The sequence below is a fragment of the Halioxenophilus aromaticivorans genome (genome assembly GCF_042850945.1).
Lineage (GTDB): Bacteria > Pseudomonadota > Gammaproteobacteria > Pseudomonadales > Cellvibrionaceae > Halioxenophilus > Halioxenophilus aromaticivorans.
Map to the genome: position 1 here is coordinate 3,972,796 of NZ_AP031496.1, position 57,671 is coordinate 4,030,466.

The window sequence follows — 57,671 nt, forward strand, 5'->3', positions numbered from 1 at the left end:
GTTCACTTCTCTCGTTAACGCGCTATTCGACGCGTATTTCAATGGTAATGTCGCGCAAGGCGCACATTACCCCAATTTCTGGGCGCACTAGCCCTGTAGTGTGCCCCGCTGTTTCAGTAAATGCTCTTTGGCCATGACCAAGTTGATTAGCGCACAGGTGGCAAAGAGATAATGCCTATTCTTTTCCAACCCCTTGTACCTGACTTTGCGGAATCCAAACTGGCCTTTCATCACGCCAAAGATGTGCTCCACTCGAGCACGGATTCTCGACTTTTTACGGTTAAACTCGCGATCCGCTTCCGTCAACTTCCTGTGGCGGCTGCCTTTCCGCTGGGTCAAATCCAATGCATTGGGCGCTGCTTCCAGAATGGCACTGCCTTTTCCGCTGTAGGCGGAGTCACCGAAGACAAGCTCCTCGTCACCATGCAGCAAATTACCGATAACAACAGAGTCATGAACATTGGCACCAGTAGCAGCCACCGAGTGAATCAGTCGCGTTTCGGTATCGACACCGATATGGGCTTTCATACCGAAGTACCACTGATTGCCTTTCTTGGTTTGGCGCATGTCCGGATCGCGCTGTTTCTTCTTGTTCTTCGTGGAGCTGGGCGCGCTGATAATGCTGGCATCAACGATGGTGCCACGGTTCACTTTCAGGCCATTCTCCTTCAGATACTCATTCACCAGATGGAAGAACTGCTCGCCCAAATTACGTTTCTCCATCAAGTGTCGAAACTTGCAAATGGTTGTCTCATCCGGCGCAGGCTCGGTACCCAAATCAATGCCGACAAAGCGACGCATGGCACGGGAATCGTAAATCGCTTCTTCTGCGGCGGGATCAGAGAGCTGGAACCAGTGTTGCAAGAAGTAGATGCGCAGCATTCTCTCGATACCAATTGGACGACGACCTGCACCTTGTGGATTCGGGTAGAACGGCGTGATGGCATCCACCAATCCCTGCCAAGGGATGATGCGATCCATGTCTTCGAGAAACTGTTCCTTACGGGTTTTTTTGCGGTGTTTCTCGAAGCTATCAGTCAGAGAGAGTTGTTTCATTCTCAAATCTCGGGGCCGGTGAGTGATGTCAGCATTATCGCTCACCGGCGGAATTAATCAGAGTTGCCTTAGAAGGTGCGTTTAGCTTGCAACTACAATGGCCAAAAATCATACTAAAAGCATGAGATTCCCGTTACGGAAGGCCCCATTGCTGGTCGCTCCGGTGGTTCCAGAAAAGGAACCTGCTGCAATATGTCACCTTTCCTATACCTATATGTCACTTAACCCGTTTTATGAGCGATTAAATAAAATTAATCCAGTAATTCCACCGCAAGTTTGGCCAAAGGCACCACCAGCTCTCCCATTTGTAGGGCTTTGGTGCTGGAGGCGTTGCCGGCCAGCGCTCGGCTTTTAACGCCTTGCAAAATGGCGGCAAAACGGAAAAAACTGAACACCAGATAGAAGTTCCAGTGTTCTATGCCGCTAATGCCCATGCGTTGGCAATACTCGGCCACATATTCTTCCTCGCTGGGAATACCCAGTGCGGCTCGGTCTTTGCCCGCCAAACCCGACATTATGCCAGCGTGATCCATACGCAGCTGCATGCATTGGTAGGCTAAATCGGCGAAAGGATGACCCAGCGTGGATAGCTCCCAATCCACCAAGGCCAATACGCGAGACTCTTGCGGGTGGAACATCATATTGTCCAACCGGAAATCGCCATGCACTAAGGATACTCTGCCGTCGTCGGCGGGCATGTGCTGGGGCAGCCAGTCCATAAGCCGTTCCATTTCTGGAATAGTTTCGGTCTCGGAGGCGCGATACTGCTTGCTCCAGCGCCCCACCTGGCGTTCAAAATAATTGCCTGGTTTGCCGTAGTCAGCCAAGCCCACGGCTTCAACGTCCACCGAGTGAAGAGCAGCCAGTACACGGTTCATCTCTTGGTAAATAGCCGCTCTCTGCGCGTTGGATTGCTCAGGCAAGGCCGGGTCCCACATCACGCGACCGTCTATGTATTCCATAACATAAAACATGCTGCCTATTACGCTGTCGTCCTCGCACAGGTGATACATTTTGGCCACCGGAACATCCGTCTCGGTCAATGCTGCCATCACCCGAAACTCGCGGTCCACAGCGTGGGCAGATTTTAGTAATTCACCGGGTGGCTTGCGGCGCAACACGTATTTACCGCTGGCGGTGGTGAGCAAAAATGTGGGGTTGGATTGGCCACCGGCAAATTTCTCCGCCGTAAGCGGGCCTTTAAAACCCTGAATATTTTGCTCTAGATAGCCGGCCAGGGTTTGCGTATCCAGTTGTATGCTTGCTTGATTGGCGGTACTCATTGCGTCACCTGTTTATTTTGATTCTGCGTAACGTTGAATAATTTGTTTGCCCAGAGCCATTTGGTGCACCTGATCCGGGCCGTCGGCCTGACGGCACCAACGAGCGTAATTAAAGCCTTCGGCCATGCAGTAGTCCTCAGTTAAGCCACCGGCACCGTGCATTTGCATGCAGCGGTCGATCACGTTTTGCATCATCAACGGCACGCTGGTTTTGGTTGCGCCAATCATATCAAGAGTGGCCTGCACGCCATGAGTATCAATTTGATGGCAGGTTTTAAGCACTAGCAAGCGTGCCATTTCGATATCGGAAAAACTGCGCGAAATTTCCTCTCGAATGGATTGATGCTTACTTAATTTACGGCCAAAGGTCGTACGGGACTCCACCCGTTGGCAAGCCAGCTCCAAGGCGCGCTGACCGGTGCCGATTAACCGCATACAGTGGTGCATACGGCCGGGGCCCAACCGGCTCTGGGCGATTTCAAAACCACGGCCCTCACCCAGTAAAATATTCTCTGCTGGCACTCGCACATTTTCAAACACCAGCTCGGCATGTCCGATGGGCGCATCGTCGTAGCCCAGCGTGGTAAGCGGCCGCACAATGGTTAGCCCCGGCGTACCCTTGGGCACCAACACCTGAGATTGCTGCAAGTGGCGGCTGCTATGATTAGGATCGGTTTTGCCCATGACGATAAAAATTTTGGTGCGTTCGTTCATGGCGCCGGTAATAAACCATTTGCGGCCATTTAACACCCACTCGTCACCCTCTTTTTTGATTTCCAGTTGCACGTTGGTGGCATCGCTGGAGGCAACCTGAGGTTCTGTCATGGCGTAGGAAGAGCGAATCTCACCGGCCAACAAGGGCTTTAACCAACGCTCTTTTTGCTCGGCTGTGCCAAAGTTCATAAACACTTCCATATTGCCGGTGTCCGGAGCATTGCAATTAAATACCTCCGGCGACCACAACACTCGGCCCATTTCCTCGGCCAAGGGGGCGTAGTCAAAAAACGACAATCCACCATGGTCGCAATATTCGGCGTGATCTTCTGGTACGAACAAATTCCACAAGCCCGCCGCTTTGGCTTCGGCCTTTAACTCATCCATCAACGGCATGGGCGCATAGCGGTTTTCTGCGCTGTGCAATGCATGGGCGTATTTTTGCTCATTCGAGTAAATGTGTTCGGCCATAAACGTTTTTAATGTGGCCAAAAGTTTTTGCGACTTCTCACTGTGTTGAAACATGCTTGCCTCTTACGAAAAAGTAATTGCGTGGGCGCGATCGGCCCGTTGCAGATGGCTGATATCGTTATAACTGTCCAAGGTAAAACCTTGGTGATTGAACAGAAACTTGGTACAGCTGGTATTTTTAATGTGCAGGGTGGTTTGGCGGGTATTGGCATGGCTTAGCTGCAACACATGGGCTAGCACCACGGCAATGGGACCACCGGAGGTAACCACCAAGATTTTTTTAAAGCCTTGGCCGGTTTCGGCTTGAGCGCTGCAGGCAAAATCGAAGGCGGCAACAATACGCTGGCAAAAACTTGCCCAGGAATCCTCGCCATCGGAGGCAATCTCCCCGGTCATCCAATAGGCCAGCGCCTGGCGCATATTAAAGTAGTAATCTTTTTTAGCTTCGCCGGTATCCTGCCATTGATGCGGAAATTGCTTTTGCAGAGGGTCTAACAAGCCCCGAAAGTTGTACTCGTTTAGGCCAGCTTGAACCTCTAGGTTAATGGCTGGCTGCCCCAAACCTTGCACCACACCCTGGGCGGTTTGCCGATGTCGCACCATGCTGCCCATAACGATACGATCGGGCTGGTAGCCCATTTGCGAGAACTGTTCGCCTAGCCATACGGCCTGCTGCTGGCCCAGATCACTGAGCTGATCGTAGTTGGCCGCACCAAAGGATGCCTGGCCGTGCCGGATTAACACTACCTCTGCCATAGTTTGCCTAATGGTTATTGTTTTACCCCATATTAAGCACCAACCACTAATCACTCCAATTTATTTTAGTTATACTTATCCATTCACAGTGTGAATGACTAGGCAGATTCTACTATGCGCTTGGATAAGTTGGATTTAAACCTATTTGTGGTTTTTGACGCGCTCTACCAAGACCGCAGCGTTACCCGCGCGGCGGAACGGCTCCACCTAACCCAGCCGGCGGTAAGCAACGCCTTGGCCCGGTTGCGGCAGCAGTTTGACGACCAATTATTTGTGCGCTCGCCCAGCGGCATGCTGCCCACGCCGGTGGCCGAAGGTATTATTCAAGATGTACGCAAGGCGTTAGCGCTGCTGGGCCGCAGCCTAACCAACAACGCCAAGTTCGACCCCGCCAACGCCAGCAAAACCCTACGGGTGGGCATCCACGACTCCCTGGCTCCCATGGTTTTACCCGTCATTGCACAAGAACTCCACCACAAGGCTCCAAGTATCGATTTACACAGCTATTACCGTGACCGCGCCAATGCGGTAGAAGCGTTGAAATCCGGGGATTTGGATGTATTGCTGGACTCCCCTGCCGTTAACGCCAAAGAGCTTCGCCAGCAGCCCTTGGGTGAATCGCACTACGTGGTGGCCATGCGCAAAGGCCACTCACTGGCAAAGCGAAAACTCGATGTGGAAGCATTTATAAAAAGTAAGCACGTACACGTATCCAGCCGGGCCAAGGGCCGTGGCCAGGTTGATATCGCGCTCAATGCGCTGGGCCTTAAACGCAGCATCAGCGCTCGTATGCAGCAACACCAGCCAGCCGCCGATATCACCGCCAACAGTGATGCTCTGTGGACCACTCCCCTAATTTTACTTAAGGGCACCACTTTAATTCACAAACCCCTACCCTTCGAAGTACCACCACTGAGCTGGAATTTGTATTGGCACCTGAGCGCCGAAGAAGACCCGGCCTCGCAATGGCTAAGAAAAACCATCGCCAATGCCTGCTCTACTCTTTTGCAGCAACACTGAAAAAGGTCTTAACCGGCATACATAGCCCAGACCTATGTTGCTACCCAATATAACTATTTTACTCTACAAGGCCCTTGAGATAGTTTCTCAACTGCGGCGCAGAGCTAGCACAGCGCGCGACCTAGGTGAAAAGCCCAGAGACTCCAAGCGCTTTGTGGCACGCCCCCATGGATTAAAAAAGTAACGTGCAGTATTAGCCTTGTGACTGAGTTCGAAGTTGACGTTTCTGTTAACGCTGCAAGAACAGTTCCACCAAAAAACCAATAAAAATATAAAGCGTTGTTTTATGGCATTATCAAGCTTTGCTAGTAAGTCATCACTGACACTCGGTAAACTATTTTCCTTGTCGCTAATCTTTTCATTTTTAATTTTCTGCTTATCTCTCTCGTCAGTCACTTCAGCGGCAAACACATTAATCATTGGCGAACCTTCGGAAGAACTCACCATACACAGAGACCTTTTTGGCCAATTTTCTGAGCACATCGGCGAAGGAATTTATGGCGGTATTTGGGTTGGCAAGGACTCCGCCATAGAAAACGTCAACGGTATTAGAACCGACGTCGTTAACGCCTTAAAAGCTCTAAAAATACCGGTAATTCGCTGGCCTGGTGGGTGCTTTGCAGATCAATACCATTGGCGCGAAGGTATTGGCCCAAGAGAAGACCGGGTGTCTCGCCTCAACGCTTGGGGCAACATCATTGAAACCAATCAATTCGGCTCCCATGAGTTTATGGAGTTTATTCGTCAAATTGATAGCAAAGTTTATATTAACGTAAACCTGGGTTCTGCTACGGTAAAAGATGCGACCGATTGGCTGGAATACCTCACCGCGGCTGCCCCAACAAGCTTGGCGAAGGAAAGAGCAGAGAACGGCCACCCGGAACCCTACAAGGTTAAATACATTGGCTTTGGCAACGAGGCTTGGGGTTGCGGCGGAGCCATGACTGCCGGAGAGTACTTCAGCCGTTTAAAACGCTATAGCACCTTCGCGTTAAACCTCAACCCTGAGCAACAGTTTTCCGGTATAGATTTGTTATTCGACCGCGGTGCCAGTAACCCTCACGCGATGATCAAAGTCGCCGCCGGCGCCAATGATTTAGACACAGAGTTCACGGAGAAAATGATGCAACTGTGGGCTCAGGCGCCGGGATATCTGCCAATTTTTGATGCTCTGTCGTTACACCACTACACCATGAGCCGAGGGCCAATGTCGGACTCTGCCAGCGAGTTCGAACACTCGGAATACCTCCGGTTTGTGGCGATGGCGCAGGAGATGGATACAATTCTTAAAGCACACAGCGCCATAATGGACAAATATGACCCGGAGCGGTCGGTTGGCCTGGTGGTGGACGAATGGGGTAATTGGTTAAAGCCAGATTTAGCAACTAACCCGGCATTTTTAAAGCAAAACAATACTCTTAGAGATGCCATAACAGCAGGTGTTACACTGAATATCTTTGCCCGCAACGCAGCCAGGGTAAAGATGGCGAATATTGCGCAAATGGTAAATGTTATTCAGGCTATGGTGCTGACCCAGGGCGAAGCCATGATTGTTACGCCAACTTACCATCTTTTTAAGATGTATGTCCCTTTTCAAGATGCGCAGTTATTACCCGTCGACCATAAGCCTGGCACCATCAACGTGGGAGATAAAACCATACCCACGATAGATGCCATGGCCGCCCGTGCCAACGACGGCAGCGTGTGGCTTGCACTCATTAACATAGACTCAGAGCACACGCTGACCGTAGAGCCCGTCTTGGGGACCGTTGCGATAAAAAAAGCCGCAGGGGATGTGTTAACGTCTGCACAGGTAAACGATGCCAACTCATTTAAACACCCCAATCGAGTGAACGCACGCCAGGTTAGCTTCGCCGCTAAGGGCAGTCAACCCTTGAAAATTACCCTGCCGCCCGCATCAGTGAGCGTGATACAACTAAGCACCAAAGCGATTAAATAGCTGCTATTAAAAAATGAATTCCACCAGAGCAGACTGACGTGTTTTACCCTAAGAAGAAGCCAACCGAATTTACGTAAACTCTGCAAACATCGAATGTAGCGGCCCGGGCTTCAGAAGCAACGGGTTCTGAAGCAGGGGTTTCAACCCAAGACGGAAATCAGCTCACTATCACTTAGTGGCGATATGAAGAGGCAGGCACGTTTGGAAGTTTTCCAGATCGTGCTAATCCAGATGGACCAAAACGCCGGTCTTAAGCAATTCATTGGTGGTTGTGTGGTTGCTCTAATGCGCAATTAATGACCGATCGTTCAATAGCTTCATCACCCGACTCTCTACATTTGACGCTCGCCGTCTTTTTTAAGCGGCTATCAAAACCACCTTCATCGATATCGATATAACGTGTCGCGTGAGACACCGATCACGTTGAAGGCTTTAGCCACATTACCCAGTTTTCCGACTAAATTCAGCAAACACGCCTTGTGTTGGGTGATGGGATTGTTAGTATTGATCATGAGAGTCACCTATTTGTTTTGGCTCAAGATAGGACACCGTCATCAAAACGGATACCTATCTCTGTTTCAAAAGGATGTGCTAGATTAGGTTTATACTTCTACGCGGAAGACCTTAGTCAAGAATGTCATTCGCAATATGGTTAGCCGATATTCCCAACTCTATATCCCCTAAAGCTAAAATTCGGCGAGACAATTGATCGGAAAAGTAACGCAAAAGAGCAATATCATGGCTGGCGGAAGCCTGCAACACAAATTGCTCTAGTTTTTCGTCTAATTCTTCTGCATTTCTAGTCTTACCAACAAATGGTATGGCTTCTTCCATAGCACACTGATCCAACTCTCCTTGATAGATATTTAATTTAGCCGAATACGCAAGTAATCGCCCTAAGCAGCGCTTCACGGCACGCTGATCCACTGTTTCGTCGGATAGCTGAGATTGAAAATCAATAAGCATTGTATCCAACGCTGTGCGTGAACTTTTTTGTGAAGATAAGGCCGCAGGCGAAAGATATTCTATTCCAAGCTTTCTCGCCAATGCATTTAATAAAGTTCGTCTCAAAGCGAAGTCCCACTCGATATATACATCATGAGGATCACCCGGTTTTGGATTCTTTAAAGCGCCAGCAAATTGCATACACGCCACAGTAGAGAATACTATCTGATGGAATCGGACAATATCGGTGTCTACACGTTCACCCGTTATCTCACCGTAGTAAGCGATTAACGTTGATATACGCTCGCCAGTGGGTTCGTATGAATCTCGCATCGCCATAGTCGCAATATCCACCATAGGGTCTCCAACCATGGCGAATTCAAAATCGTACAATGCAGTAACCTTACCATTTTCGAATAAAAACTGCCCGGCGTCGAAAGCGACAAAACTCGGCGAATACCGATGCTTTGGAATATTATTTTTTAACCAGCGAATAGCAAATTCTATCAGCGGGTCAGGCGCTGATTTACTTTTTAAATATAATGGCATGTACGCGTTGAGACCGGCCAAGGCAACGGCTTCTGCCCCCTGTGGAATATCCAACCCAATACTGGCGAATGACTCCAACGGAAGCTTGTGAACAGCCGCCATGGCATCGATGTATTGATGTGCGATCGAGCTGCGTTGCTCATCCGTTGTGGCTTGCGATACGTCTCGAGTACCTGGCACCGCCTGCATTATGATCGCCACAGGATCTTCGCACATACCATAGATTTTTGGCACGGGAATACCCTGATTGTACAACGCTGTAATGATATCAGCTTCCCGTTTTAGCTCAGGGAACGGAACCACATCGCTCTCTCGGTCGCCACGTACGTATAATTTTATCTCACCCTCGGCTGTATCAACGTCTACAAACCACGATCGCCGCCAGCGTACTTGGCGATCAACGTTAGTCACTGTGCCGTGTAGCAAAGTCTCTATGCACTTTACTATCTTTTGCTCTTCTAGTGGTAGATTTTGCGTATGCATAAAAGCACCTCTTTGTTAAAAAAAAAGCCGCAAAGTATTTCATTTGCGGCTTTTAATCATCCTAAGTTAAACAATTCCAAACAGCCCAAAGAAAGGCATGAAGAATGCACGGTAAAATATTAGAAGTTATAGCGTGCCTCTAATCCCCACAATCGAGGTGGACCATACACAAAGGAATCCAAACCTAATGGACGGCTAGAGATGGAGGACGATATTCCGTACTCTTTATCAAACACATTATTAACGTAAAGCGCCACGTCTATGGAACTACCGGCCACACCACGTAAATCGGCACGAATATTGGTTAACGAGTAAGAAGGAATTTCTGTGTCGCCTTTAACCGCTTCTGATGTGCTGTAGTAATTGGCATTAAACACTAACTCTTCGACAAACCCCTCTACAGGAATAGAATAGTTTATGTTCGCTTGATAAACGTTGTTGGTGAAATACAGGAAAGGAATCGCACCACCGATTCTGCTCGCAATAAATGCATTATCTTGATCATAGATTTTATCAATATCAGCATCTTGAACAGTCGCGTTAAAGCTAACAGACAAAGCGTTCGTCAGACGTGCAACGACTTCGAGGTCGACACCACTTACGCTGGTATCACCAACATTTAATACGACGGCACCCCCTGTTGGATCATCGGTGGCATCGCAATCACCATCAGGTGTTAAGGTGACCCCCTCTGTACAAACACTTGGCGTTGTCACGCCCCCGGCCAAATCCGCCTGGGCGTTCTCATACTCTCCTTGGAAGTAAGAAAGGTTGGTTCGAACGGGTATACCACCCAGATTCCAATCGGCCTTTATTCCCAATTCAAAATCATCCACTTCTTCGGGATCAAATGTTTGATAATCGGCTAAATCACCGTCAAAAATTGGGCCATTAGCGCCACCAGCACGATAACCATGCCGTAAAACGGCATAGGTGAATACGTCGTCCGTGGCTTGCCAATTTAAACCAAACGACCAGGTAGTCGCGTCAGAACTCTCGGTAACTACCGCTGAGTTCAAAATTTGTGACGTATCCCCATTGCGACAAGTACTCTCATCAAACAACACAGGATCGCTACCCAACCAAGCTGGAACCGCATCTGACCCCAAACAAAGCTCAAATTCATCCTCGGTGTAACGTAGGCCTACTTCGACCGACAAGCTATCGGTCAAGTCATATTCACCGTGAAAGAAGATCGCTTCGGATTCGTCCGTCAGGAAAAAGTGCTGGCCACCACCATTGGTGTACGCCGTCTGTAGCCCTGCGACAGGGTGATTAAATTGGAACTGCGTCTGAAAAACAGTGGTCGAGTTAATTTGTCCAGCGCCGTCAGGCTCGGCCTTCAGATAAAAATAACCAACAATCCAGTCAAGCCGGTCATCAAAGGAATGACCTCGTAACTGAATCTCATTGCTGATTTGCTTGGTTTGATCAATCAGACGAGCCTTTACAATAGACGTCTGCGCACTGCCGGGAACATAGAGCGGGCCCAGTGCGGGGTCTGCAGATAATGCTGCTTCCATTACCGGGCTGTTGAAAGTACCCAAACCGTCAATATTGGGAGCGTAGTCAAGATCGGTTTCCTGGTACCCAAAAATATTCAATAAACTTAAGCTTTCGGTAAATTCGAACTCGGTGCGGTTAACAACTGTAAGCCGCTTATTTCTCTCGTGCTGTGCAAATGCCGATGTATTGGTGCGCTCATCTAGACCGTCCACTTGTGCAATTACGTCGTCAACAACACCTAGTGCATTAAGCCCGGAAGGCTGAAAAACAGACACCGGATGAATGTTAAACCCATCATTATCACTTTCGAAGTGATCTACGATCAGTGTATTGGTAAAGGCGCCAAACTCTGCTAGCAACGAGAAACGTAAAGCTTCGGTATCTACTTTGTCGAGATCCCCACCCACACCGATATTATCGGTATAACCGTCTCGCTTGTTGACGTCCGCAGCTATGCGCGCGGCCAACTTATCCTCTATCAACGGCACGCTTACCGCACCTTGAATGCGTTTCTGATCGTAACGCCCAGCGGTAACACCCACATAACCTTCTAGCTCGTGGCTTGGGGTTGTCGGCGCATATAAGATCGCACCACCGGTGGTGTTACGACCAAACAATGTACCCTGGGGGCCTTTCAGGATTTGAATGTTAGCCATATCAACCTGTGGCACCGCACTACCCCACGCTGGCTGCGGTACTTCAGCAAAATAACTGACAACAGCCGGTGACGTTGTTCCGATTAATCCTTTGGATTGGCCTCGAATAACGTAAAGCGGGTTTTGTGGACCACCACTTCCCCCAAGAAAGATGCCGGGTACGGCTTGTTGCAAATCGGTGGTGCTGGTAATTGTTGCTTCTCGTAACGCATCCGCGTCCAGCGCTGTCACGGTAACAGGCACCGACTGCACACTTTCATCGGTACGACGAGCAGTAACAATAACTTCTTCTAATATCAGCGCGCTGTTTTCTTCCTGAGCAAATGAGTTAACGGAATGAAAACTAACAGCGATGATAGAACTTGCAAGTAAGTTGGTGCGGAATGCACCCTGGCGTTTCAGTGTATACATACTCTCTATCTACCCTATCCTATTCCTTCATAAATTATTTTTTTAATAAAAAGAGGAGTTACATCTTTTTTATATTAATTGACGCTACGTAAAACGAATGCGCCGATTGAGCCACCCAAAGACCTATAGTGATGTTAAAGTTTGGGCTGTGATGTCTGTATTCAGGCTCCAACAATTAATTACGAGCAAACTAAGTCACGATCAATACTGTAATAGTTTATTTAAGTGACGCATCGTCAACCGAGCAATGCCAAATTATGCACCTTAACGTCGACCCGAACACAGCGCTTATAGTGACACATTTTTGATTTGTGTGTAAAATAAAATCATCTATTACCAATAAATCATAATATTTCAGGCTCATTCCGCACTTAGAGGTATTTTTAGCCATGTCTTCGATCGCATCGCAGAGCGAAAAAAAACGATATACAGTCACCGCTGACATTCCAAATTGCTGTGGTTACGGCCTATGCTCGTCACTTTGCCCAGAAGTGTATCGTTTGGATGAAAACGGTATTGTTTACCTCGCCACAGACACCATCGACGAAAGCCTTTTTGAGGCAGCACAAGAAGGCGCGGAATCGTGCCCGGCAGAAGTATTGCAAGTAACACTGATAGAAGAATAACGTTAATCATTCTAGCGAGAAATAAATGTCTTTGTTTAGCGATAAGGTTGTGTTGATCACTGGTACTGGTGGTGGCATCGGTTGCGAAGCTGCGCTCCAATTTACCCGCGAAGGCGCTACGGTTTACGGTTGTGATATTAGCCAGGCACAACACCAAGCCAGCCGCGACCTTTTATCTCAACATGGGTTTGAATTAAAAGGGTACGGGGGTGTCGACCTCGGTGACCCCTCCCAGTCTAAAGAGTGGATTGATCACGTCGTCCAGGCCGAAGGGCGAATCGATGTATTGTTTAACAATGCGTCGGCCGCAAAATTCGGTCATATGGAAAATTTCTCAATAGAAGATTGGTATTTTACCGTCAGGAACGAATTAGATTTGGTATTTTTTACCACTCATTTTGCTTGGCCACATTTAACAAAAGGCAGTGTCATATTGAATATGGGATCTACTGCGGCTTGGTGCGGCAGTACCAGCACCGGAAAAGTAGCCCATACTGCCACCAAAGGTGGGATCGTAGCCATGACTCGACAACTTGCCGCCGAAGGCGCTAGCAAAGGCATACGTGCAGTAAGTATCAGCCCGGGCTTTATTAAAACTCCGGGTACCGCCGCTTTTATAGAAAACCCCGACATTAAAAAACAACTTCTGTCTGGCGTCTTGTTAAACCGACCTGGAGAAACCAGCGACGTGATCAACTTAGCGCTTTTCCTTGCCTCTGATAAAGCCAGTTTCATAACCGGCTCTGATCACCTGGTTGACGGTGGAATGCTCTCTATATAACGTTATTTCAAATAATAACTCGTTTCATTAACTGAAAATACTGGAACACAAAATGAACATAATCAGTATCGGTTACATTGGATTTGAAACATCCAAAATAGAACAATGGCGCAGCTATGGACCTGAGGTTATGGGATTCCAGATTGCCCCCTCTCCCTCGCAAGATCCAGATTCTTTGTATTTTAAAATGGACGACAGGCGTAACCGAATTACGCTTCATCCAGGCAAAATAGATCGGTTGACCTACATTGGCTGGGAAGTCAGAAATCGTATGGACTTTATCGCTGCAATAGAAAAGTTTAAACAGCACAACGTAGACATTACCATTGGTGACCAAGAACTCTGTGAGCGGCGCGGTGTAAAAGAGTTGATTCGCTTCAAAGATCCAGTGGGGTACCAGCACGAACTTTTCTATGCACAGAAATGGACTCCTCGATCTTTCGTCCCCGGCCGCGCACATGGCGGTTTTATTTGCGACGAACGTGGCGCGGGTCACGTTGTTTTAATGATACCGCAGGAGTCGCCAGAACTAACTGACTTTTTACGCAACGTCATGGAATTTGAATGGTATGGTTGGGGCGCAGGTAAAGGCAAAACCGGCTTTTGGCGTTCTAAGTTAAACGATAAGACCAGCCACGATATTGCCTACGGTGTTGCTCCTGGCCGAATGGGTGTTCAGCATATGGGTATCTTTGTTGAAGAAGTCCGGGACGTTGGTGAAACCTACGACTTAGTTCGTAAAAAAGACCTCCCGCTTATGATGACATTGGGCCAACATACTCAAGACCCACACATGTCTTTCTACCACTTTAACCCCTCAGGTTTTGCGTTCGAGACCATCACCGAATTGGAGCCCTGGCACGGCGATCCCTTTGAGCTCAACCCGGAAATCATGAGCGTTTGGGGGCATGAAATCGTAGGCCCCATAATAGGCCCCAGTGTCGGTGCACCGGAAGAAGTCTACCCGGAACAGTTTGGTCAATAGATCCTTTGCCTCTTAACAGGCTGCTGCAAAACGTATCCCAAGCGGGTAATGCCAAACAAAAACAGGATCAAAGCCGGTATTCATAGTTATAAACACCGGTTTTGGACCTGTACACAACGCAGTAGTATCAACGCAGATCGTTTTTGCCAGCCCCAGAATAGAAGAGGCAAGTCCCCACCATGGCTCTGCAAAACATTTCGTTAAAACAACTCCGCTATTTTGCCGCCGCAGCTGAACACGGGCGCTTGGCTATGGCTGCGGCTCATATTCATGTCTCTCAGTCCACTATCACCAGCGCAATATTGCAATTGGAAGCCACGCTGAAGACTCAGCTTTTTATTCGTCAGTCTCATGGCGTGTCGCTAACGGCAGAGGGCAGTAGATTCTATTCACGAATCCGAGATATTTTAAATTCCCTGGAGGACACGCTCAGCGACACATCGTTGCCATCTGAGCAAATAGACGGAATGATAAATGTGGGCGCGTCATACACGCTGTTAGGGTACTTTTTACCCGCTCTTATGGGAAGGTTTCGCGCCCGTCACCCTGCAATAAAATTCAATTTACTCGATATGGCCCGTGAAAAAATTGAACACGCCATCATCTCAGGCGAATTGGATTTAGGCATCGTACTGCTATCAAACAGTCAGAATTTGGAGCGCTTCAAATACACCCGCTTACTTGAATCCCCAAGAAAGCTGTGGACATCGGTGGATCATCCTCTGCTATCTGAAAGCCGGTTAACATTAGATAAAATCCGCCAGTATTCCTACATACAAATCACGGTGGATGAAGGAGAAAGGTCGACGTTACGCTATTGGCAGCAGCACAATCTAAAACCAAATATAGGCTTTCGAACCAGCTCTATGGAGGCGCTTCGAGGGTTAATAGCTCACGGCTTTGGTGTAACCATTTTATCCGATATGGTCTATCGACCCTGGTCTTTAGAAAGTAAAAAAATCGAAGCAGTACAAATCATCGAGCCCATCGCCAATATGGAAATCGGCTTGATATGGCGGCACGATGCCGAGCTCACGCAAGCAGCGGATATTTTTAAAACGTTTTTAATAGACACCTGCAACGTAGACTAGCCGTGTCAATTTTTGCTGAAAAAGCCACCACCGCCCAAATAAATTGGACGGTTTAAGTGACCGAAAGCTCGATTAGGCCGCACCCAACGCTTTGGAACACAGTTGCATTCGACTAATACACATTGTCACGATCGATCCAGCTGACCTTATCGAATGGTATCTCCGTTCACAATAGAAGCCCAATAGTCCTGCGAACCTTGACGACAAACCTGCTGACCAAGGAGAGTTGACCAATAGGTAACCGAACCAAATTCGCTACGCCACGACCACAGCCGGCGAGTTGCGATATGCAGTGGGTATTCGTGAGTAAAACCAATCGCACCGTGAACTCCGTGCGTAATATTAGCCGCCGCCGTCGCAGCTTCAGAGGCACAGATCTTGGCAACCGCTATACTGGTTACGTCTAATGCCTGCTCAGAAAGACTGAACGCGGTTTCGGTCGCAGATCTGGCCAAGCTTGCTTGCTCTGCAACTAAAGCCATTTGGTGTTGGACTGCTTGAAATTTTCCGATGGGCTTTCCGAATTGAACTCGCTCATTGGCATAATCTACCGCCATCTGCAAAACACGCTCGACAGATCCCGCCATCTGGGCAGACCGGATCAAAGCGCCTCCCATGCGAAGCACATCAGTCGTAACACTCGATGACAATGGTACAACCGCTATCGGACAAGCGTTGTCGAACGTTAACATATCTCGGGGTTCTGCCGCCGTGTTACGTGTCTTCTCTATCGATTGTACCTCGCCGCCAGACAGCAGCACTAGCGCGGGTGTGGCGTCGTTTGTTAAAGCAACTATGTGGCCCGCAGACCCACCCCACGGCACATCCGACAATCGGCCAGAAACCTTACCTGAGTCAATTGTTAGCCGGTCAGACTCAGCAAAAACAACGGGTCCCTCCGGGGGCTGTATCCCCGATTTTGACAACAACCAATTAGCGAACACGGTTTCTGCAACGGGCAACGGTACACTGTAATTACCGCAAGCAATGATGCCCCCACAAATATCGAACCAACGGGCGCCACTGCCACCGTGTTCTTCCGACGCCAGCGCCATGGTGACACCATTGTCTTCAAAGACTTGCCACAACGCGGTCGAGATATCGGATGTTTCCGCGGCCAATACAGCCTCGGTAGAAATATGATCGTTTAATATCTGCAATACTGTACGGTCGAATAGTTCTCTCATGATCAACGCAACCCCAATCCACGGGCAATGATTCCCCTCAAAATTTCTCGAGTGCCGCCCCTCAGTGAAAAAGAAGGTGCCTGTTGCATTAAATGCGACAATACGAGCGCGTGCTCACCGCCACCTGAAGAAGTTGGTAACATATCACACAACTGTTGGGCTATCTCTGGGATATCCTGTTCCAACACGGAACCTAAATCTTTAACACACGAGGCAGCAACAGAAGGATTATCACCATTTTCTAACAACTGCGTTACAGACAAAGACATCTGCCTTAATGTCATTAGTCTGGCCGATATACGCCCGACTTCCCTAGCCTGAAAAGCATCAGGCGTCGGCCCTATTGCATCAATCAAGGTATACATCAATGTCATAGAACTTAAAAACCGTTCAGGGCCGCTGCGCTCCATAGCCAACTCACCCGTCACTTGGTTCCAGCCATTGCCTTCATCACCAAGCAAGGCGTCCTCTGTTAACTCTACGTTGTCAAAAAACACCTCATTAAAATGTTCACTACCCGTTAGATCCTTAATAGGACGAATTGTGATGCCCGGTAGGGTTAAATCAATAATAAATTGAGACATACCACCGTGGCGCGATTCACTAGAACCAGTGCGTACTAAAGCGATCATATAATGCGAACGGTGCGCGTTGGTAGTCCACACTTTCTGCCCATTAACAACCCATCCGTTAGCGGTCTTTTCTGCGCGGGTTTTGATTGAAGCCAAATCAGAACCTGAGCCTGGCTCGCTCATTCCAATGCAGAAAAAACACTCGCCACGACATATAGCGGGTAAGAACGCATCTTTCTGGCTTTGCTGTCCATACTGAAGGATTTGAAAGCCACTTTGTCGATCAGAGAACCAATGCGCAGACACAGGTGCTCCAGCCGCCAGCAACTCTTCTATCACCACGTATCGAGTAAATGCACCCGAATCTGAGCCACCATATTGTTTAGGTAACGCCATACCAATCCAACCGCGTTGACCTAATTTTTGGCTAAACTCTGAATCAAACCCCATCCATGAATCGGCACGCTTCTGCATTGGAAAATGACTAAGGTTTTCTTTGATAAAATCACGCACTTCGGATCGAATTGATTGCGCGTCAGAAGGAATGGGACTGTATCGAAACTGTTCTACAAACATATCAAAGCCTATTTACAAGCCAATAAAAAAACATTGCCCTTTCGGGCAATGTAACAGTTGGCAACAAACATAAATTGCTATAGAGCAGTTTGAGCGTCTGCAGATGCAAACATGCTATTAATATCACCGGAGGTAACAGGCTTCTTGGCATCTCGCTTTGGCGCAGCTCCGCCCATACCCAACGCCGGAGAAGTGTCAACTCCAGCAGCCTTTGCTTTAGACCGTAAAGCACCTACAGTACAGTTTTCACGACCTAATAGTGACAATGGATCATAAGAGAATTCACGCATAGCATTGAGATGGGAGATCTTATTAATCGTTGTTTCATCCAAATGTTTGGCTTGCTCCCAGAAGATCTCAGCGGAATTTGGCCACGTGCAATCCGAGTGCGGGTAATCGCACTCCCAAGTAACCATATCGACGTTAATAGCATCCAGGTTTTGTAAGCCAAACGCATCTTCGATGTAACAAGTAATAATATGCTTGTTAAAGAAATCACTCGGTTGCTGACCATTGAAGTTGGAATTGGTCCAAGCATTATGGTGATTGTGAGTAAAGTTAGCGCGCTCTAAAAAGTATGGTATCCAACCGATACCACCTTCTGACAACGCCATGCGTAAATTAGGATATTTTTTCCACATGGGCGCCCATAACCAATCGGCTGCGGAGTTCGCTATAGAGATTGGCATGGAGGTAATCCAGGCGTCAATGGGAGATTCATCTGACGCGTGCTGTGCTTTTACGCCGGTACCAATATGACAACAGATTACTACGTTATTGTCAGAGCATGCTTTCCAGATCGGGTCCCAGTGTTCGTTGTGGATAGAGGGATAGCCATGTACCGTAGGGTTATCCGACAAAGTCATGGCGTGAACGCCTCGATCAGCCATGCGCTTAATTTCCTTGGCAGCAGCTTGTGGATCAAACCAAGGAATCATCATCAATGGAATAAAGCGACCCGGTGCTGCATTGCACCAATCCTCTAAATGCCAATCGTTATAGGCTTGAATTGCAGCCAAACTCACCGCTTTATCTGGAATAGTTTGAAAACGTTGTCCAGAGAAGCCCGGAAAAGTGGGAAAACACATGGATCCTAAAATACCGTTAGCGTCCATGTCCTCCACCCGAGATTTTATATCCCAGGTACCTTTACGCATGTGATCGTACCCTAGAGGTTCCATGCCGTATTCTTCTTTAGGTCGACCTACGACCGAATTCAGGCCCATATATCCGGTTGCTTGGTCTTCGAACACCCAAACATCGCGACCGTTAACCGCTTCTACACGCGGCTCGCGGCCCTTGAATTTCTCAGGCATATGTCGAGTAAAGCAGTTGGCGGGTTCAATCGCGTGGTCGTCAACACTGACTAGAATGACATCATCTAATTGCATCTGAAGCTTCTCCTTTCGGGTTGGAGCCTGCCCTCTCACAAGGAGAGAGCGGAATTACGTTATAAATTTTATACTTGGATGTTATACAGTTTTACGATATATGTCTAACTTTAATTTAAGCACGAAACGCAGTTTCCGCCATATCAATCCCAAATGACTGGCAAACTGTGCGGCCCCCGCAATTGCGCACCGGTAATTTGAGGTTTTGGTTGTTCTGGATCGAATCGTAACCCGGGAAATAAATCCAAAACCGCGTTCAGCGCAACGTTTAACTCCATTTTTGCGATAAACTGGCCTATACACATGTGCGGACCAAATCCAAAACCGAACGACGGCCTTACCTTCCTCTCAATATCGAATTCGTCGGCTTGATCAAATATTTCCTCGTCTCGGTTCGCTGAAATTACGATACATTGCACCATTGACCCTTTTGGAATGGGAACTCCGCGAATTTCAACATCTCGTGCAGCCTGACGCACCTTAAAAGTGGCAACAGGCTCGTATCGAACAGCTTCGTCAATGGCAGAGGCTACCAGCGCGCGGTTATTTCTGACTTTCTCTAACAGCTCTGGCCGCTCCAACAGTAGCACCAACAGGCTTCCGAACGTGCGAGTGGTGGTCTCGCCAGCTGCCGGCAACAAAGAGCGAATAAAAGTCGCTATTTCATGGTCGTCTAGCGCTCTACCCTCGTATGTCGCATGAATCAATCGTCGAATTAAATCGCCTCCTTCTTGACCGTCTGAACGCACGTGTTCAACGCTCTCACGAACCGCATCGTATAGATCCCTCGAGGACTTTAACGCCGCTGCTCGGGCCGCTTTCGCTTTTTCAGGATCAACCTGTGGACCTGCCAAAATATCGAGCGCCCAAGCCGCGTACTGCTTGATCTTTTCCGGCTCGTTGTCAGGAAAGCCAATCAGCGAATAAATCAGGCGGACCGGGAAATGCAACCCGAAATCCATTAATTCGGCTTTTTTCTGCTCGACTAATGGCGCTAAAAACTCCTGTCTGATAATTGGGTCCATTTTGGTCGTCCGCCAGGTATTCACGACGTTTGGCATAAAAATAGGCTGCAGTAACGACCGCATTTTTTTGTGCTGCTCGCCGTCCATACCGGTCAAAATCAACCCATCCATAAACGACCCTAACCCCTGCGCGATAAACCCGCTGGTAAAGGTCTCCGCGTCACGCATCACCTTCATCACATCATCATATTTAAACAATGAAAATGTCTTGCGACTGGAATCGTATCCGGCAATATTAGGCACACCTAAACTGCTCATGAAATCGGCTTCAATAACAGGGCTTTCATCACGCATTTTCTTACAAATCGCGTGTAGGTCGACGTTGTCCCCTTTATAATTTTCAGCCACGCCAGAAAATGATTTTTCCAGCTGTTTCTTATCAGTATCAGTCATTAGTACACCCTCAAGCATTTATAGTAGCTATAATTAAAAGGAACGAGGTTCCGACGGCACTTGGCTACGAACAACACAAAGCGACAGCCAAACACCCAAACACAATGCAATCGACATTGACCAAAACATTCCAGCCACGCCCATTAACCCACCCGACACACCATACGCCAAAGGCAATAGAGTCAGCGACAACTGATTTAACGTAGACCTTAACGCGAGACACTCGCCCAACCGACCAACAGGCGATGCGTCATTTAAAATAGACATAATAGACGGCTGCAATACCCCGATCACCACGCCCAGAAGCATGGCACAGGTCATTAACATCCAAATCGCAGGCAACAAAGGATAAACAGCAAACACCACGGCCAGACAAGACAACGCGATAACCGGAACCCATTGATACGGTAAAAAACTAGCCACAAAGGGTAAAACGCCTCGCACGATCAACGACGCACCGGCATACGCCGAAAAAATAATGCCGACGGATGTAGCGCTAAAATTTCGTTCATGGCCCAAAATGGGTAACGCAAAACTGTGTACATCCCAACTTGCCACGACCAAAAGATTGATCACCAATATACGTTTTAACGCAGTAATCTTTAACAAATCCCATGTCTTACCAGACGCCGCTGCCTGGCGCTCTTCTACCGTGGCCGAGCCTGCATTGGCCGGCACCAGCAGTACGGCAAATAACGACAACGTTGGCAACACAGCAAGCGCTGCAAAGGCCGCTTTAAACCCAAATGCATCCGCAAGCCCACCGGTCAACACCGGCCCAACACTGCCGCCAATCGCCGGCGCCAAGGCTACCCAGCTGAATACCTTCATGCGCTGAGTTGCGCTGGATACTAGACGGCTGGCGGTTCGCTGTATCGTGATCATACCGAAACCCGACCCGGCGCCACACAACCCCGCCGCCAACAATACCGCGGGTAAGGAGTTAGAAAAAAAACATATAACCGCGCTAAATAAGGACAGCGCAATAGCGATAAACGTCGGCACGTGGTAACCATACCGATCAGTGAATCGACCAAATTTTAGGGCAGTTAATGCTGGCAAAAGCGCAAAACTGGCAACCAAAAAACCGATCACAAATTTACTGTAACCTTGGCCGAGTGCTTGCAATGGTAGCGCGACCCGCATCCCCGCCAAGCAACCGTGTAAGCCACATTGGCAAATAACCAAACACGCCAGTACATAAGCCGTCGAGGCTGATTGCCCAGCTCCGGCCTTCACGAAGAAGCCTCGTAGGCCTGCAACGCGTAGGTTACCCTACCCCCCGCTAACATAAGCCCACAAAATAGATGTAACTCAGCTATCTCAGGATCACTAAACTGTGCACCGAGACTTTGATACATCTCGTCATCTAACGCCGTATGATCATGCGCGAAGGTTTCGGCAAAACGAATAGCCAATTGCTCACGCGGGGTAAATCTTTCGTCATCGGCGCGAAGACATGCGATATCTTCCTCCGTTACCTGATCCGATTTGCGGGCCAGTTGACACGCTTGGCATTGGGTAATGGCTGATACTCTTAGGCGCGCCAGTTCTCGTTCACGCGCACTCAGCAAAGCACTCTGATTTAGAGCTAAAAGCGTCTCGAGCCAAGATTGGGCAACATCAGGCCGATGCGACCAAACCTGTATCGGCACCGCTGTACTCAATACACCAGTATCGAGCCCTTGCTCTATGGTGTCGTTTAAGCTTGATGGCAATTTGCCACGAGGAACAATCGGTAATCTAGGCATCTATATTGGCACTGCAACTTTTTATCTATAGTGGTGAACACTTCAAAGAAAATTGATGAACCCACCAAGCAAGCCCATTAAATACCCCTAACTTGCTTAGTGTTTTAAATGGCCGCAAGAGCCACTGCACACCAAAAACAAAGAGACACTGGCTCAACCGCCAAGCTCAAAACTTAGAGGTTAATGACTATGCACATTCAACGTTAATATCAATCTATAACAATACTGAATTAACCCTGCGGCGCCTTTATAAAATAGCGAATAAATAACGAGCCATCTTCGGCAAAGGTGTAATGCTCAATGGTATCAATAATCATATCGGTTCCTTTAACGACATTATGATTATGTGCAACTGCCTCGTTACCAACAACAACCAGCGCCTTCTCTTCGATATTAATTTTCGCCTGCTGTTGTGACCACATTCCTTTCAAAATAGCGGCACCCTCGCCCTTCACACCACCCACGTATTCTATTTCAATCCCACCTGGAGCGATTTTTTCATATGCGGTAAAAAATCGATCTCTATCGCTGCTATTCCAAGCATTTACTTGTTCATGCATAAATTGTTCAATCTTCGAAGCTTCGGGTAGTGCCATTTTGCTCTCCTAATCTGTTTCGTTATAGGTCACTGCCGCGCACATTTCGAGCGCTGCCATTGCGTCGATCTGACTCACCCCAGGCGATCCAATGATCGGGTTCACGAACATCGCCCTCTTTGCGCCAACGACCCTCCTGCTGCGCTGTAATAGGAAACCCACCAACAAAATCAACCATGTCACCACGGGCATCGGGAAGAAACTCCCAGGTTTCTTTGCCATCGATAAAAATTTTGGCTGTTTTTAAAAAATAACTGCCGTCTTTATGGATCGCTTCGCCTTCGATGTCCGTCGTGCAATGAACTTGGCCCTCGCTATTTTGGAAAATGGCATAACCTAAATTTTCATGCCCCAACATGAACGAACCCATATCCCAACTACCATCCTTGTATACCGTTGCGAACGTCCACCACAATACATGCATTTTATTTTCAACAACGATATCTTTTGCGTAGTGAATTGCCCCGCCCTCTGGCAACCAAACTTGATCTAAACAAATAACGCCCTTAACCGGGCGACCATTTAATACACCGCTCACATCGTAAAGTTGCGAAACATAAAAGGTCCCCCACTCTTCTCCGGGAATGTAAAACTGAGTACCGTTCCCCAAGAGTTTACCCTCCAATTCCAGCAGTCCAGCCTCGTGCCAGGCGAAATGTTTTCCAGAAGCCGACAAATTCCACGGAGCGCCATCTTCGTCGTCTAGGCTAGACCAATGCACCGAATCCCCCTCCATCCAGCGCTTTGGAAACATGGTAGTGGCACGCGATTCCATCGTTTCTGAATCGATACGCAACGTTTGTTCGTCAACCCGGGTAGACAAAAACAGAAACTTGGTAGGATTCGGCGTGCTGCCAGGAGAGTTAAGAGCCCTGGCCAAAGAGTACATATGGCCTTCGTCGTCTCTGAGCGTTCCAAATGGCATATGCTTAGTGAACTTCAATCCGTATTGATCGCTGGTATTTTCTATCTTTTTACCGCTTACCTTGTAGGGTGCTACCAGTGTTTGAAAATTAAAATCACCCCGATTTGGAATCTCACTAAATTTCGGCATTTTATATTCCTATCATTTTTATTATGTGGACAACAAAGAATCGATATTACTGATCAGCCAACAAGCCCCGGCGTTAGAGGCATCCACCTGAGACTTAGTCCCAAATGACATGTACTTCGTGCGCCTCACGAAGCTGTGCGCCTTCAATGACAGGCTTTGGCATACTGGGGTCAAGGCGAACATTCGGAAACAGGTCCAAAATGGCATTGATGGCACAATTTAATTCCAACTTAGCCACAAATTGCCCTATGCACATGTGCGGCCCAAAACCAAAGCCAAAAGAGGGCTTTTGCTTACGGTGAATATCAAATGTTTCTGGGTTTTCAAATACGTCTTCATCACGGTTAGCTGACGTTACCATACACTGTATAAAGGAACCCTTGGGTACCTTAACACCATAGAACTCCACATCTTTTGCAACTTCTCTAACTTTAAATGTCGCGATGGGTTCGTATCGCACCGATTCATCAATCAATTTAGCAACCAAAGAACGGTCGGCTCGCACTTCTTCGATCAACCCTGGCGTTTCAAATAACAGAGTCAATACTACGCTTAATGTCCGAGTCGTAGTTTCACCGGCGGCGGGCAATAACATTCGACAAAACGTCACAACTTCGTGGTCATTTAACACTCGCCCTTCGTGCTCGCACCTCAACAGGCGTCCAATTAAATCGTCTCCTTCGCTACCGGCTGCACGGCGCGTTACGACAATCTCCATAATCGAATCGTACAACGCTTTTCCAGCATCCAAAGCGGTTTTCATCGCATCTTGTTCTTTCTTGGGATCAATCTGATTGCCACCAACCATAGCTAAAGCCCAGGCGGCATAACTACGGAACTTTTCCGGGTTGTCTTCGGGAAATCCCATCAGCGTATACATAATGCGGATTGGAAAACTCAACGCGAAATCCATTAAATTGGCTTTTCGGTCGCTAACCATTTTCTCTAAGTAATCATGGCGGATGATTTCGTCCATACGCTCACGCCACTTATTTACCGTCGCTGGCATAAACGCTGGTTGCAATAACGTTCGTACACTTTTGTGCTGTTCACCATCCATAGCTAAAATTGTTAATCCACCATCAAATGCCTTACCAAAGCCTTTGGCGATAAAGCCGCTGGTATAGGTTGAGGCATCCCGCAAGACGGCCATAACATCCGCATAGCGAAACACGGCAAAGTTCTTTCTAGCGCTTTGTTCCATACCCGCATTGGTTGGCACACCAAACTGCTTAATGAAATCCCCTTCGTATATTGGCGATTTTTGACGCATTTCTCGACACGCTTTATGAATGTCGATACCGGTTCCTTTGTATAGATCAGAGACCGCTGAATAGGCGGTTTCGAGCTTCATATCTTGCACTGTAGATTCTGACATGGGATTTACCTACCAAATTATCGATTATTGTCGCAACAGCTATCACGCCCTTAGGCTCAGGGATTGCACACGCAAGCCAGGTCTCAGTAAGCTAGCAAACGCCTTCGATTCTCGGCCTAGTGTCGAGCTAAAGGGGCAGTGTAAAGAATGTGGTACAGTTGTGCTTAAATTCAGTTTTACACGCTGTCTAACGTCAAAAATTAGGCTACACTTCAATGCCTTACGCCCAGAGATTCTAAAACCAATGAGCAAATCGCGGCACAACAGCAAAGTAGAAACCATCAGACAAATTCTGTTAGCCGCCCGCCAGGAGTTCTCAGAAAATGGTCTAGATAAAGCTAATGTCCAAAAAATCGCTGAACGAGCAGGCGTAACCAAGCAGCTGGTTTACCATTATTATCAAAGTAAGGAGCAACTCTTCTCCTGCGTGCTGGATGAAACCTCCGACAACGCCATGACTGCGATAATCGCCCTAGAGTTGAACCACCTCCCGGCAAAAGAAGCCCTACGCGTCATGATTGAGCACATATTTGCGATCTATGAGAACGACCCTGAGATGGCAGCGCTTGCCACTGAAGGCATTCGCTTTCACGACAATCATACAACCCCTCGAAACCAGCTGGTCGAACTAGGACCAACATTAACAGCCAGAATGCGCAGCATAATCGAGCGGGGCGTACAAGCCGGAGACTTCAGCGACCATTTGAATCCAGATCTGATCTTTACGACAGCCTCAATTATGGTTTCCGGCACCTATACCAACCGCTATGTAATTGAGGCGCTGAGCGGTATGGACACACGCAAAGCCGATCAGCTTGATACATGGAAAGAATTCACCATCAACCTGATCATGTCCGCCCTGACTAAACCAAGCCCAGACCAATAGCATTCGCCAAAATCTCTGTAGTCTAGGCAGGTCGACTTACCTTGCTAAGTAACGACTTACGCGTTGCGCTGCAATACGACCAGGCATACCGTTAACACCGCCACCGGGGTGTATTCCCGCACCGCCAAGGTACAGACCTTCCACCGGTAACGTATCGCCACCTAAACCCGCAGCCGGCCTCATTGTAGAAGACCTCGTTGTACAGGTGTCTATGTGGATAACGCAGCCATTTAGCACATTAAATTGCGTCTCCCAGTCGCGCGCAACCGCCATGGTTCGGCCTATCTCCATTTCGGTTAAGCCTTCCATGTACTCAGCCGCCCAATCGATCACTTGCTGGCCAACTTGGTCCCTAACAGCCTCCCAACCACACTCTGGGTCTACCGGCATAGCCACCGGGTACAAGTAAGCGACATCACAACCGGCAGGTGCTTGTGACGGATCCATCGCAGTAGGCAACGTAACCCACATGTACGGCATTGCGGAGATTTGATCTCGTTTTACACATTTAAAGTTGTCTAATACTGCCTCTTCTGTACCGATCAAAAGAACCGATTTTCTCAAGCTAATTCCGTCCCCGCGCTTTGCTTCTAGGCGGCTGTACTTAACGTGACCACTCAACGCCATATCCACCTTAATCGGTGAACCACCGTGAGCATTAGCGGGCGCCATCGCCACACGGGTTAACACTTTTTGATCTAATTGCCCGGCTGTTACCATTTCCAACGCAGGCTTGGGATGAATAGACGCGATAACGGCCGCCGCTTGAATGACTTCTCCGGACACCAACCGAATGCCTTTTACTTTCTTATCTTCAGAAATAATCTCTGCTACAGGGCAATTTACCCTTACCTCACCACCCAACTCTTTCAATCGCCCGGCCAATGCCTCAGCAATGGTTTGCATGCCACCCATCGCCCGACCCAAGCCGTACTTATGAATAAAACCAAGTAAGGCAAAATACACGCCGGTCGCTTCGGCCGTTATTGGGCCCGCGGCGCCCAACAAACAGCATAATGATGAACGCACAATCGGGTGTTCGAAACGCTCAGCAATAGAGGTGTAGGCGGGGCTGCTGATGAGCGCCATAATCTCGGGTTTGATTTTTCTATTTTTAATCAACACCTTTAAAGCGTTGAGTTTTGCCAATAAATTAAAGCGAGCTGGATCTACCCTCATCATGGGCACAACCATATCGATAAATGCGTAAACGACATTCATCAGCTCGAGAAAAGCCTGTGCATCATTGGGCGAATAACGCTGAATCTCTGCGGCGGTCTCTTCCGGGGTTCTCCCGAAAATAAGGCTGTTACCATCGGGGTGGCAATACACGTAACCCGGGTTCATGTCTTCTTGACGAAACCCATGTCGGTGCAGTTCAAGCTCTTCTGGCACAAAGGGGTGTACACGCAATGACATTAAGTCTAAAGAACAAGGGTGGATGGTATGCTCCGGCGCGGCCGGTATTAAAGGCCCGGAAGTGCACATACCGCCAACCTGTGCCAGCGATTCAAGTACAATGACTTTTTTTCCGGATTTAGCTAAGTAACAGGCTGAGGTGAGACCGTTATGCCCACCGCCAACAATCGCCACATCGAAGTGTGCGTGTTGAACCATGAATTTCCCCTGGATTGATTTATTAGTCTTATAATCCAGGATTAAAACATGTTTATGAATACGACATTCACTTGCCAGTTTGACTCGCAGTCAAACTGGCAAGTGAATGGTAAAAGAAATCTTATGGGGCCTTTATAATTACTTGAAGTAATCGCTTAATTTTAATGGGCAGTGCTTTACGGGCTTGTTTTGAGGAAGGTACAAGCTGTTCACTGAGTATATAACGAATAATTAATTCACAAATTAACTCCCGATCCAGCGCAGCTTCCAAGCGCTCATCCCAGGCATCAAACACGACGCTTAAGTCAGTCAGAAAACGGGCAATCGAATCGTGAAAAATACGTAAAAACCACCCCATGGCATAGTCAGGCGCAACCAATAGCAACTTTCGGGCAGATCCCAGTTGAAGATACTCATCGAAATATCGAATCAGGGCATCAAATTTTTCATCAGGATCGTCGTAAGGCGCCAAGGCTGACGACAGCGACTGATGAAAATTGTCTCGTTTGTGGCGGGAGAACGCATCGAGAAGTTCATCCTGAGAAGAAAAGTAACGATAAAACGTGCCGCGAGATATGCCCGCAACTTTGCAAACATCTAAAATAGATACACGATCGACGCCAGACTCCAAAATGACCTCTTCCGCCGCCGTCAATATTGTCTGAATGGTATTTTCTGATCTTTTATTGCGATACCGGGTTGTGGATGTTACGTTCTTATTAGACACCTTTTGTCCCTGCCAAAACCTAAATCACCTATCCGTTGTATTAGACTCACACGATATGTACAGCTAATAGAATCGTAAAATCACACAGATTGAATACCCTATATTACCTTTTTTGCGCTCATCCCCCAATACATACCTTTGATTTTCTGACTATTTTCGCCGATCAACAATATTTAGCGCCCTCCCAGGAACCCACAGCGGCCAACGCTTACTACCTAACAAACTGGATCTACCCAAAGAAAGACTTTACCGAGGCCAAGTGTTGAACATTTTTTAATAAAGTGTATTATCAGGTTTACGTGCACGTAAACTAATGATCTGTACCGATTCTTATACTCACCAAAAATCAGCTCATACTAATGAAAAATAAAACGTATTCCATACGAGAACTGGCTGAAGAGTTTGAAGTCACCCACAGGGCTATTAGGCACTACGAAGACGTTGGCCTACTAAGCCCGCAACGCCAGGGTCGAACCCGCGTTTACGCGTCTGTAGACCGAACCCGCTTAAAGCTGATCTTACGGGGTAAACGATTGGGGCTTTCGTTAACCGAATCCCGCCAAATCATCGACATGTACGAGCCCGGTAAAAATAACCGAGGCCAGCTCGTTCGCCTGATGACGGCGATTCAACAGCAAAGAGAACAGTTACACCGTCAGCTCAGTGACATCCACCGACTGCTACTCGAATTGGATGAAGCCGAGTCGGCCTGCCGCAAAACGCTTGACGGCCCAACCTTCCCAGAACAAAAGGAACCCACAGTATGAGCCTAGGTTACAGCAGCTTAAATTTTAATCTTGGAGAAGACATCTCCATGCTACGCGACAGTGTGTATCAGTTTTGCAAATCTGAGCTTGCGCCGTTAGCGGAAGAAATTGACCGCAACAACCAGTTTCCAGCGGGAATGTGGAAAAAGCTTGGCGATATGGGTTTACTGGGTGTCACCGTAAGCGAAGAATACGGTGGCGCTAATATGGGATACTTGGCTCATGTTATCGCCATGGAAGAAATATCGCGAGCTTCTGCCTCGGTGGGCTTGTCCTACGGCGCTCATTCCAATCTGTGCGTCAATCAGATCTTTAAAAACGGAAGCCATGAACAAAAATTAAAATACCTGCCAAAGTTATGCTCCGGTGAACACATCGGCGCGCTTGCCATGTCCGAACCCAACGCTGGATCCGACGTGGTAAGCATGAAACTGCGAGCCGATAAAAAAGGCGACCATTACATCCTCAATGGTAGCAAAATGTGGATTACCAACGGGCCTGATGCACACACCTATGTGATCTATGCCAAAACCGATGTCAACGCCGGCTCTAGAGGCATAACCGCGTTTATCGTAGAGCGAGATTTTCCTGGGTTCAGCCGATCGCCCAAACTCGACAAACTGGGCATGCGCGGCTCCAATACCTGCGAACTCGTATTTGAAGACTGCCCGGTTCCTGCCGAGAACATTCTCGGTGCGGAAGGCCGAGGCGTTGCAGTCTTAATGTCTGGACTCGACTTCGAACGTACCGTCTTATCTGGCGGCCCAGTCGGCATAATGCAAGCCTGTCTCGACATTGTGATTCCCTACTTGCACGATCGCAAACAGTTTGGCCAATCGATTGGTGAGTTCCAATTAATGCAAGGTAAATTAGCCGACATGTACACCGATCTGAATGCCTCTCGGGCCTACCTTTATGCCGTTGCTAGCGCGTGTGATCGCGGTGAAGAATCTCGAAAAGACGCTGCGGCCGTTATTCTTTATACCGCCGAAAAAGCCACCCAAATGGCGCTTCAAGCCATTCAAACCCTGGGGGGGGTCGGCTACACCAATGAGCTGCCAACAGGTCGATTGCTACGCGATGCGAAACTTTACGAAATCGGCGCAGGCACGTCTGAAATACGCCGCATGTTGATAGGCCGAGAACTTTTCAACGAAACACAGTAACCCACTGGCAACCGTTAGCCCAAAAGACTTTTGAGTTTTTAGTGGGATAATCGAGACTAAGTTTTGAATAAATGCCCAACAAATAAGCAACAATAATAAAGGAGTTACGCATGAAAGCAGCCGTGATCACGGAGCGCGGAGCCAAGCCTGTTATCCAAGACTTTCGCGCACCAGAACCTAAATCCGATTGTGTTCTCATCGACGTTGAAACCACAGGCCTGGGTGGCTGGGATGTTTTAGGGGCCTATCGACTCGGCGTCGAGTATCCCTGCGTCATTCGCGGTGAGGGAGTTGGCCGTAATCCGCAAGGCCAGCGCGTATACTTCGGCGAGCGCTCTGTTTTACCCTGGGGCTCATGGGCGGAGAAAACGTTAGTGCCAGAACAAGAAGTATGGCGGGTACCCGATGATGTCGACGACAAAACCGCTATTGCAATGGGCATCGCCGCCACTGGCGCGTTAGTTCCGCTTGAACAAGCCAATATCCAAGCGGGCGAAAAAGTCCTTATTCTAGGCGCCACCGGTACGCTCGGGCAAATCGCCTTACAGCTTGCGAAACACCTGGGAGCCGGACACGTCACTGCAGCGGCTCGAGATCGCACTTCATTGGAACGCCTAAAACGCAGCAACTTGTGTGACAGTATTGTCTGCCTGGACGGTAAAGACGACGCTGCAGCGCTCAAAGCCGACGCTGGCGATGGTTACGACGTGGTGCTTGATCTAGTCTGTGGGGAACCTATGCTCAACGCGCTAAAGGCGACTCGTTGGGGGGCACGTATCATGACCATAGGCACCGGTGCCGGCCGGGAAGTAACGCTTGATATGGCGCACCTGTTATTCCGCACACTGACCGTGGTGGGTACCGGCCAGCGGCCTGCGCAAGATCGCGAGCAGATATGGCGGCGGTTGTTACAAATCAACAAAGAAATTTCCATTCAAATCGATTTTATAGATTACGACTTCGATAACGCGGCCGATGCCTGGCAGGCTCAAATCAACGGTCCCCACGCTAAAATTACTGCCAAAATCGGATAACCGCTGACAAACGGCCTCACTTTTGGACACCGTATGGTCGGCTAAAAGCCGAACGGCATGAGCCAAAAGTCGCAGGCCAACCCGCCGGACGCCTGAACGTCAAGAACCGTATGAGGCGCAGACAACACACACCACCAAAAGCAGTGGCTTGACCGCTTTACTATGCGTAAAACGACAGACACTGCCACCCCCCCTAAAGAGTGACATTATTGTCACCTAAATATATGCCCCTTTACGTTACGGATAAAAATAATGACCAGGGATACACAGCCCAGTGCACCAAACGTTCACATTGACAGCCACTCCCCCATTGATATTGCAAAGTCGCTTTACCCTTTGCTCATGGAACAAGCTGATCAAAGCGAACAATCAGGTCAAATATCGCCCAAGCTATTCAAATCGCTGCACGACTCAGGGTTGTTCCAAATGATGTTTCCCAAACGCGCAGGCGGAGTAGGTCGCGAGTTAATCGAACACATAGAGACCGTTGCTGAACTGGCGCAAGGCGACCCGGGCAGCGCCTGGGCTTTCGGCTTATTATCCAGCGTTACCGCTTCAACCGCCTCGCTACCAAGCGATGTCACATCACGGGTGTTCAAACAAGGAACTGAATTACTGTGCAGCGTTGCAGCCCGCACCGGCACGGCCACCCTTACCGACGATGGCTTTATCGTAAACGGCAGTTGGGGCTATGCCTCGGGCTGTAAACACGCAAGCTGGGCAATGAATGGGGTAACGATTCAGGACCCGACAGGCTCCGTCATCGATTACGGTTTCGCAATAATGCCGTTATCGGGTGACCCTGCCGTAACCATCAAAGACACCTGGCACGTTGCCGGGGTCTGCGCCTCGGGCAGCAACACCATCGTCGCAGACGGACTAAAACTGGACGCCCCCTTGGTATTGCAATTTTCCAAGCTACGGCAAGGCCAGTCGGATGACCCTGCCTTGCTGGCACAGTTAGAGCCCCGCGACAAGTGGCCGGTAGAGCCATTGTTTCCACTTACCGTTTTAGCGCCGATGCTTGGGGCAGCACAAGGATTACTCAAGCTAGTACAAACAGCGATGCCCAAACGCAAGATTATTGGCTGGCACTATGATAACCAAGCCGATGCCGATGCGTTGGTTGAGAAACTGGGACAAGCCGCTCTCAAAATAGATTCGGCCTGGATGCATGTCCGACGCGCTGCCAATTTGGTGGACCACGAATCGCCTCGTCGCAGCTTATCCGGTTTTGAAAAGGCACAAATGCAGGCCGACTGCAGCCATGCCATGGCATTGGTACGTCAATCCGCGCAATCTTTAATGGATATCGCAGGGCCGGGTGGATTTGCCACCAGCAATCCCATGCAGCGACTGTGGCGAGACATCAACGTGGGCTCCCGCCACAATGCACTAAACAGCCATTTATCCTATTTACTGTACGGACGCGCGCTACTGGGCGACTCATCCAACCTGGAACTTCTCAATGACATCAGCCGATAAACATCGCGAGCCAACCCTCGAAATTACAGGCAATGCTCGCCACAAAAGTGCGCTTCATCGGCGAGAAAAAATGCGCCAAAAATTACTGTTCGCCGCGCTGGATGTTTACTTGATAAGCGACATTAGTAAGCCACCCGTGATTGACGATATTGTGCGCCAAGCGGGGGTCGCTCGCGGCACCTTTTATAAATACTTTTCTTCCCTGGAAGAGATACTACGAGCACTCGGGCAAATGCTCGCCAAGGACATGATTAGCACCTACGAACGGCTATTTAACATCGTTAACAACCCATTAACGAAACTTGCTGCAGGCCCCTTGTTGTCACTCACCCACGCCGCCATGCAACCGGTAAAAGTAACCTTTACCGCCCAGGTAGATTACGTCGATTTTCTTTCTCGCAGTACTCACGCGCGCGAGGTAATCAATCATAGCTTGCAAGAAGCCCAAAATGCAGGGGTCATTCAGATGCCTTCGTTGGATTGTGTCACCGATATGATTATTGGCACCACGGTAGAAGGTGCTCGCCGATTAATGCACACAACCGATGATTGCCCGAGCTACATCAGACAGCTAACTTGCCTAATTTTAAAAGGCTGTGGGGTTAGCGCAGCTGATGCGCAAAAGGCCGTCGATGAAGCACAGGCGCAAATACACCGCCACGCCCACACACTCCCCTGGTGGAATGACGAAACGTGACAATAAGCCGGAACAATTGTATGACACCCCTAACCTGGAGAAAAACATGAACGACAATACACTCGAAACTTTTATGCACCGGCAAGTAGAGTGTTGGAACCAAGGAGATAAAGACGGTTTTATTAACTGCTACCGTGAAGCGGCACAGAAAGGTTTAAGCATCGAATACATCGGCCTCCCCAAAAACGACCCCTGGATAATGTTGGAAAGCATGTGGCAAGCCCAAGCCTCGATAACAATAGACGTTCAGGCTTGCACCATCCTAGGCCATGAGGGAGCCTGCCATCATATTAACAAACTCAACGATGGCACTGTCAGCACGGAAACACTGGAATTTTATACTTTAATCGACGGCAAATTAGAGTCTCGCATTTTCATCAAAAAACCCAACTAATCCGCCCTACACCGCAGAGCGTTACGCCGAGCTTGCACTGTCGGAAACCGATACCGATTTTCCATCAGTCGCCGCGGCACTGAGGCGTGTGCCAAAAACCGGCGGCCGCCCCAACGTTAACAACACTAAACCGCCAACCAGTGTAGCTACAACACCATAGGTCAACAAACTGTTATAGTCGCCGGATGCCGCAAACAGCATCGCAAACATCAATGGTGCTGCGGCCGATACCACGGTAATCAAACCCTGATGAAACCCCATCAGTCTACCATAGTCTTTCATACCAAAAAAACGCGCCATAAGATACGCGGCCACATCAAATTCTGCGCCGGCCCCCATTCCGATAAGGGCAACCGCCAGCATAAGTACCGGCACAGTGTCACTGCCAACAAGAAACAAAACACAACCAATGGAAGGAATTGTCAAACTGGCCGCGGCGACTATTGTTGGACTATAGCGATCTAGAAAAAAACCTACCAGTAAGCGGCCAATAATCAGTGATGCCCCAAAAACACTGAATATCTTAGCCGCCTCGGCGCTGCTAAATCCCAGACTGTGTAATAGCGGTATTATATTAGTAATCATCCCGATGACTGCAGACACAACCAACGCGATGGCGAGATTACAAGCCCAATAATTACGCGACCTAAAACCTTGCTTAAAGTTAATACCAGGCAATTCTGTCGAGTGCGTGGGCGGCACCGAATCGTTTCCATTTTCCGTTTTATCGGTTACCGCTGGGCTAGTAACAGCCATCTCGCCTTGCTGGGGCAGATTAAACCACCCCCAAGCTAACGGGATTAAACCAATGTTTAACGCCGCCAATAGTACGAACGCGGCCTGCCAACCCCACTGCTCTATACACCAACCAAGTAGCACCGGCATCACTACCGCGGTCATACCCGTACCTGATAAGCCAATGGCCAGCGCCAGTCCACGGTGCTGTACAAACCACAACCCGATTAACTGGGTCCAGGTAATAGCCAATGCCCCCATCCCAATGATCGGTAATATTCCAAACATCAGATACAACGTCCAGATTGATTGATTAAAAACCACTGTACACGCTAAATACCCCAGCGCCATCAATAACAGCGACAGTATCGTCGTTGTACGAATTCCCAACCATAAATTAACCCAGCCAACCGCCTGTAAACCGATCACAGCGCCACCATACAAAAATGTAATAGCCACTTGTTGACTGCCTTTGTCCCAACCAAACGCCGCCTCAAACGGTATTACTAAAGCTCCGAAGCCATAGAGCAAGACCGCATTTATACTGATAGCAATACCCAACAAAGAGAGCAGTAGAATTTGCCATCCGCGTTTAAACTCAAATAAATTCATATCCGTACTAAACCCTTTATCCGCCGAGAGGCGTTCATTATTATGTTATCTCGCCAAGCATCAATCCGGTGCGGCGTTGCGATTGATTAAAGCGTTAGCCGCGACATAGCCAAAAGTCATGCCTAACGTATTATTACCACCGTTGCCTGGGGCTTTGCCACGCCAAAGTGAATTCATATCCAAACCAATGGCTTGCAACCCAGCTATCGGATTTCCTTGCTCGTCGAGTACTTGTGCCTGTTCATTAACCCGCAACCCTACCGTTGTTGTGGTATCGCCGGGATACACCTTTACGGCGTAGAAAGGGCCAACCTCTATGCGCCCCAAACACGGGTTCGGAGAATGATTCTTATCACCCAAGGCTGTATCCCCCGGACCTTGTCCACGATTAAAATCCTCATCGCGCCCGACCTTGGCAAATTCATTAAAACGACCTACGGTGGTCTGTAACTGCGCCTCGGGCAATTCCAACTTCTTCGCCAATTCGGCCAGTGTCTCACCTGAAGTGAGGTAGCCCTCGCGAAGCATTTTATTCAGGCCGATGCCTCCAGGTCGCACTAAGCCCAAACCGTATTTTTTGATAAACCTATGATCACAAAGTAAATACGCTGGTACTGAGCCAGTACGATGCATTGGTTCGACTAAGTTGGTCGCAGATTCGTTACCGAAGCGCTCTGCTCGCTGATTCACTGCTATGCAACCAGGTTTGCCTCTATCTAGAAATAAGTGGGGAAACTTGATCACACTGCCATCAAGCGCCACATGCAATGACACCACAACCCAACCGGCATTACTGATATTTTCACCATCAAATGTGGCGCCAAGCTGTAGGCCAGCCTGAATCCCATCCCCCGTATTCCCCTCCGGAACCAACGATACATGATGCTCAGGAAATGGAATATAGCGCTCCCGCATTTCCACATTAGCTGAAAACCCACCACAAGCCGAAATAACCCCTCGCCGCACATTGACTTGTATTTCTCTTTCTTGATTTTTAATCACTATGCCAGTCACCCGTTCCTGTGCGGCGGCATCAGCGCTGGTGCAAGTATCCGTAATCAAATCGGTCATATGAGAACGGTTCCAAAGCTCGACACCCTGTTGTACGCAAGATAGCAACAACCGGGCCGCTAGCGCGTTCCCCATCGTTAATCGCGTACTTCTCCCTCGGCGTATTTTATCAACCCCAAACCGAATCAATAACTTGCCCAAATAGAGAAAAGAGGCCAACGATTTTTTCGCATTAGCAATATGCTCGACATCGTCTAGGCCAATCATAAAACCGCCGGGTGCATTAAACTCGCTCAGCGGTGCTCGTAGCGTAGCAAACCAATCGCCCAGTTCTTTACCATCAAACTCAACAGGCGATAACAGGCGCCCATTGTCCTTGTACCCTTGAGAATCAGGGTGCCAATCAGGAAACCCCTGCTGTAAGGTAAATTGCACTTGGCTGTGCTGCGACAGAAAATCCACCATCGCAGGCGCATTTTCTAAAAAAGCATCAACTAAGTCTGCCCGAACACTTGAACCAACCACATTATGAATATAGTCGCGAGCCTGTTCCGTCGAATCGTCTACTCCAGCTTCCATAGCCTGAGTACTGCACGGGACCCAGATACCGCCGCCCGACCAAGCCGTGGTGCCGCCAAAGAAGTCCGTTTTTTCAATTAACAAAACATCTAAGCCTGATATGGCGGCAACTAAAGCTGCTGTCATACCCGCTCCCCCGGAGCCCACTACAACAACATCTTTCTCAAGTACTTTTAACATACACGTTACTTCACTTCTTATTGTTCTATACACCCAATATTTCAACAAACAGAAAACACACTGGATTTACAAAGTTAACATAGCTATGCGATGGACAAAGGGAGTATTAACGGAATGACTTTCCTTTGGGTAAAACATTTTTATTGTAGAATCTCGACAGCCTTACTTTTTTGTGAAACCCTTTAACGCTTAATAATAAAATGGCAATAAAGGAATTTACTATGCGCGATCCTTATAAAATAATTATCTGGGGACCGGGGCGAATGGGCAGCATCTGTATTTGGGAGATGGCAAATTCCAAGGCATTTGAGATCGTCGGTATCAAAGCTTACTCTGAAAAAAAAGCCGGTATCGACGCAGGCACTCTAATCGGCATAGATCCCATTGGGGTTGTGGCCACCACTGATGCAGAGGCACTTTTAGCGATTGATTGCGATTGTGTCGTTTATACTGCACACGACGAAGGCACTTATCACACCGATGCCGAAATTTTGCAAATACTCGCCGCGGGTAAAAACATCGTGACGCCTCTGCCGTATCAAAACGCGCATTTATTTCGCGAGCAGGAATTTGTAGACCAACTTCGCGCGGCCTGTGAAACAGGTCAATCGACTTTTTACGCTGGTGGTATCGACCCAGACTTAATACCCAATCGCGTGCTGCTTGCGTTAACAGGGGGCTGCGCCGACGTAAAAAGCATTCACTTACAAGAAAACTGGGATTGCAGTGAGGCAGCCCCAGGTCCGTTGCAATACATCGGCTTTGGCCAAGCGCCAGAAGACGCAAAGAAAATTACCGTGTCTCAAACCATGGCGGCCAATTTCACTAAAGCGATTGTGCACACCGCTGAAAAAGTCTTGGGGGTGACGTATGACCGCATCGAAGAGAGCCACGATTACATTCCAGCCAAAGCAGATATTCACGAACCCTTTTTAATCAAAGCAGGCACCGTGGGTCGCATTACTCATCGGATGTCAGGTTACGTTGACAGCATCGGGACAGCCCCATTGTTTACCATTGAATACCACTGGTTAATCGGTGACAGCATGCTGCCGGAAGGTACCCAACCCGGACAATATTATGTCGCCACCATCGAAGGCCGCCCTTCAATGAAGATGACACTGGATTTTTCGGTATCCAACCACAGTGACGAAAGCTTCTTTAAGATGGGTAACATGGATGTCGAACCAAGCTATATCGCGACCATCATCCCATGCGTACAAGCAATCCCCTTTGTTGTGTCCGCACAGCCTGGATTACAAGACTCATTTGACCCCTCCATTAACTGGAAACAGGATCTAAGACACTAGACCACCCAAACAAAAGCCGACCCGCGCTCGCCAAACTCAGGTCGTAGCGTGGTGTTGGCTTACAACATAACGGCGCAGAGGTTTACCAATTGTCAGGCACCCGTACAGCCAGTACATCCGCCTGCGCACATAAGTTGTCTTCGCTGAAAAGCCGACACACCACCCGCGTCTTGCGAGGACTGAGCGACTCTAACTCGGCCTTCAATAGCACGGGAGAATCAATAGGTACCGGTTGCTTGTAGGCGATGTCCATACTGCCGGTGACAAAAGCAATAGACTCTCCTTCGCTTATGGCCCTCCCCTCTGTTCGGTAGGCTAAAGCAATCGCTGAGCATATTGAATGACAGTCCAGTAGGGTTGCCATGATACCGCCATTCAAGTAACGAGTCGGGCCGGCACAATGATGTGGTTTAGCGGTAAATCGACATACCGCCGTGCCATCATCGGCCCAGTAGCTCTTAATTTTTAAGCCTTGATCATTATCCGCACCACAACCGAAACAGTGGTTTTTTTGTAACTGATCCTGAAATGCAATCTCAATATCCTGCATACCACTCCCCACTTATATTCTTAAAGAATACGGAAATGACGCGCCGTTACGTACCGGCGCTGCCTGCATAATTGATCAGTTTACCTGTAATTTCGATTTACTACACCCGGCCAACCACCGGAATCAAAGCGCCAGTTACCGCACTTGAATTAGGCGAGGTTAAAAATAATATTACTTTTGCCAGCTCATCAGGCGACACCCAAGCACTGAAATCAGCATCCGGCATATCGGCTCGATTCACCGGAGTATCAACAATGCTGGGAAGTACTGCATTGAAGCGGATTTGACCTTTGTATTCGTCGGCTAACGACTCTGTCAGCTTGGCAACCGCCGCTTTGGATGCGGTGTATGCCGCAACACCCATTTCCGACTTTAAGGCACTGTTGGCACTGATATTAACCACACTTGAGTGGAGGCCTTTACTCAAAAACGGCAGTGCCGATTGCGTAGAAATCACCGCAGTGCGAACATTGATATTGTACATTTTATCCCAACTGCCGATATCACTGCCCGAAAAGGTTTCCCAAGTGAACCCACCGGCGATATTGATTAACGAGTCCAACCCACCCATTGCCTCACTGGCGTCTAAAAATACCTTGCCAGCCTGCTCTGAGGACGATAAATCCACACCACCAAATTGATGGAGATTTTCATGGTCGCGCGCGCTATCGGCTGGAGCATAATCAATAGCGGCGACCACAGCGCCTGATTTGAGAGCCAACTGCACAACGGCTGCACCTAATGCACCAAATGCCCCAGTAACGGCCACTCGCCTAGTGGAATTGCTCATAGTATGTAAGCCTCATTTATTGTTCTGATATTGACCCCGACAACCAGAATTTAAACACATTTATTTTTTGTGTTCAACAAATGCGCCACCCTCAAGTGAGTCCTGCCGTAAGCTTTGAATTGCACGCTAATCGATCGGGAATGCTTGACAAGTCGCACCAACACAACACGATTTACTGCCCCGACTCGGTTATAAGCAAGCGGGCCGTTTGGACCCGCCCTGCATCCTAGGAACAAACGATGACGGTTATATTGGCACTATAGGTTGGACAGCGCGGTCATACCGGCCTACACCGACATCAGAATCGGCCGATAGAACTGTAGGACGCGGTTGATCCAATATGGTTTGGGGCGGGGAAATAATGGCTTTATTTAGGCCCAAATCGAATGCCGGCATCCAAGCGAATCGTTTGACCATTCAACATCGGGTTCTCAACGATACTTTTAGCCAACATGGCGTATTCCTCTGGCAACCCCATTCGCTTTGGAAAAGCGCAATCTTTGGTTAGCACACCGACCATTTCTTCCGGAATGGCTTGCGTGGCGCCAGTAGCGAATAAACTAGGCGCAATTGCCATAACGCGAATACCTAAGCTTCCGAGGTCACGAGCCATCGGCAGTATCATGCCGGCAACGCCGGCCTTTGCGGCGGCATAAGCTACCTGGCCAATTTGGCCCTCGAACGCCGCGATGGAGGCGGTGTTAACCAGCACGCCTCGCTCACCCATCGCATCGGGCTGCTCGTCTTTCATAATATCCGCCGCTATACGGCAAATATTAAATGTCGCCGTAAGGCTTAAGTCCAATACTTTGGTAAAAGACGCCATGTCGTGAGGGCCTTTTTTGGTTAACGTGCGCATAGCAATACCGCCACCCGCCGTAGTTACCACAATATTTAATCCCCCAAGCTGTTCTGCAATAGCCCGCAGGCTTTTTTCCAAGCCTTCGTAATCCAAAATATCACACGCTTGAAACGCAATACCCATCTCCGCGGCAATGGCCTCACCATTGGAAGATGCCAAATCCATAATGGCGACCTTGGCGCCACTGTCATGAAGCAACTTAACAGTGGCAAGCGCCATCCCCGAGGCGCCACCGATAACAATGGCTTTTTTATTTTGAATGTGCATCGTGTCGTTTTTCCTTTGATTGAATTAACAGAGCGAAGAGGTTTAACCGTTCGACGGGGAATGACATTGTGGGCATCCGACCCGATCCTTAAAGGCACCAGCAAAACGGAGTAAAAAGAAGTCGTTGTCATGAGATAACACAACATTTACTCGCACCACTGCCCACGAAAAAACAGTTGAAAAGAAACTTCTAGCATCAGACAAACCTGCTCGACAGTCGCCCGAAGCCCTATTCAGACACTGGAAAAACTCGACGAGACTATTTGCCTTTTGACTCGTCACACATACCCGTTAAGGTTCGAGCAACTATCCGAGTCATACCGGCCCACATAGCCTCAGCACCAACCCCCCGATTCACCGTCTCCAAATCGGTAGCGGCCAACCGCTCCATCGCCGCTACCAGCACAGAGGCCTCGGCGGTGGCGTCGGTCCGAGTAAGCTTCGACCGCTTCGGAAAGGCCGCAAAAATGTGGTCTGCAAATCGGTTAACGATACGAATAGACGTGCGCAACCGTATGGCTTCAAACGCCGGATCACCTCGATCGGCCTCCAAATTACGGTAACGAAGCACTTCCCGATGCTTATCCCAAACCGAAACAAACGCTTTAACAACGCGCTCAGCATGGTCCAGATCCAGCGTATTCGGCTCCCAGGGCTCATCGAGGATGTCGTGTACCACTGACATATCCGCCTCGGCTGCCTGATTCAGAGCCAGCAAAATGCCTTTTACATCAGCAAAATACAGATAAAATGTCGCGGAAGAGGACTTTGCCTTTTTCGCAATCGCTACCGCCGTAAGCTCCACTGGCGAACTTGTTTTTAACAATTGTAACGCGGCATTCATCAACCGCTGACGCGTCTCAAGGCCCTTTCTACCTAGAGACTGGCCATGTTTGTTTGTCTTAACCACTATATTCATATTGCTATCGCCTGTTTAAAGCAATTTTCCTCGGTAAATATCCCGCCAATTTGAACAACTGTGTCCATACTAACTCAGCTCGAGATATAGGCCCTGCTAACACTGTGTCAGTATACCACCAAGCGAAGATTTGAAATAACGACCGCACGGCCACGGGCAATCACACTTACCACGAAGGCTTAGCAAGAAGCCAAAGAAAGGCTCCCTATTACCGAAACTTAAACAGGCGTTTAGGGCATACTTAACGTGTTGCCCCCGCAAATAACTGATGATATATTAGTTTCTATAAAACAATAATACAAGTGTGAATTCGCTTGCTAACCATGACAACAGATTGATGCCAGGAGTCAGTGCAACGATGAACGTGAAAGAATTGCCCTTTTCAATGAAACCCGTAGGCTGGTTTCAGATCGGCTGGAGCGATGAAATCGCCAATGCGACCATCAAGCCGATAAAATACTTTGGAGAAGAAATGATCGCCTTTCGCACCGAGCAAGGCGTACTGCACGTGATGGAAGCGCATTGCCACCACCTGGGAGCTCATTTGGGCTATGGAGGTAAAGTGACCGGCGACCAAATCACTTGCCCTTACCACGGCTGGCAATGGAATAGTGAAGGTAAAAACACGCACATCCCCTACCAAGAAAACTGTGTCAATAAGCGCCTTAAAACTTACCACATCAAAGAGCAACACGGCGTCATCTTTTTATGGCACGACCCCTCTGGTTCCGCGCCACGCTGGGGCCTTCCTCACATGTTTGATAGTTTTCGCGATTACTTGGACATGGACGAAAGCGCGTTTTACCCGATCTACCCTCACGGCACTCGACTGTGGCCAAAAGAAGAGGTCCACCCCCAAATTACCTTTGAAAACAGCGTTGATTCCATGCACTTTAGGTACGTGCACAACTCACCGTTAAACCCTGAGCTTTTAGAACAGGATTACCGAGAGAATGGCTCAGTATTTCGCACCCTATTTGGCTTTCGCTCAGTAAAACACAACGAAGAAATCACAATGACATTCGACACCCGAACCTCCGGAGTCGGCTGTTCATTTAATGTTTTCAAGGGATCCTATAATTACCGAGTTTTGTATTGTGCAACGCCAATTGATGACGCAAGCTCAGATCTCTTTAACACGATCTGGTGGCCCCGCAAACCCGGCGATAACGGCGACATGCCGGAAGACATACAACAGCGCGTAGACAAAGAAATTTTGACAACTGTCGACGAAGACCTATCTGTTTGGCGCCATCAAAAATATGTTCATCGCCCCTTGCTGGCCAAGCAGGATGTCAAAGCATTTAATGCTTTGCGTAAATTCCAAGCCGGCTTTTACGACCTCCCCCCCACGGATTAATTGCAGAGCTTATAATCGCTGCACCCAGTTACACTGACAGGGTGAAAAAGCCAACGCCCCGGACTCAGTAGTAACGCTCCTGACAGGTGCCCGGTGCCGCCTCAAAGGCGCGCCAAGTGCGATCGCCCCAGACCAATAAATGACACTATGTTAGTTTTTGTTTATAGTAATAGCCCCCGTAGCGTTTCGGAGTATTAATGTGAGCCAGAATAACGAAGAATTTAACAGTGAATTAACCTTGATTCATGATCAAGCTATGAAACTGTTACAAGATCAGGTAACGCCCGAACACCTTAAACAGCTGCTGGAGCAACCCGGAAGTTTTGATGAAAAGCTGTGGCAAACCGCGGTTGAGCTGGGCTGGCCCCTTTTGTCCGCGCCGGAGCGTTTCGGTGGGCTGGGAATGGACCTGGACGGACTGGTTACCTTAACTGAGATTCTGGGCCAAAAAACAGCCTCCCTTCCGCTAATCAGCGCATTTGTTGCACTAGACGCGATAACGCATTGCGGCGCAGAGCACCTACCCACAGAACAAGCAAACGCGATTGCCAGTGGCGCAGCGAAAGTTTGCCTAGCATTGGCTGAACCGGAAGAATCAGGCATCCCATCAATGCCTAACACTGCAATGGCGCACGGAAAACTGAATGGTATTAAGGCCATAAGCGCCTTTGCCAATGTTGCCGATATCGCACTGGTTAGCGCAACCGATGCAACACAAACAATCTTGGTGTTGGTTGACCTGCACCAAGCCGGTGTAACACGAACCGCGCAACCGGGCTTTGATCAGTCGCGTGCCGCAGCGAGCCTTTGCTTCAAGAATGCCTCAGCAATTCCATTAACCGAGGCCAACCTAGACCGAGCGCTCGGCCTTGCTGCACTCGCGACCGCTTTTGAACAGATTGGCGGTGCCGAAGCCGCCATGCTAATGGCCCGAGACTACGCGCTAGAACGACACGTATTCAACCAACCCATCGGGCGTTTTCAAGCAATAAAGCACAAAATTGCAGATATGTACTGGCGTATAGAGTTGGCTCGAGGCTGCGCATTGGATGCGTTACAGTCCTTTCAGGCCGGCGCCAGCAGCTGGCTTGGGTCAAGCGCTGCTGCGCGCATCGCCGCCACCGCCGCCTATGAGTTTACGGCCCAAGAAAACATAGAAACCCACGCCGGCATCGGCACCACCTGGGAGGGCATGCCGCAACACTATTATCGCCGTTCACGCGCTTTGGCCTTGGAACTGGGCAGCATCCATAGCTGGCGCAATAGGTTAATTCACCAAACTCATATCGCCCAGCCAGCCTTTCAAGAACCCGCCCTCCAAGAAGCTCTAGGCACCAGCGAAGAGCTCTATCAGTATCGATTGCAGGCCAGGGCCTGGCTAGCCCAACACGCTCCCGACTACAGCGGTGAGGTACGCCTTGGGTTAAGCCCTGAAGAAGACTTAGCTTTAGGGCGGCGCTGGCAGGCGTTAAAGCAAACATCCGGCTACGCCGCAATCAACTTGCCGGCAAAATGGGGTGGCGGCGGCAAAACCGAATTACATAAAATTATTTTCGGTGAAGAAGAGTTACGCTACCAGCTTCCCACCGAATATTTTGTTATCAGCACGGCACAGATAATGGCAATATTTCTGCGTTATGCACCAGAGCGCCAACGCGAAGAACTTGGGCCCAGAGCGATTTGTGGGGACGACATCTGGTGTCAAATGTTTTCCGAGCCCGCCGCCGGCTCTGATTTAGCGGCCGTTCGCTTAAAAGCCACTGCGGCCACGCGCAACGCGGTAGACGGCTGGGTACTGAGCGGACAAAAACTGTGGACCAGTTGGGCACACATTTCAAAATATGGGTTTGTGGTCGCGCGCACCGATCCATCAGTGGTCAAACATAAAGGTATTTCAACCTTCTATGTGGACATGAATACACCCGGAATTACCGTACGCCCCATTCGCCGCATGGCAGGCCAAAACGATGTTAACGAAGTCTTTTTCGATGATGTATTCATCCCCGACAGCCAGCGTCTCGGCCCCGTTAATAAAGGCTTTAATGTAGCCATGGAAATGCTGATGGTGGAGCGTATTGCTGGGGTATACGACGAAAGTATCGGCGGCGTGTCGTTGCCAGAACTGATAAAGCTCGCCCACCGATCGCGCATCGACGGACAACCTGCCATCGAAGACGGCCAAGTGCGCGCCGCGTTGGCGCAAGGTTATATTGAACGTTTGGGGCTACGCAACATTTACCGCCGGGCGATGGCTGCCATAGAAAATGGTAAAGAACCAGGCCCTGAAGGCTCCATACGCAAACTTATCCTGGGGCGAGCCCGGCAACAACAAGGCGCTTTGGCGCTGGATTTAATGGGCGCTCAAGGAGCCTACATGAACCCACAAGGAGACTTCCGCACGGACTTTGCCTGGTCTTGGATCGATCCTGCGGCGCGTATCGCCGGCGGCACAGATGAAGTTCTGCTCAGCACCATCGGCGAGCGAGTGCTGGGACTGCCTCAAGATCACCGGCCAGACAAAAATGTACCGTTTAATCAATTGTGATCAAGACGAAGGCCCACAAAACACGCAACCTTACACGACGGATTGAATCGGCTAACGCCGCTTGATCAGCCCACAAACTCAAGATACGAAGTCGATTATGGCCAACACTCCTTACCTTGAAAAAGACGCCATTATTTCTGGCGTCGGCCAATCCCAGATCGGTCGACGGTTGCCGCGTAACGGCTTGCAACTGACCATAGATGCCGTTAAATCCGCGCTCGACGATGCCGGACTAACACCCAGCGATATCGATGGTGTCGCCAGCTGGCCCGGTAAACTCGAAGCGCAGCAACCCGGGTTTTCTCCGGTTGGAATTACCGATTTAAAAGAAGCGATGGGACTGCAACTGAATTGGTACAGCGCCGGCTTTGAAGCAACCCAAATGTCGTCAATCATCAACGCCTGTATGGCCGTAGCTACCGGGCAGGCACGCCATGTTATTTGCTTTCGCACCATGACAGAAGCCACCAGCATGGCCAAGGGTAAACGCTCGAGTGTAATCGGTGCAGGTAACAACCGAATTGGCGGGTCGTTTCAATGGCAAATTCCATTCAATGCCTTTTCCGCGACCAATTGGGTGGGGTTAATTGCCTCACGTTACATCAAAGAGTTCGGCTTAACCCGCGAACAGCTCGCGCAAATCCCCATCAACGCTCGGCGCAATGCCTCACTAAATAGCCGCGCGATCTACCGAGAGATTATTACGCTTGACGACTATTTAGCCGCTCGTATGATTTCTTCGCCACTGTGCTTATACGACTGCGACGTGCCAATCGACGGCTCAACCGTAATAATTATCTCTCACAAAAATACCGCTGCGGATCTAAATTGCACGCCGATCCGCATAGAGGCTATTGCCGGTACGTTAAAAGGCCGGGACTCGTGGGATCAACAAACGGATTTAACTCGATTTAACGGTGATGCGACTGGTCAACGCTTATGGTCACGAACGGACCTGAAGGCGAAGGACGTTGATATTGCTCAACTCTACGACGGCTTTAGTTTTTTAACGCTATTGTGGCTGGAAGCACTGGGATTTTGCGGTAAAGGTGAGGCCGGAGAATTTATTGCCGGCGGCCGGCGGATAAGCCGAGATGGCCAGTTACCACTGAATACCCACGGTGGGCAAATTGGTGCCGGGCGAACGCACGGTTTCGGGTTTTTCTATGAGGCCGTCAAACAGATGCGCGGCCAAGCAGGCGAACATCAACTTAACACCCAGCCCCAAATAGCCGCCATCGCCAATGGCGGTGGCAACATTGCCGGTGCAGCGTTACTGGTACGGGACTAAGGAGACCGACAATAATGAATGATAGCGAAATGTTTAAACGTGCTATACCAGGGCCACTGCCCGAGCTGGACGACATCAACCACTTCTTTTGGACGTCCGGTGAAGACGGCTTACTGCGCTTCCAACAATGTGACGACTGCCATCACTGGCTGCACCCACCCAGTGTGTGTTGTCCAAAGTGCTTAAGTGAAAAGCTAACCCCACAGGCGGTGAGTGGGCAGGCAACGGTGGGCGCAGTCAGCATCAATTATCAACCGTGGATGCCCGATATGAAAGCCCCTTACGCAATTGCTATTGTAGAATTGGACGAACAACCCGGACTACACCTAACCACAAATATTGTTGGTTGCGACCCGCTTTCAGTATTTATTGGCCAGCGCGTAAAGGTTGTATTTGAACCCGCCGAAGATGTATGGCTGCCGTTATTTACCCCCATAACGGAAGCGTAAAACTATCGCCCCCCTTGGGCCTGAGCACAGGCGTACCCCAAAATGGGCGCCGCACAACCTTTTATAGGCGCTTAACTTATAGGCACTTAACTTATAGGCGCTTAACCCCTTGAGAATCTCTGAATAAGTCCAGATTCTCTCATGATCACTTGTTTAGTGACCAATCGGGCAGCGTCGATAAAAAATGCGGTATTCAACGTACCATCAGTGGGCTGTTAAATTTCCGCAAATCAGGTACGTAATTCGCAAAGTTGAACGGCAAGACGATACCTGGCTCTGCACCACACACGATAGGAATCGCCTGAATTAATGGAATAGCAGTAGCATAATAAGCCGGCAGCGTATGATCACCGGGCCGGCGTTCGAGATTCTCCTCCACCGAAGCCATTAATTGGAACTGCCCTCGCAGCGAAACCGGCTCACCTTCAATTTTAATATTGTAATAATCTCCTCGGTGCAATCCGGCCGGTAGGTCACGCTCATCAACATACCAGATCTCTTCTAACGTGATAAATTTCTTCCCCTCCACAATGGCATGGTACAGAAAATTCACTCCGTTGCGCCGACCCTTTTGTACCGTAAACGGAATGAGTTTTAGATCTTCACGCGCGACAAAATACTTTTTTTCAGAGTCTATACGATCCAATTTGACCCCCATCACCTTACAGGTCAGCGCGAGCGTTTCGCAATATCCGCGATCACCCACATTTTCAATCCAAGGAGTCGTAGACATCTCCGAATTGTAGCCTAAGCCGCGCATCATATCGGCGCTTTCTATATGGCTATTATCGGATAATTCCTGCACATGAATATGCTTGATAACGGTGCTAGCTCCGGTTAAGGTGCCGATAATTCTCTCGTACAGCCACCCTGGGTTAACACCCGTGCCATGTAAGCAACTGCCGCCTTTTTTACACGCAGCCTCTAACTTGTCGTGCAGCGCCTGATCATGATACGCCGGGTACCACCAACCAGCAGAGGTAACCAGGCTTTTACCCGATTCCAATAAACGACAAGCTATATTCGTGGCATCGCTGTTCAATTCCAGCTCTGCGCTCATATTAACCGAAAAAATTACCACATCGGCTTCCAGAGCGATCATAGCCTCTTGATCGGTGGTCATCGCCAATCCAACAGGGTTCATGCCCAGGAAAGTGCCCACATCCAACTCATTTTTATCCGCACTGTAGGCCAAAACTCCCACCAATTCTAATTCGGGCTTTTTCAATACTTCTTTCATGCAGGCCTTACCAACAATACCCGGCCCCCAGACAATCACTTTATAAGGAGCTCGCATTCTCAATGCCCTCTATTATTATCTTTATCGACTAACTTACGGAAATGACTGAGCGCATTTTCGCTAAGAAAGCAGCCACAGCCTTACTATGATTTATTGCGTACTGCTTAGCACTCAGAAACACCCAGGTGGTTTTACAGAGCCTTAAGCACAATTGCTTGTGACAACACCCAACACACCCCTTAATCCACACTGACGCTTTGGGCATGATGGCCTGAACGCATCACACACAATCAATTCCATCTCAATCAACTGAGCGAATACGCCAAAACCGCGCGTCTTCGGCACGCAGTTTTGCCGCAAGCCAATCCGCTTGTGTTTAGAAGTTATACCTCGCGGTCACACCCCAGTATGCTTGCGCGTTACGCGTTGATCGGCTAAGTACCCGACCTTGACCCGCGTAACCAGCAGAAGCAGTCAACGTATTTGCAAAATACTCATCGGTAATATTTTTACCAATAACCAATACCGTCCAGTTGCCTTCTTTACTCTCAAACCCAAGCGTCAAATCCAGCAAACCGTACTGCTCTTGAACCGTCAACGGGTCATAAGTTAATTGCATTTGCACATCGTCCTGCCAGGTATAACTGAGCATAGCGTATAGATCGAAAGGCAACGTATTGACCGGTATGTCGTAGCGGGAGCTAACCGAATAGGCCAACTCTGGGGTGTAGATCATGTTATTGCCAGAAACGTCTTGGGCAAACGTGCCACCACCGTTATCAATACTACACCCCTGAACGGCCGTTTGACCGGTATAGCAAGGTTGTATCAAATCACTGAGTTCAGAATCCTGAAGCGCGATATTGGCGCCTAAGGTTAAATATTCGGTTGGGCCCCAATCGACACTCAGCTCCAAACCCTGAGTCGTCACAGTACCCGCATTGATGGTTACCGTATTGATTGTGCCCGGTACCAATCTCGAGCTTTGTAGATCATCTACTTCCTGCCAAAACAGAGCACCATTTAATTGTACAGAACCGTCAAACCAGCGTGATTTTAAACCCAGCTCGATGGCTTGTGCGATAGAGGGATCTAACACGGCGTTGTCGACCGTGGCAGATCGTCCGATGTTAGCGCCCGCCCCGACAAAACCGCGAGACACGGATAAGTAAGTTTGCGCATCGGAGGAAAAATCCCACGTAAGACCCATTCGACCACTCCAGTCAGCAGACGTATCTTGACGACTGAATTCGGTCGAGCTGGTCAATAAATCAAGTAACGTCAACCCACCGAACGCGGCAATCGGTGTACTTAACGCCGGGTTATCGACATCGATAGATGAAAAGTCCTCCCCCCACGTTACCGCGCTCGACGGGACGACCACGCCACTGCCCAAATCAATAAACGGAATTTGATAAACGGCATTCGAATAATCGATGTCCATTTCTTCCTGGGTCCAGCGCAATCCGGCGAAGGCCGATAAAGATTCGGTTAGCTGAACAGTAAGATCCCCAAAGATGGCATAGCTATCCCACGTTGCGGTGGATTGTTTAGGGTCTGCACGGAAAATGCCGTTATTAAATAACGCCGTTGGCGCACTGTTGTCGGCTATCTCTTCCATATGGCTTAGATAAATTCCGCCAATCCAATCCATATTTTCACCCGAACTTTCTAAGCGCAGCTCTTCGCTAAAATATTCAACTTCATTCGCTATCGCCTCATCCGCTGGGCGAGTACTAAAATTCGTGTTCACCAAAGACACCAATCCCAAGCCCAGTGGATTCGTCGCATTGGCCGCCGAGTTGTCAACATCGATACCGGAATAGCTGGCGCTGCTACGATAGGCTGTCACCGATTTTAACGTCAGCTTATCGCTCAATTCGTGAGTCAAATCCAAGCTGAGACCATAGGCTTCCATATCGCCTTGCTGTTCAAAATCCTGGCCAGTCTTGAAGGGATCATCAATCGCCTGTTGTCCGCGCACAGGGTCGCCTGCACCAATCGCCGCTGTACGGATAGCGCCAATTACGTCGTAACTCAACCCAGAAACCGGATCGATACCTCCGGTTGCCGCCCCCGAATTAGCAACAGACTCAACGACATCAACGTGCTGGGCTCCTTCAGACGTTTTTTGATTGCGATAATCCGCACTGAATAAAAGCTCTGTGCCCTCACTAACCCGAACGTTAAATTTAGCCAACACGCCAAACGTTTCCTCACCACCCAAATCAGGGTTATTCGGATTGACGTTGTCTATGTATTCGTCACGATCTGTATAGGTTCCCGATAAACGCATGTTAACGTGATCAGTCAGCGCCGTGTTGTACATCAATCGCGTTGTGTATTCCCCATCGCCGGTAATCGTTTGTTGTGCATAGCCATCGGTTTCGCTGGTCGGCGCCGCTCTTACGATACTGACAACGCCACCGGTCGCGTTTCGTCCGTATAAAGTCCCTTGGGGGCCGCGCAGAATTTCGATTCGCTCCACATCACCCACATCGGCCGAAAACTCGCTGATTCTGGACAAAGGCACTCCATCCACCACCATCGAAACGCTGGGCTGAATGCCACCTTCAAACGACAAAGAGCCAACACCGCGAATAACAAAATTGTTGGAAAAGGGCATACCCCCCTTTTGGAATTGAACGGATGGCGTGGATACGGCCAGATCCTGGGCGTTGTTGATCGCGCGATTAGCCAGATCCCTGGCCTGCACGACGTCAACAGAAATAGGAACATCCTGGACGCTTTGCACGCGCTTTTGAGCCGTCACCACAATCTCTTCAAGTTGGGCCGCATGAAGGCTGGGTATTGATGCGGAGGCAAGGGCTAACACAATCGTATTTTTGCGAAAAGAAAGGCTTCTTCTCATTGCGTGAATCTCCAGAATTTTAGTTTTATTGTTATTTAGGGTGTGTATCTACTGATTCATAGCGGTATTTAAACAGTAAATAACAATGTGTCATTTTTACCCTTAATGCCTGACACGGATAAAACTGACCACTTGTCATTTTTATAGTTTTACCGCAACCAAAATCCAATAGCAAGAAAAAATGACTCTTCAACAGTTTTTGTAATAACAAGTTCGCATTAAAGCTATTATTAATCATAAATATGCATTTATTACTGACTTTTAAAAAAGGACGATACGTTATTTATTTCCAAACAGCCTAAGACAAACCCAAAATCAACAACTAAAATACCGTATTTTTTAGAAAGGTATATGAATAAGATTATTAACTAACATATTAATAGTTTTTAATTAAATCCCACTGGCTATCACTCGAAAGATAACGCCGGCTGCGTATCAACCGCGATCAGCACCCCCGTGTGGGCACACAGTTACGGCAAGAGAACAGATGTGCATCCGAAGCACATTGGTTTGCCCCGGTCAAAATGGGGTAACGTATCCTACCCGCGATCTTCTACCGTAATTCTGCCTAGCCGGTTTTGGGGGTTCAGCAAACAGACCGATCCGAAACGGACGGTTGGTATTCGAGCGCCGATCTCCCTTAGCGATGAATTAATACCTGAGAAAAGAAGCGTACAAATCGAACGATCCGAGCCCAGGTAATTACGCACCCTTGTCGGCCTGGCGAACGACCGGACTCAATTTAGGGCTACCCTGCTGTGGGCCTAGCGCCTGTGCATCCCGCCGCCGACCATTGGAACAGGAGACGATCCCCGCCCCTCCAGACCACCCCCTCCGACCGCAAAGACTCCAACTGCCAAGAACTGACTTGCTAGAAAAATAACATAGTGTTATTTTTGTTAACTAACACTTGGTCAGTTAAATACCAAGCCGCGCCACGATTGCTCGGCAAACTACCGACCGCACAATAACAATGATCCGCTACCCCAGCCGAAAACTCTTACCCTCGAGGCCTTTCCCACTATGGAATACAACGACATTAGCTACGAAAAAACCGGTAACATTCTGCGTATTTGTCATAACCGACCCGACAAAAGCAACGCCCAGTCAACACGACTACTCGCTGAACTGGACGACGCCCTGGAGCACGCCAAAAACGACGACGATGTTCGGGTATTAATTTTGGGGGGCACAGGCAAGCATTTTTCAGCCGGCCACGACCTGGTCGACGGCCTGAAATTACGGGGAGACTATACTGTTGAACAGCACTGGCAGTGGGAACAAGAACACTTTCTGGGTAACGCCATGCGCATTTGGGATTTTCCCAAACCTACCATTGCCGAGGTTAGCGGTGCCTGTATTGCTGCGGGCTTTATGGTGGCCAATTCGTGCGATTTGATGGTTGCCAGTGAAGACGCCTATTTTTCAGACCCAGTCCTGCACTCCATGGGCGCGGCCTCGGTAGAAGCACTAGTGCACCCTTGGGTGCTCGGCCTAAGAAAGGCCAAAGAATTACTGTATACCGGCGGTCGAATAAGTGCACAAGAAGGCAAAGAATGGGGCATGATTAACCACGTAGTCCCGCGCGAGGAACTGGAAACCTTCACGATGAAGCTGGCCCAACAGATCGCCAAAGCACCGCCCAACGCCATGCGCATGCTTAAACGCTCTCTCAATCGTACTGCGGACATTCAAGGTTATCGCAACGCGATTAATGCCCACTTCGATACGCACACTGTCAGCTCGTCTACCAAAGAGTTTTGGGACATCGTCAATAAAGGCGCCGCCCACATGGTTGAAGGCGGCAAAAAATCGAGCTCCTAGCGCTCCCTACTTAATGGCGTAACCGAGCTGCCCTACCCAATTGTTAGGCAGCCGGCCTGCTCACTATTTTCATCCACGTTAAGCGCCGCCAAAGGATTAGCGCTTGACGCGTATTTGCTGTTTAAGCTCAACGGTATGCAACTTTAAGCTGGATGTTCTGGGTATCGCCTCCAGCCAGAAAAAATCAACCGGTATTTGCTGCGCGTTAAGATAACGCCGACAGAACGCTTTCATCGCGACCGCATCCGGTTTTATCGCCCCCTGAGCCAATACTAATGCCGCCACAGGAACCTCACCCAATCGTTCGTCTGCCACCCCGACAACGCCGGCGTCGGCGATTGCCGGATGAGCCCGCAAGGTTTCGGCTATGGCTTCAGGAGCCAGTTTGAAACCGCCCCGAAAGATCGTGTCGTCATCCCGCCCAACAAACCACATGAACCCCTGATCATCCAGACGCGCCAAGTCAGAGGTGCGCACCCAATCTGGGCCAACTCGATCAGCGTTAACCTCTAAAATACCCGTCCGATTCGGCCCTAGAATCTCACCACTGTCGCGATCGATTACACGTAATGAAACACCGGGTAAAGGGCGCCCACAACTGCCTCGTTTGCTGTCGCCAAATCGTTCCAAATCGGCCGAGGTCCACGTCGTGACTACGCCACAAAATTCACTGGCGCCGTAACTTAAATTAACGGGGATGCCCAAAGTGTCGACGAAATAATCGTGCACTTTACGATCCAACGGCGCCGCTCCGGTGCGTACCACGTTAATCCCAGCTAAAGTCTCCCGATCGACACCACGCTGCATTAGCATACTCATGGCAGCCGGAGGAATGTCCGCGGTTGAAGGTTGATAACGGCGCACAAACTCAAGCCAAATATCGACGTCGAATTTTTCCATTAAGGCTATTGGGTTACCCATTAAGGCAGGGGGAGTAACGGCGTATATGCCGCTAATGTTTGCCAATGGCAACGCAATAATCAGCGCAGATTGTGCTCCATCACCTTGCATATTGCGGATACTGGCCACTGCCGCTTGAGCGCTGGCCTGTAAATTTTCTAACGACAAGCGAATCCGTTTTGGGGTTCCCGTGGTGCCACTGCTCAGAGTTTCCACCGCCACACCCGGTAAAACAGGACGTTGACTCAAGGACGCAACGGTGTGCGAAAGGTCAACAATAGAAACACCGGCCTCGCTGATACCGATCGCTTGAGTGCCTACCTCTCGAGCGGCCGCCAATGTGTGCTCGTTCCAGTCTTGCGTGTCCGCGATGACCACCGGTAACCGTAACTGACGAATATCAGCGGCGATTTTTTCCGGTGATTGATAACCGTAAACCATTGCTGGCACACGTTGATGAGCCAGCAATCCCCACAGACACGCCACGTGGTGCGCGCGCGTATGCGCCACAAACCCCACCCGCTCGGCTACCAGCGTTCCCAATTGTTCCAGGCAATGCCCAAGCTGCTCGTTAAACTCTTGGACGAATTGCCAAGTATAAATCCGACCGGCAAAGTCAATTGCCATATCACCGCACGGCCGACTCATCGTCCGCTGTAATTGGGCCACCAGGGCGGTTCGTGACATAAGCCACTCCTATACCTGTCTATCCACTATTGTTATCGATGTGCTTAAACACGCTCGCCGACCATGCTACCACACACTAACTAAATATTTGTTAGCTATGGAGGGGAGTGGCCGGCGACTCGGCCCATAGCACACCCCTTTGCCATTATATTAACAATTATTAGGCCGACATACCGAGAACCTAAAAAACTGACATTTTATTGTTTATTGTGGCAAACCGGGTAACAAAGCGCTACCATAACTGACATATAGTTATTTATAGGCGATATACCTAAAACGTATCTCTCCTGCGATTTAGCTCAACTCTAGCCTGCGCGAATACGGGAACCATTGAAATTTATGACTACGAAAACCACCGCTGCTGCGCCTTACAAACTCGATTATAAAACCGTTAAGAACTGGCAATTTGACCCACTCATAAGCCGCTACACACAGGCCGATGTCATCACCTATGCAAAAGGTATTGGGGTAGGAATGGCAGGCCCCCTACAAGCCGAGGAATCAAAATACCTACTTGCAGGTGACCACCTGTCGGTATTGCCCACGATGGCGGTGGTAATGAATCAGGGCGAAATGTGGACACAAGATCCGCGCACGGGAATCGATTGGACTAAAACCGTGCACGTTGAAGAATCGATTACCCTCGAACGCCCCATACCAAGCACTGGCGAGTTGACGGCAACCTTTGGCGTTGATGAGATCTACGATAAAGGCGAGGGCAAAGGCGCTTTAATGTACGAACACCGCAAGCTACACGACAGCAACGGCCTAGTTGCAACGGTCAATATTGCCACCTATTTACGCGGCAACGGCGGCTTTGGCGGGCAATCCACAGGAGGCCCAAAACCCACCCCCGTACCAAACGATCGTCCGGCGGATGCGGTCATCAAGCTTTCAACGCCGACCAGCGAAAACACAACCTATCAATTAGGGCCGGAATTCGTTGAAGCCGTAAAAACAGAATTATTAACGTCAAGTGCCCCCATGTTGCGTGGCGTTTGCTCGTTTGGTATCGCTGGCCGAGCCGTGTTAAAACTGACTTGCGACAATCAACCAGCGCGCCTTCGACACTTAGGCTTGCGCTACGTTGCGCCGGTATTTTGTGATGAAACTCTGGAAACAGAAGTGTGGTTTATCGGCCCAGGCAAAGCCGCCTTTCGCATCAGTTGCCTAGAGCGAGAGTGCTTAGTAATGACCAACGGTTTAGCGGAATTCGATTTACAATAGCCCACGTTTACCCGTCATAATAAAGTTAATAGACACTTGACCAGCCAAGAATTGGATGGGTACCGGATTATAGTGCGACCCATTAAATAAGCGATGCCCGACCGTTATCGATTACCGTAACCTTACGATCTGGCACGCTAACCCTAAACGATACGTCGCCGCCATCCACCCAGGCTTCAGTACGCAATGTTTCACCGGGAAAACAAGGGCGAGTAAACCGCACATCCAACTCAGTTATTTTTTGAGGGTCGCCGTCGCAAACTGTTTTGGTTAGCGCTGCGGCCGCCACCCCCATGGTCGCCAACCCCTGTAAAATAGGCCGCTCAAAACCCGCCTGCTGTGCAATTTTTGGATCAGCATGCAACGGGTTCATATCGCCATTTAAACGATATAACAGCGCGGTTTGTGGCATCAATTTACAATCCCATGAAACATCGGCGTTGCGCTCGGGAACAACATGCGGCTTAGGCGCTGACCCACCCGAGCCCCCCATTCCGCCATCCCCACGACAAAAAAGTGTTTGCTCCATCGTGACGAGCTTTTCATTCGTCTGAGCATCAAATAAACACCGCTCAAAATACACCAGAGCGCCTTTGCCCTCACCCTTATCAATCACATCTCGTACCTTACCACGGCCGACAATATCGCCCTCAATAGGCAGCGTTTTATGCAGTTTAATAAATTGTCCGCCGTGAACAATTTTAACGAAATCCAAGCCACTTTTTTGCTCACGCGGCCAAAACCCAGGGTGAGCTAAGACCACGGGTAACGTCGGCAAAGCTTTAAGGTCTTTTTCATAAACCATCGTTAAGTCGGTTTCGTTTAAGGGATCGGCTCCCAAACCCAAGCTGAGCGCGTAAAGCATTGTGTCTTTTGCACAGTAGCTACTGCGAACATCTGGAATGTTTAACTGCATTAATTCTGTATAGGTTGTCGCCATATTGACTGCCAATTACCGATCATTAAGTAAGATGCCAAAAACACACAGTAAAGCTTATTTACCGTTAAAGTGCGACGCTCTTTTTTCGCGGAAGGCCGCCACCCCATCCTCGTGGTCTTGCGTCAAATACAGGGCAGGTTGGTGATCAACTTCTGCGCGCAAGACCGCCTCTAAAGTCGCTTCCCCTTTAGCGTAGACGGCCTTGACTAGCGCCACCGGAATCGGTGCCGAACCACTCCATTGTTCGGCCGTAACGAAGGCATTGTGTTTTGCACAGCCCACATCGGTAAGCGCATCGATCATACCCAAATCCTGGGCTTCGTCAGATTGAACAGCGCGCGCCGTGAAAAAGAGTTGTTTGGCTTTAGCGACACCAATGCGTTGCGGTAAACTCCACATCAAACCCATATCGGGTATCAGCCCCACTTTATTGAATACCGCGCAAAAGCGGGAAGACTGACTCGCAACGACCCAATCACACGCCATCGCCAGAGACAACCCAAGACCGTAAGCGATGCCTTCTACAGCGCAA

Annotated in this window: 49 protein-coding genes (1 of these 49 running past the window's edge); 20 read left to right on the top strand and 29 right to left on the bottom strand. The window is 49.2% G+C overall.

Features of this window, described 5'->3' with window-relative positions:
* Positions 1 to 87 precede the first annotated feature (87 nt).
* The 4 genes from ACGHM3_RS17050 to ACGHM3_RS17065 all read right to left on the bottom strand — a co-directional run bounded on the left by ACGHM3_RS17050 (position 88) and on the right by ACGHM3_RS17065 (position 4,280).
* The gene (locus ACGHM3_RS17050; protein WP_273033597.1) at positions 88 to 1,056 is read right to left on the bottom strand and encodes an IS5 family transposase; all 969 of its coding nucleotides are present in this window, start codon (positions 1,054 to 1,056) and stop codon (positions 88 to 90) included.
* Between the two features lie 251 nt (positions 1,057 to 1,307).
* Positions 1,308 to 2,339 (bottom strand): phosphotransferase, encoded by a 1,032-nt coding sequence (locus ACGHM3_RS17055; protein ID WP_345425510.1) that lies wholly within the window; start codon positions 2,337 to 2,339, stop codon positions 1,308 to 1,310.
* 12 nt (positions 2,340 to 2,351) lie between these two features.
* On the bottom strand, positions 2,352 to 3,578 hold the full coding sequence (locus tag ACGHM3_RS17060) for an acyl-CoA dehydrogenase family protein (protein WP_345425513.1): 1,227 nt from the start codon (positions 3,576 to 3,578) through the stop codon (positions 2,352 to 2,354).
* Between the two features lie 9 nt (positions 3,579 to 3,587).
* Positions 3,588 to 4,280 carry a histidine phosphatase family protein gene (locus ACGHM3_RS17065; protein WP_345425516.1) on the bottom strand — a complete coding sequence of 231 codons (693 nt, stop codon included), beginning with the start codon at positions 4,278 to 4,280 and terminating at the stop codon, positions 3,588 to 3,590.
* A gap of 114 nt (positions 4,281 to 4,394) precedes the next feature.
* Here ACGHM3_RS17065 and ACGHM3_RS17070 point away from each other — a divergent pair, with 114 nt between their 5' ends.
* Together ACGHM3_RS17070 and ACGHM3_RS17075 are read left to right on the top strand one after the other, a co-directional pair.
* Positions 4,395 to 5,300 (top strand): LysR family transcriptional regulator, encoded by a 906-nt coding sequence (locus ACGHM3_RS17070; RefSeq protein WP_345425519.1) that lies wholly within the window; start codon positions 4,395 to 4,397, stop codon positions 5,298 to 5,300.
* A gap of 286 nt (positions 5,301 to 5,586) precedes the next feature.
* Positions 5,587 to 7,260, top strand: coding sequence for an alpha-L-arabinofuranosidase C-terminal domain-containing protein (locus ACGHM3_RS17075; RefSeq protein ID WP_345425522.1), 1,674 nt, complete (start codon positions 5,587 to 5,589; stop codon positions 7,258 to 7,260).
* 380 nt (positions 7,261 to 7,640) lie between these two features.
* On the opposite strand, the gene ACGHM3_RS17080 is transcribed toward ACGHM3_RS17075, so the two are convergent.
* The 3 genes from ACGHM3_RS17080 to ACGHM3_RS17090 all read right to left on the bottom strand — a co-directional run bounded on the left by ACGHM3_RS17080 (position 7,641) and on the right by ACGHM3_RS17090 (position 11,810).
* Complete coding sequence (locus ACGHM3_RS17080) at positions 7,641 to 7,772, bottom strand: helix-turn-helix domain-containing protein (protein ID WP_390517305.1); 132 nt, start codon at positions 7,770 to 7,772, stop codon at positions 7,641 to 7,643.
* A gap of 112 nt (positions 7,773 to 7,884) precedes the next feature.
* Positions 7,885 to 9,237 carry a phosphotransferase family protein gene (locus tag ACGHM3_RS17085; protein ID WP_345425525.1) on the bottom strand — a complete coding sequence of 451 codons (1,353 nt, stop codon included), beginning with the start codon at positions 9,235 to 9,237 and terminating at the stop codon, positions 7,885 to 7,887.
* Between the two features lie 119 nt (positions 9,238 to 9,356).
* Positions 9,357 to 11,810 carry a TonB-dependent receptor domain-containing protein gene (locus ACGHM3_RS17090; RefSeq protein ID WP_345425527.1) on the bottom strand — a complete coding sequence of 818 codons (2,454 nt, stop codon included), beginning with the start codon at positions 11,808 to 11,810 and terminating at the stop codon, positions 9,357 to 9,359.
* 389 nt (positions 11,811 to 12,199) lie between these two features.
* On the opposite strand from ACGHM3_RS17090, the gene ACGHM3_RS17095 reads away from it, so the two are divergent.
* From ACGHM3_RS17095 to ACGHM3_RS17110, 4 genes are all read left to right on the top strand, one after another.
* Complete coding sequence (locus ACGHM3_RS17095) at positions 12,200 to 12,436, top strand: ferredoxin (RefSeq protein ID WP_345425529.1); 237 nt, start codon at positions 12,200 to 12,202, stop codon at positions 12,434 to 12,436.
* A gap of 25 nt (positions 12,437 to 12,461) precedes the next feature.
* Positions 12,462 to 13,217: an SDR family oxidoreductase gene (locus tag ACGHM3_RS17100; protein WP_345425531.1), complete on the top strand. Its 756-nt coding sequence runs from the start codon at positions 12,462 to 12,464 to the stop codon at positions 13,215 to 13,217.
* Positions 13,218 to 13,269: 52 nt separating this feature from the next.
* Positions 13,270 to 14,202 (top strand): VOC family protein, encoded by a 933-nt coding sequence (locus tag ACGHM3_RS17105; RefSeq protein WP_345425534.1) that lies wholly within the window; start codon positions 13,270 to 13,272, stop codon positions 14,200 to 14,202.
* Positions 14,203 to 14,381: 179 nt separating this feature from the next.
* Entirely contained in the window at positions 14,382 to 15,293 is a 912-nt protein-coding gene (locus ACGHM3_RS17110) for a LysR family transcriptional regulator (RefSeq protein WP_345425537.1), read from the top strand.
* 146 nt (positions 15,294 to 15,439) lie between these two features.
* Here the strand turns inward: ACGHM3_RS17110 and ACGHM3_RS17115 are convergent, their stop codons facing one another.
* From ACGHM3_RS17115 to ACGHM3_RS17155, 9 genes are all read right to left on the bottom strand, one after another.
* The gene (locus ACGHM3_RS17115; RefSeq protein WP_345425540.1) at positions 15,440 to 16,480 is read right to left on the bottom strand and encodes an acyl-CoA dehydrogenase family protein; all 1,041 of its coding nucleotides are present in this window, start codon (positions 16,478 to 16,480) and stop codon (positions 15,440 to 15,442) included.
* Positions 16,481 to 16,482: 2 nt separating this feature from the next.
* A complete protein-coding gene (locus ACGHM3_RS17120; RefSeq protein ID WP_345425543.1) occupies positions 16,483 to 17,628 on the bottom strand; it encodes an acyl-CoA dehydrogenase family protein in 1,146 nt (381 codons plus the stop codon).
* Positions 17,629 to 17,705: 77 nt separating this feature from the next.
* Entirely contained in the window at positions 17,706 to 19,019 is a 1,314-nt protein-coding gene (locus ACGHM3_RS17125) for an amidohydrolase family protein (RefSeq protein WP_345425546.1), read from the bottom strand.
* A 143-nt stretch (positions 19,020 to 19,162) separates the two neighbouring features.
* Positions 19,163 to 20,437, bottom strand: coding sequence for a cytochrome P450 (locus ACGHM3_RS17130; protein ID WP_345425549.1), 1,275 nt, complete (start codon positions 20,435 to 20,437; stop codon positions 19,163 to 19,165).
* 33 nt (positions 20,438 to 20,470) lie between these two features.
* Positions 20,471 to 21,583, bottom strand: coding sequence for an MFS transporter (locus tag ACGHM3_RS17135; protein ID WP_345426110.1), 1,113 nt, complete (start codon positions 21,581 to 21,583; stop codon positions 20,471 to 20,473).
* An 89-nt stretch (positions 21,584 to 21,672) separates the two neighbouring features.
* Positions 21,673 to 22,188: a carboxymuconolactone decarboxylase family protein gene (locus ACGHM3_RS17140; RefSeq protein WP_345425552.1), complete on the bottom strand. Its 516-nt coding sequence runs from the start codon at positions 22,186 to 22,188 to the stop codon at positions 21,673 to 21,675.
* Between the two features lie 230 nt (positions 22,189 to 22,418).
* Positions 22,419 to 22,784: a nuclear transport factor 2 family protein gene (locus ACGHM3_RS17145; protein WP_345425556.1), complete on the bottom strand. Its 366-nt coding sequence runs from the start codon at positions 22,782 to 22,784 to the stop codon at positions 22,419 to 22,421.
* A 22-nt stretch (positions 22,785 to 22,806) separates the two neighbouring features.
* The gene (locus ACGHM3_RS17150) at positions 22,807 to 23,838 is read right to left on the bottom strand and encodes a hypothetical protein (RefSeq protein WP_345425559.1); all 1,032 of its coding nucleotides are present in this window, start codon (positions 23,836 to 23,838) and stop codon (positions 22,807 to 22,809) included.
* 94 nt (positions 23,839 to 23,932) lie between these two features.
* Positions 23,933 to 25,216: a cytochrome P450 gene (locus ACGHM3_RS17155; protein WP_345425562.1), complete on the bottom strand. Its 1,284-nt coding sequence runs from the start codon at positions 25,214 to 25,216 to the stop codon at positions 23,933 to 23,935.
* Positions 25,217 to 25,460: 244 nt separating this feature from the next.
* On the opposite strand from ACGHM3_RS17155, the gene ACGHM3_RS17160 reads away from it, so the two are divergent.
* Positions 25,461 to 26,102 carry a TetR/AcrR family transcriptional regulator gene (locus tag ACGHM3_RS17160; RefSeq protein WP_345425565.1) on the top strand — a complete coding sequence of 214 codons (642 nt, stop codon included), beginning with the start codon at positions 25,461 to 25,463 and terminating at the stop codon, positions 26,100 to 26,102.
* Between the two features lie 36 nt (positions 26,103 to 26,138).
* Here ACGHM3_RS17160 and ACGHM3_RS17165 read toward each other — a convergent pair whose 3' ends face one another.
* A complete protein-coding gene (locus ACGHM3_RS17165; RefSeq protein ID WP_345425568.1) occupies positions 26,139 to 27,719 on the bottom strand; it encodes an NAD(P)/FAD-dependent oxidoreductase in 1,581 nt (526 codons plus the stop codon).
* A gap of 121 nt (positions 27,720 to 27,840) precedes the next feature.
* Positions 27,841 to 28,446, bottom strand: coding sequence for a TetR/AcrR family transcriptional regulator (locus ACGHM3_RS17170; RefSeq protein ID WP_345425571.1), 606 nt, complete (start codon positions 28,444 to 28,446; stop codon positions 27,841 to 27,843).
* A 359-nt stretch (positions 28,447 to 28,805) separates the two neighbouring features.
* On the opposite strand from ACGHM3_RS17170, the gene ACGHM3_RS17175 reads away from it, so the two are divergent.
* The 6 genes from ACGHM3_RS17175 to ACGHM3_RS17200 all read left to right on the top strand — a co-directional run bounded on the left by ACGHM3_RS17175 (position 28,806) and on the right by ACGHM3_RS17200 (position 33,989).
* Positions 28,806 to 29,213 carry a MerR family DNA-binding transcriptional regulator gene (locus ACGHM3_RS17175; RefSeq protein WP_345425574.1) on the top strand — a complete coding sequence of 136 codons (408 nt, stop codon included), beginning with the start codon at positions 28,806 to 28,808 and terminating at the stop codon, positions 29,211 to 29,213.
* Entirely contained in the window at positions 29,210 to 30,379 is a 1,170-nt protein-coding gene (locus ACGHM3_RS17180; protein ID WP_345425577.1) for an isovaleryl-CoA dehydrogenase, read from the top strand. Before ACGHM3_RS17175 ends, ACGHM3_RS17180 begins: the two co-directional genes overlap by 4 nt.
* Before the next feature lie 110 nt (positions 30,380 to 30,489).
* Positions 30,490 to 31,413 (top strand): zinc-binding dehydrogenase, encoded by a 924-nt coding sequence (locus ACGHM3_RS17185; RefSeq protein ID WP_345425582.1) that lies wholly within the window; start codon positions 30,490 to 30,492, stop codon positions 31,411 to 31,413.
* A 252-nt stretch (positions 31,414 to 31,665) separates the two neighbouring features.
* Positions 31,666 to 32,898 (top strand): acyl-CoA dehydrogenase family protein, encoded by a 1,233-nt coding sequence (locus ACGHM3_RS17190; protein ID WP_345425585.1) that lies wholly within the window; start codon positions 31,666 to 31,668, stop codon positions 32,896 to 32,898.
* Entirely contained in the window at positions 32,882 to 33,595 is a 714-nt protein-coding gene (locus tag ACGHM3_RS17195) for a helix-turn-helix domain-containing protein (RefSeq protein WP_345425588.1), read from the top strand. Before ACGHM3_RS17190 ends, ACGHM3_RS17195 begins: the two co-directional genes overlap by 17 nt.
* Positions 33,596 to 33,641: 46 nt before the next feature.
* A complete protein-coding gene (locus ACGHM3_RS17200; protein WP_345425591.1) occupies positions 33,642 to 33,989 on the top strand; it encodes a nuclear transport factor 2 family protein in 348 nt (115 codons plus the stop codon).
* A gap of 21 nt (positions 33,990 to 34,010) precedes the next feature.
* On the opposite strand, the gene ACGHM3_RS17205 is transcribed toward ACGHM3_RS17200, so the two are convergent.
* Together ACGHM3_RS17205 and ACGHM3_RS17210 are read right to left on the bottom strand one after the other, a co-directional pair.
* The gene (locus ACGHM3_RS17205; protein WP_345425594.1) at positions 34,011 to 35,336 is read right to left on the bottom strand and encodes an MFS transporter; all 1,326 of its coding nucleotides are present in this window, start codon (positions 35,334 to 35,336) and stop codon (positions 34,011 to 34,013) included.
* Positions 35,337 to 35,396: 60 nt separating this feature from the next.
* On the bottom strand, positions 35,397 to 37,139 hold the full coding sequence (locus ACGHM3_RS17210) for an FAD-dependent oxidoreductase (protein ID WP_345425596.1): 1,743 nt from the start codon (positions 37,137 to 37,139) through the stop codon (positions 35,397 to 35,399).
* A 188-nt stretch (positions 37,140 to 37,327) separates the two neighbouring features.
* Between ACGHM3_RS17210 and ACGHM3_RS17215 the strand changes: the two genes are divergently transcribed.
* Positions 37,328 to 38,416, top strand: a complete 1,089-nt coding sequence (locus ACGHM3_RS17215) for a hypothetical protein (RefSeq protein ID WP_390517315.1) — start codon at positions 37,328 to 37,330, stop codon at positions 38,414 to 38,416.
* Between the two features lie 82 nt (positions 38,417 to 38,498).
* Here the strand turns inward: ACGHM3_RS17215 and ACGHM3_RS17220 are convergent, their stop codons facing one another.
* The 4 genes from ACGHM3_RS17220 to ACGHM3_RS17235 all read right to left on the bottom strand — a co-directional run bounded on the left by ACGHM3_RS17220 (position 38,499) and on the right by ACGHM3_RS17235 (position 41,804).
* Positions 38,499 to 38,966, bottom strand: a complete 468-nt coding sequence (locus tag ACGHM3_RS17220) for a PaaI family thioesterase (protein WP_345425601.1) — start codon at positions 38,964 to 38,966, stop codon at positions 38,499 to 38,501.
* Between the two features lie 100 nt (positions 38,967 to 39,066).
* Positions 39,067 to 39,756, bottom strand: a complete 690-nt coding sequence (locus ACGHM3_RS17225; protein ID WP_345425603.1) for an SDR family NAD(P)-dependent oxidoreductase — start codon at positions 39,754 to 39,756, stop codon at positions 39,067 to 39,069.
* A gap of 367 nt (positions 39,757 to 40,123) precedes the next feature.
* Positions 40,124 to 40,885 carry an SDR family NAD(P)-dependent oxidoreductase gene (locus ACGHM3_RS17230; protein WP_345425606.1) on the bottom strand — a complete coding sequence of 254 codons (762 nt, stop codon included), beginning with the start codon at positions 40,883 to 40,885 and terminating at the stop codon, positions 40,124 to 40,126.
* Between the two features lie 259 nt (positions 40,886 to 41,144).
* Positions 41,145 to 41,804 (bottom strand): TetR/AcrR family transcriptional regulator, encoded by a 660-nt coding sequence (locus ACGHM3_RS17235; protein WP_345425609.1) that lies wholly within the window; start codon positions 41,802 to 41,804, stop codon positions 41,145 to 41,147.
* 358 nt (positions 41,805 to 42,162) lie between these two features.
* On the opposite strand from ACGHM3_RS17235, the gene ACGHM3_RS17240 reads away from it, so the two are divergent.
* The 4 genes from ACGHM3_RS17240 (at position 42,163) to ACGHM3_RS17255 (ending at position 47,449) form a co-directional block, all read left to right on the top strand.
* Positions 42,163 to 43,164 carry a Rieske 2Fe-2S domain-containing protein gene (locus ACGHM3_RS17240; RefSeq protein WP_345425612.1) on the top strand — a complete coding sequence of 334 codons (1,002 nt, stop codon included), beginning with the start codon at positions 42,163 to 42,165 and terminating at the stop codon, positions 43,162 to 43,164.
* A gap of 199 nt (positions 43,165 to 43,363) precedes the next feature.
* On the top strand, positions 43,364 to 45,709 hold the full coding sequence (locus ACGHM3_RS17245) for an acyl-CoA dehydrogenase (RefSeq protein ID WP_345425615.1): 2,346 nt from the start codon (positions 43,364 to 43,366) through the stop codon (positions 45,707 to 45,709).
* Positions 45,710 to 45,806: 97 nt separating this feature from the next.
* A complete protein-coding gene (locus ACGHM3_RS17250) occupies positions 45,807 to 47,000 on the top strand; it encodes a thiolase family protein (protein ID WP_345425617.1) in 1,194 nt (397 codons plus the stop codon).
* A gap of 14 nt (positions 47,001 to 47,014) precedes the next feature.
* Positions 47,015 to 47,449, top strand: coding sequence for an OB-fold domain-containing protein (locus tag ACGHM3_RS17255; RefSeq protein WP_345425620.1), 435 nt, complete (start codon positions 47,015 to 47,017; stop codon positions 47,447 to 47,449).
* Between the two features lie 193 nt (positions 47,450 to 47,642).
* On the opposite strand, the gene ACGHM3_RS17260 is transcribed toward ACGHM3_RS17255, so the two are convergent.
* Complete coding sequence (locus ACGHM3_RS17260) at positions 47,643 to 48,746, bottom strand: hypothetical protein (RefSeq protein WP_345425623.1); 1,104 nt, start codon at positions 48,744 to 48,746, stop codon at positions 47,643 to 47,645.
* 319 nt (positions 48,747 to 49,065) lie between these two features.
* The gene (locus tag ACGHM3_RS17265; protein ID WP_345425626.1) at positions 49,066 to 51,561 is read right to left on the bottom strand and encodes a TonB-dependent receptor domain-containing protein; all 2,496 of its coding nucleotides are present in this window, start codon (positions 51,559 to 51,561) and stop codon (positions 49,066 to 49,068) included.
* A 1,023-nt stretch (positions 51,562 to 52,584) separates the two neighbouring features.
* Between ACGHM3_RS17265 and ACGHM3_RS17270 the strand changes: the two genes are divergently transcribed.
* Complete coding sequence (locus ACGHM3_RS17270; RefSeq protein ID WP_345425628.1) at positions 52,585 to 53,385, top strand: enoyl-CoA hydratase; 801 nt, start codon at positions 52,585 to 52,587, stop codon at positions 53,383 to 53,385.
* Positions 53,386 to 53,481: 96 nt separating this feature from the next.
* Here the strand turns inward: ACGHM3_RS17270 and ACGHM3_RS17275 are convergent, their stop codons facing one another.
* Positions 53,482 to 54,972 (bottom strand): fatty acid--CoA ligase family protein, encoded by a 1,491-nt coding sequence (locus ACGHM3_RS17275; RefSeq protein WP_345425631.1) that lies wholly within the window; start codon positions 54,970 to 54,972, stop codon positions 53,482 to 53,484.
* A 339-nt stretch (positions 54,973 to 55,311) separates the two neighbouring features.
* Here ACGHM3_RS17275 and ACGHM3_RS17280 point away from each other — a divergent pair, with 339 nt between their 5' ends.
* Entirely contained in the window at positions 55,312 to 56,199 is an 888-nt protein-coding gene (locus ACGHM3_RS17280; protein ID WP_345425634.1) for a MaoC/PaaZ C-terminal domain-containing protein, read from the top strand.
* Positions 56,200 to 56,281: 82 nt separating this feature from the next.
* Here the strand turns inward: ACGHM3_RS17280 and ACGHM3_RS17285 are convergent, their stop codons facing one another.
* Both ACGHM3_RS17285 and ACGHM3_RS17290 read right to left on the bottom strand, forming a co-directional pair.
* Positions 56,282 to 57,139, bottom strand: a complete 858-nt coding sequence (locus ACGHM3_RS17285; RefSeq protein ID WP_345425636.1) for a MaoC/PaaZ C-terminal domain-containing protein — start codon at positions 57,137 to 57,139, stop codon at positions 56,282 to 56,284.
* Between the two features lie 54 nt (positions 57,140 to 57,193).
* Positions 57,194 to 57,671: the 3' portion of an enoyl-CoA hydratase/isomerase family protein gene (locus tag ACGHM3_RS17290; RefSeq protein WP_345425640.1), read on the bottom strand. The gene runs 299 nt beyond the window's last position; the window shows 478 of its 777 coding nt (coding positions 300-777); its start codon lies beyond the right edge, outside the window — the gene reads right to left on this strand; it ends in the stop codon at positions 57,194 to 57,196.

Coding starts and splice junctions, on each gene's coding strand:
- ACGHM3_RS17050 (WP_273033597.1), bottom strand. CDS start 1,056: ATGAAACAACTCTCTCTGACTGATAGCTTCGAGAAACACCGCAAAAAA.
- ACGHM3_RS17055 (WP_345425510.1), bottom strand. CDS start 2,339: ATGAGTACCGCCAATCAAGCAAGCATACAACTGGATACGCAAACCCTG.
- ACGHM3_RS17060 (WP_345425513.1), bottom strand. CDS start 3,578: ATGTTTCAACACAGTGAGAAGTCGCAAAAACTTTTGGCCACATTAAAA.
- ACGHM3_RS17065 (WP_345425516.1), bottom strand. CDS start 4,280: ATGGCAGAGGTAGTGTTAATCCGGCACGGCCAGGCATCCTTTGGTGCG.
- ACGHM3_RS17070 (WP_345425519.1), top strand. CDS start 4,395: ATGCGCTTGGATAAGTTGGATTTAAACCTATTTGTGGTTTTTGACGCG.
- ACGHM3_RS17075 (WP_345425522.1), top strand. CDS start 5,587: ATGGCATTATCAAGCTTTGCTAGTAAGTCATCACTGACACTCGGTAAA.
- ACGHM3_RS17080 (WP_390517305.1), bottom strand. CDS start 7,772: ATGATCAATACTAACAATCCCATCACCCAACACAAGGCGTGTTTGCTG.
- ACGHM3_RS17085 (WP_345425525.1), bottom strand. CDS start 9,237: ATGCATACGCAAAATCTACCACTAGAAGAGCAAAAGATAGTAAAGTGC.
- ACGHM3_RS17090 (WP_345425527.1), bottom strand. CDS start 11,810: ATGTATACACTGAAACGCCAGGGTGCATTCCGCACCAACTTACTTGCA.
- ACGHM3_RS17095 (WP_345425529.1), top strand. CDS start 12,200: ATGTCTTCGATCGCATCGCAGAGCGAAAAAAAACGATATACAGTCACC.
- ACGHM3_RS17100 (WP_345425531.1), top strand. CDS start 12,462: ATGTCTTTGTTTAGCGATAAGGTTGTGTTGATCACTGGTACTGGTGGT.
- ACGHM3_RS17105 (WP_345425534.1), top strand. CDS start 13,270: ATGAACATAATCAGTATCGGTTACATTGGATTTGAAACATCCAAAATA.
- ACGHM3_RS17110 (WP_345425537.1), top strand. CDS start 14,382: ATGGCTCTGCAAAACATTTCGTTAAAACAACTCCGCTATTTTGCCGCC.
- ACGHM3_RS17115 (WP_345425540.1), bottom strand. CDS start 16,480: ATGAGAGAACTATTCGACCGTACAGTATTGCAGATATTAAACGATCAT.
- ACGHM3_RS17120 (WP_345425543.1), bottom strand. CDS start 17,628: ATGTTTGTAGAACAGTTTCGATACAGTCCCATTCCTTCTGACGCGCAA.
- ACGHM3_RS17125 (WP_345425546.1), bottom strand. CDS start 19,019: ATGCAATTAGATGATGTCATTCTAGTCAGTGTTGACGACCACGCGATT.
- ACGHM3_RS17130 (WP_345425549.1), bottom strand. CDS start 20,437: ATGACTGATACTGATAAGAAACAGCTGGAAAAATCATTTTCTGGCGTG.
- ACGHM3_RS17135 (WP_345426110.1), bottom strand. CDS start 21,583: ATGCGGGTCGCGCTACCATTGCAAGCACTCGGCCAAGGTTACAGTAAA.
- ACGHM3_RS17140 (WP_345425552.1), bottom strand. CDS start 22,188: ATGCCTAGATTACCGATTGTTCCTCGTGGCAAATTGCCATCAAGCTTA.
- ACGHM3_RS17145 (WP_345425556.1), bottom strand. CDS start 22,784: ATGGCACTACCCGAAGCTTCGAAGATTGAACAATTTATGCATGAACAA.
- ACGHM3_RS17150 (WP_345425559.1), bottom strand. CDS start 23,838: ATGCCGAAATTTAGTGAGATTCCAAATCGGGGTGATTTTAATTTTCAA.
- ACGHM3_RS17155 (WP_345425562.1), bottom strand. CDS start 25,216: ATGTCAGAATCTACAGTGCAAGATATGAAGCTCGAAACCGCCTATTCA.
- ACGHM3_RS17160 (WP_345425565.1), top strand. CDS start 25,461: ATGAGCAAATCGCGGCACAACAGCAAAGTAGAAACCATCAGACAAATT.
- ACGHM3_RS17165 (WP_345425568.1), bottom strand. CDS start 27,719: ATGGTTCAACACGCACACTTCGATGTGGCGATTGTTGGCGGTGGGCAT.
- ACGHM3_RS17175 (WP_345425574.1), top strand. CDS start 28,806: ATGAAAAATAAAACGTATTCCATACGAGAACTGGCTGAAGAGTTTGAA.
- ACGHM3_RS17180 (WP_345425577.1), top strand. CDS start 29,210: ATGAGCCTAGGTTACAGCAGCTTAAATTTTAATCTTGGAGAAGACATC.
- ACGHM3_RS17185 (WP_345425582.1), top strand. CDS start 30,490: ATGAAAGCAGCCGTGATCACGGAGCGCGGAGCCAAGCCTGTTATCCAA.
- ACGHM3_RS17190 (WP_345425585.1), top strand. CDS start 31,666: ATGACCAGGGATACACAGCCCAGTGCACCAAACGTTCACATTGACAGC.
- ACGHM3_RS17195 (WP_345425588.1), top strand. CDS start 32,882: ATGACATCAGCCGATAAACATCGCGAGCCAACCCTCGAAATTACAGGC.
- ACGHM3_RS17200 (WP_345425591.1), top strand. CDS start 33,642: ATGAACGACAATACACTCGAAACTTTTATGCACCGGCAAGTAGAGTGT.
- ACGHM3_RS17205 (WP_345425594.1), bottom strand. CDS start 35,336: ATGAATTTATTTGAGTTTAAACGCGGATGGCAAATTCTACTGCTCTCT.
- ACGHM3_RS17215 (WP_390517315.1), top strand. CDS start 37,328: ATGCGCGATCCTTATAAAATAATTATCTGGGGACCGGGGCGAATGGGC.
- ACGHM3_RS17220 (WP_345425601.1), bottom strand. CDS start 38,966: ATGCAGGATATTGAGATTGCATTTCAGGATCAGTTACAAAAAAACCAC.
- ACGHM3_RS17225 (WP_345425603.1), bottom strand. CDS start 39,756: ATGAGCAATTCCACTAGGCGAGTGGCCGTTACTGGGGCATTTGGTGCA.
- ACGHM3_RS17230 (WP_345425606.1), bottom strand. CDS start 40,885: ATGCACATTCAAAATAAAAAAGCCATTGTTATCGGTGGCGCCTCGGGG.
- ACGHM3_RS17235 (WP_345425609.1), bottom strand. CDS start 41,804: ATGAATATAGTGGTTAAGACAAACAAACATGGCCAGTCTCTAGGTAGA.
- ACGHM3_RS17240 (WP_345425612.1), top strand. CDS start 42,163: ATGAACGTGAAAGAATTGCCCTTTTCAATGAAACCCGTAGGCTGGTTT.
- ACGHM3_RS17250 (WP_345425617.1), top strand. CDS start 45,807: ATGGCCAACACTCCTTACCTTGAAAAAGACGCCATTATTTCTGGCGTC.
- ACGHM3_RS17255 (WP_345425620.1), top strand. CDS start 47,015: ATGAATGATAGCGAAATGTTTAAACGTGCTATACCAGGGCCACTGCCC.
- ACGHM3_RS17260 (WP_345425623.1), bottom strand. CDS start 48,746: ATGCGAGCTCCTTATAAAGTGATTGTCTGGGGGCCGGGTATTGTTGGT.
- ACGHM3_RS17265 (WP_345425626.1), bottom strand. CDS start 51,561: ATGAGAAGAAGCCTTTCTTTTCGCAAAAATACGATTGTGTTAGCCCTT.
- ACGHM3_RS17270 (WP_345425628.1), top strand. CDS start 52,585: ATGGAATACAACGACATTAGCTACGAAAAAACCGGTAACATTCTGCGT.
- ACGHM3_RS17275 (WP_345425631.1), bottom strand. CDS start 54,972: ATGTCACGAACCGCCCTGGTGGCCCAATTACAGCGGACGATGAGTCGG.
- ACGHM3_RS17280 (WP_345425634.1), top strand. CDS start 55,312: ATGACTACGAAAACCACCGCTGCTGCGCCTTACAAACTCGATTATAAA.
- ACGHM3_RS17285 (WP_345425636.1), bottom strand. CDS start 57,139: ATGGCGACAACCTATACAGAATTAATGCAGTTAAACATTCCAGATGTT.